The following is a 55,080-nucleotide window of genomic DNA, read 5'->3' as shown; positions in this document are numbered from 1 at the left end:
GACGCGACGGCTGCCTGCGACAGACATTGACGCGGCGCTTGATGTCGCCGACCCGGCTCTGAGTCCGGAAGCGGCGGCGGTAGCCGTCGATGAGAACGAGCGCATCCATCATTGCCTCGACGAGCTTGAGCAAGACCGGGCAGCGGCTGTCCGCGGTGCCTATCTTACGGGCGAAAGCTATGCCGAACTGGCGGCGCGCCATGGCGTGCCGATGAATACGATGCGAACCTGGCTGCGGCGCAGCCTGTTGAAATTGCGAGAATGCCTGGAAAGATGACATCGGTACAAGCAAACGAACCGGAACGTGAAGGCGACGACCTGCTCGCCGCCGAATACGTTCTAGGCGTGCTCTCCGTGCAGGAGCGCCAATCGGCGGCGCAGCGCGTCGAAACCGATGCCGCGTTCGCGCGTCTTGTCGATTCCTGGGAGGTGCGGCTTTCGCCGCTGGCGACCGGCTATGGCGAAGTCGAGGTACCCGCTTCGGTGAGAACCGCTCTCGACCGGCGGCTGTTCGCCTCGACTGAGGCCGCCGCCACGACACGACACGGCATTTGGTCGAGCCTCGCCTTCTGGCGGGGAATGGCGGTCGCCGCCTGCGCGGCGCTTGCGCTTTATATCGCAGTGCCCCTCGTCACTTCGCCCGGACAGCAACCGCAGGCGCGGCTTGTCGCTTCGCTTGCGGCCGACGGCAGCGATGTCAAATACTTCGCCATCTATGACGCCGCGCGGCACGCCATCGATCTTTCGCATGTGGCTGGCACGCGCGCGGCAGGCAAGGATTTCGAACTGTGGATGATCGAGGGCAAGAACCTTCCCGTGTCGATGGGCGTCATCCCGGCCGGTCCTACAGCACAGGTTCCCGTGCCACCGGCGGCGCGGGAAAAACTGGCACAGGGCGCGGTGCTTGCCGTCAGCCTGGAACCTGCCGGCGGCTCGCCGACCGGCCAGCCGACGGGTCCGGTCGTCGCCGCGGGCGATCTGAAAAATATCTGACACCTTCGATTTTTTCTCGACCCTTCTGAAACTCCCCGGAATTCTCTCCGTATCTCCTTGTGCCCCAGACAAGCTGGGAAACAAAACTCAAGGAGTTTGACACCATGCGTAAGTTTACCACTGCTCTGTTTGCCGGCGTCGTTGCCTTTTCCGCGCTTGGCACCGTTGCCTATGCCGAGAACCCGCATGTCGGCGGCGCCGCCATGTTCACCGACAAGAACATCGTTGAAAACGCGATGAACTCGAAGGACCACACCACTCTGGTCGCAGCGGTGAAGGCAGCAGGTCTTGTCGATACGCTGCAAGGCAAGGGTCCGTTCACCGTTTTCGCACCGACCAATGAAGCCTTTGCGGCCCTCCCCGAGGGCACCGTCGACACGCTGCTGAAGCCCGAGAACAAAGACAAGCTCGTCAAGATCCTGACCTGCCATGTCATCGCCGCCAAGGCGATGGCGTCGGATGTCATGCAGATGGTCAAGGACGATGGCGGCATGCACAAGGTCAAGACCGTCGGCGGCTGCGAACTGACGCTGAAGGATGAAGGCGGCAAGGTCACCGTCACCGACGAGAACGGCAACGTCGCCAATGTGACGATCGCCGATGTCGAGCAGTCGAATGGCGTCATTCATGTCATCGACAAGGTTCTCCTGCCGAAGATGTGACAGGCTCCATGATCGGTTGCGGGATTACGTCCCTCTCCCTGCAACCGATCCGAGCGCCCCGCGCCGTTCATTCCGAGTATCGATCCGGCGCGGGGTGGCTTTTTGCAAAAATTACCTCACCCGCAATTGATTTCCGCGTGACAGAGGCGTCTGTCAAAAAGGCTGCCGGAGGTATGTGAATATGAACCGTCGTGATCTTCTCTTGAGCGGGGCCGCAGGCGTGGCGTTCGTGGCGGGCGCTTCTGCGCTGGTGCGCATGGGAAACCCCGAGCCGGCCCGCGCCGCCGAAGCTTTTGCCGTCACCAAGACCGACGCCGAATGGCGAGCGGCGCTTTCCGATGCCGCCTACACCGTGTTGCGCAAGGAAGGCACCGAATATCCCGGCTCCAGCCCGCTCCTGCAGGAACATCGCCAGGGCACCTTCGCCTGTGCCGGCTGCGACCTGCCGGTCTATTCGTCCGAGACGAAATTCGAATCCGGCACCGGCTGGCCGAGCTTCTGGAAGGCGCTGCCGGACGGCATTGCCACCCACGAGGATACAACGTTGGGAATGGTGCGCGTCGAATGCCATTGCAGCCGCTGCGGCGGGCATCTCGGCCACATCTTCGACGATGGGCCAAAGCCGACCGGCAAACGCCACTGCATCAACGGCGTGGCGCTGAGCTTCAAGCCGACGACGGCCTGAGAGTATCGTCTATCAGCCGCCGTTTGCCGCGAGTACGATGGCGGCGCGCAGATCGTCCAGGCCTTCCATCTTTTCCGAAGATGTCGCGAGCACGAAGGGAAACGCGGCCGGGCGCTTCTTGATCTTTTCCAGCGTTTCCTCGATCAGCCGCGGCACCCCGGCGACCTTGATCTTGTCGGTCTTGGTCAGCACGATCTGATAGGATACGGCAGCCTTGTCGAGCAGCGAAAGCACCTCCTCGTCCTTGGCCTTGATGCCATGGCGGGAATCGATCAGCACATAGACGCGCTTCAGCGTGACGCGGCCCTTGAGATAGTCGAAGACGAGCTTCGTCCATGAATCGACCTTGTCCTTCGGCGCCGCGGCGTAGCCGTAGCCGGGCATGTCGACCATGGCCATCGGCGGCAGGTCGGCGCCCTCGCCCGAAAACCCGTCCGGCACGAAGTAGTTGAGTTCCTGCGTACGGCCCGGCGTGTTGGATGTGCGCGCCAGTCCCTTCTGGTTGACCAGGGCGTTGATCAGCGACGACTTGCCGACATTGGAGCGCCCGGCAAAGGCGATCTCCGGTGGCCCTTCCGGCGGCAGGAACTTCATCGACGGCACGCCGCGAATGAAGACCCAGGCGCGCGGGAAAAGCTCGACGCCGATTTCGGATTTGTACAGGGGGGTCAAAGCGCCGCCTCCAGACGGGAAATGTCGCTGCCGCGAATGGCATCGAGGTTACGGCTGATCTTTTCAACGGGCCAATCCCACCATGCAACGGCCAGCAGGCGCTGCACGGTTTCGTCATCGAAGCGGGTCTTTACCGGTTGGGCGGGATTGCCGGCAACGATGGAATAGGGCGCGACGTCATGCGCCACCACGGCCTTGGCAGCTATGATAGCGCCGTGGCCGATCTTTATGCCGGGCAGGATGATGGCCTCCATGCCGATCCACACATCGCTGCCGACGATCGTGTCGCCCCGGTTTTCTTTCTCCCAGGTGGAGATTTCGAATCCTTCTTCCCAGCCATGCTCGAAAATGTTGAACGGATAGGTCGAAAAACCGGACATCGCGTGATTTGCGCCATTCATGATGAAACGCGCGCCCTCGGCAATGGCGCAGAATCGGCCGATGACCAACCTGTCGCCAATGAAGGGATAGTGATGCAGCACGCATTTTTCAGCGAACTTTTCAGGGCCGTCCGGGTCGTCGTAATAGGTAAATTCGCCGATCTCGATATTTTCCGCCATGACCAGCGGCTTCAGGAAGCCGACGCGCTTATGCAGCGGCATCGGATGCTTGATATCGGGATTGGGTCCGGTCATCTCACGTCCGTCCGCTTGTCGGCGCCGCAAAAGTAGCGCGATCCGCCTGCGAGTACCATTCGAAACCGCATTCAGCAAAAACCCCGGACAGGCCGGGGCTTTTGTTAAGGTCAGGTGGCGCGCCGGCTACTTGACCGGTTCCGGTTTCTTCCTGAACAGCCCCACCAGATTGTCCCACAATTCGACCTTCACGCCCTGCCGCTTCATGATGATACCCTGCTGGATGATCGAAAGCGTATTGTTCCATGCCCAGTAGATGACCAGCCCTGCCGGGAAGCCCGCCATCATGAAGGTGAAGACGACCGGCATCCAGGTGAAGATCATCGCCTGCGTCGGGTCCGGCGGAGTCGGGTTCATGCGCATCTGCAGGAACATGGTGACACCCATGACCAGCGGCCAGACGCCGATCATCAGGAAGGCCGGAGCCGCGAACGGCAGCAGGCCGAACAGGTTGAACAGCGATGTCGGGTCGGGCGCAGCCAGGTCGTGAATCCAGCCGAAGAACGGCGCGTGCCGCATCTCGATGGTGATGTAGAGCACCTTATACAGCGCGAAGAATACCGGAATCTGCACCAGCATCGGCCAACAGCCCGCGACCGGATTGATCTTCTCGGTCTTGTAGAGCTGCATCATCGCCTTTTGCTGGGCCATCTTGTCGTCCGCGTATTTCTCGCGGATTTCGGCCATCTTGGGCTGGACCTTCTTCATGTTCGCCATCGACGAATAGGACTTGTTGGCGAGCGGGAAGAACACAGCCTTCACCAGGACGGTGGTGGCGATGATCGCGAGGCCGAAATTGCCGAAAAATTTGTACAGCGTGTCGATCAGCCAGAACATCGGCTTGGTGATGAAATGGAACCAGCCCCAATCGATCAGCAGATCGAAGCGGCGGATGTCGCGGTCCTTTTCATAGGCGTTGATCTTGGCGACTTCCTTGGCCCCGGCGAACACCAGCGATTCGACCGTGGCGGACTGGCCGCCGGCAATCGTCATCGGATCGGACAAATAGTCCGACTGATAGCGATGGCGGCCGTCTTCGAAATAGGCGAAGCGCGGCTGGAACGGCTGCTTGGCCGACGGCACCATCGTGACCGCCCAGTATTTGTCGGTGATGCCCAGCCAGCCGTCGGTGGACTTGCCCGGGGTAAATTGCTTGTCCTTTTCGACCGCCGAGTATTTGTGCTCCTGCAGGCCTTCCTCGCCGGTCACGCCGATGAGGCCCTCATGCAGCACATAGGTGCTCTGGTCGTGCGGCTTGCCAAAACGGGTAACGCGTCCGTAATTCGACAGCACGACCGCATCGGTTCCCGGATTCTGTACCGTGTCGGAAATCGTGAACATGTAGTTTTCATCGACACTGAAGATGCGCTTGAAAACCAGGCCCTTGTCGTTGGTATAGGTCAGGGTGACGGGGGTGGTCGGGGTCAGCGTCGAGTTTCCGTCCACGGTCCATACCGTTTCGGGGCCGGGCACCGTGCCGGTCTTGTCGTTGCCGACGAAACCGATTTCGGCAAAGTAGCCGCTGGGCAGGGAAGCCGGGTTCAGCAATTCGATTTCGGGCGAGTCCTTGTCGACGGTCAGCCGGTAGTGCTTCAGGCTGAGATCGTCGAGGCGGGCGCCGGTCAGGTTAATGGACCCCTCGAGGCTGGGCGTCTCGATCTTGATGCGCGCCGCCGCAGCCAGCGCCTGCTCGCGCCCGGCCGGCGTCGACCCGTCGGTGCCCGCCGCATTGGGGATCGCCCCCGGCGATGTGGCTTCCGTTGCCGCGCCCGGCGTGGCTGTATCCCCAGCCTTGCCTGTATCGCCGGCCTTTCTGTCTTCGACGCGCGACGCCTCGACCTTGGCGGTCTCGCGCTGCGCCTCGATGCGCGGGTTCATGTAGAACACCTGCCACACGGTCAGGATCAGCACCGACAGCGCGATCGTGATAAAGAAATTGCGGTTATTTTGCATCGAGCTTCGGGCCTATCGTGTTGCGCGAATTCGGCGGGAGAGTTCGGCTGCCAGTGAACCGAACGGAGCGGAAAGCACGTCTTCGCGCCCGACGATGACATAGTCCCTGCCCGGCGCCATGTCATCAGCGGCATGCGTGCGGACGGCCTCTTTGAGCCGCCGCCTGATACGGTTGCGGACAACCGCATTGCCGACCTTCTTGGTCACGGTATAGCCAACGCGCGCCAACCCGCCGTCGCCCCTGTCCAGGACTTCAACGAGAAAAAGCCGTCCCCGGCGCTTTTCGCCGCGCCTGACGGCAAGAAATTCTGCACGCTTCAGTAACCGTCCGGGACTTTGCCCCATTGGCTTTCCCGTAGCCGGCAACGGGTCTTGCGCCTCAGGCGCTTAGCCGCGCGCGGCCGCGATTGCGACGGGCAGCAACGACGGCACGGCCGCTCTTGGTGGCCATGCGCGCGCGAAAGCCGTGACGGCGCTTGCGGACGAGTTTGGAAGGCTGATAGGTACGCTTCATTTGTTTAATACCGCGGAGTGCGGCCCTTCTTGAATCTGCTACTTATGCAACAGGAGCTTTGCCGGGCGTAGCTGGCGCGACCGAAACCGCGCCGGGTTGTACGGCCCGAGCGTGAGCGGGCTTATAGAAAGAAGGCTTTTGGAAGTCAATCCGACCGGACCGCTCGGCAGACGCCCATATTGTCGCCCCGGCATCCCCTGCCTATCTCAAGGAACCGGCAGGAAATTTGCAGAATGACTTCTCGCCGGATAGCATGATCGGATATGGCATCGGCCGCGAATGAGCGACATCAATCCCGTAGATCACAGTTCGGTTACTGAACCGCAAGCTGCCCGCTCGGTGCCCTTGGCGCGTAGCTTGTCGGCCAAGCTTTTGCTGTTCACCATCGTCTTCGGTCTTTTGGCCGAAATCCTCATTTTTCTCCCCTCGATCGCCAGTTACCGCGTGACCTGGCTGAAGGAGCGCCTTGCGACCGCGGCGGCGGTTTCGATCGTTCTGCTGCAAAGCGACACAAAGAGCCTGTCTCAGGCGGCGCAAAACGATGTGCTGATGGCCATCGGCGCCAAGGCGATCGCGCTGCGCGACGGCGGCGTCTCCCGCTTGCTTGCCGTCGCGGAAATGCCGCCGCAGGTGGATGAGCATATCGACATCGCCCATATCGGCATGGCGGATGAGATGACGGGCGCGCTCAGTACGCTCGTCTTCGGCGGCGACCGGATGCTGCGCGTGTTCGGTCCCGTCGGCGACAATGGCAAGGAATTCGAACTGGTCATGCCGGACCATCGGCTGCGCAGCGCCATGCTGAGCTATTCGCGCACGGTCGCCGTCATCTCCTTGCTGATTTCGCTGTTTACCGCGGCCCTTGTCTACGTAACCATCGACCGCATCATGATCCGGCCGATGCAGGCGATCAGCCGGTCAATGCTGTCCTTTTCGCAGGCGCCGGACGATCCTTCCCGGATAATCCGCCCTGCCCTGCGCGCGGACGAGATCGGCGTCGTCGAGCGCGAGCTTTCCCTGATGCAGCAGCGCGTACACAGGATGCTGGCGGACCAGAAGCACCTGGCCGATCTTGGTTTGGCGGTGTCCAAGATCAATCACGACATGCGCAACATCCTGGCGTCGGCGCAACTGATGTCGGACCGCCTTGGCCAGGTGAAGGATCCGACCGTCCAGGCTTACGCGCCCAGGCTCTTGAAGGCCCTCGACCGGGCCGTTGCCTATTCGGAAGGCGTGCTGGCCTACGGGCGCACGCAAGAGGCGCCGCCGACGCGCCGCAGGCTTCGGCTGCGCCAGTTGGTCGAGGAGGTGCAAAGCCTGCTGGATATGGAAGGCGGCATCGAATTCGAAAACGCCGTCCCCGTCGGCTTCGAGATGGACGCCGACGCCGAGCAACTGTTTCGGGTGCTGACCAATCTGTTCCGCAATGCCGTGCAGGCGATGGCCGGCGACACCGACAGCACCGTCGTGCGCAGGCTGACGGTGTCGGTCGAACGACACGGCAGCGTCAGCCGCATCCTTGTCACCGATACTGGCCCCGGCCTGCCGGCAAAGGCGCGCGAAAACCTGTTTGCGGCATTTCGCGGCGCGGCCCGCAGCGGTGGCACCGGCCTTGGCCTGGCCATCGCCCAGGAACTGGTGCGCGCCCATGGCGGCACATTGGAACTGATGGAAAGCATCGGCGGGCGCACCACATTTGCGGTATCCATTCCCGACCAACCGGCCCAACTTGCCCGGCTCCGTGGAAATTTGCGCCGACCCGCCTGACGATTGGACCGCAATAACCGCAGTTGGCCACACACGCGGTTTTCGAGCGGAAAACTTTTGGCAAGATCGACTTGCTTTTCAGGAATTCAATCGCTAGTGAACAGCCGTTCGCTGCCGTTCGTTCTGGAACGGCATGCGAGGTCGTGTCCTGCACGGCCTGTTGCGCGCCCGTAGCTCAGCTGGATAGAGCACCAGACTACGAATCTGGGGGTCGGAGGTTCGAATCCTTCCGGGCGCGCCAATTTTGATAATGAAATCAATACGTTAACACTGCTGCGAGGCTTCCGGCGAAAAGTCTCTTCGGTTAAGCTACTAAGGCGCTACTACCGGGAGAGGCAAATGGCTAACACGATCACAGATTTCGGCGATTGGCTCGATGGAGGCAACGTTCCGCTATCGGGCGCCGACCGCGGCTATGTCATGGAAGCCGGGCACATCGTCCACCATGGCGAGGCCAAGGCCCTCATCAACGACCCGGAAGTGCGCCGCGCCTATCTTGGGCTATAGAGCGCGATCGTAAGGGGCTTCTTCTGCCGCACCGCGAAACCGGCGGCGAGGGTTTTTCGGGATCGAGAAGTCGCGATTCTACGATTTCCTGTCTCGAGCCATATCCTCGATGCCATGAGCCGGTCTCCGGCTATTTCCCCGGACGCCGTCGCTGGCGAACAGGTGCGCAGGGTCAGGACGGCTTTACGCTTTATTGAAGCCGGTCCGCATACTATCCGCCTTCAGTTCGGTCCCAGGGTCTGTTCCCATGTCCTCCACCAGTGCCGTAATGGCTTCGAAGCTTCCGCAAACGGGCTGGCGGCAAGATTTTGGCTTTGCCGTGCTGGCCATGCTGGTCGCGCTTGCCGTCGAGGCGGTCGGCGGCTTCAAGACATTGAGCAGCGCCAGCGACAATGACAGCCTGTTCAGGCTGGTCGAGGTTCGCGACTGGCTGGCCGGGCAAGGCTGGTTCGACCTGCATCAATACAGGATGGGGCCTGAAGGCGGCTTCATCATGCACTGGTCGCGGCTGGTCGACGCGCCCATCGCCGCCATCGTCCTGGCCGTATCCGCCTTGACCGGTAGCATGGCAGCAGCCGAAACCACCGCCAGAATTGCGTGGCCGGCCCTCACATTCTGCCTCAGCGTGTTCTTCATCGCCCGCTCGGCACGCCGTTTCGCAGGAGAAGGCGCTGTCCTGCCCGCTGTCGTAACAGGGGCGGCGGCACTGCATTTCCTCGGCATTTTTTCGCCGGGTTCGCTCGATCATCATAACATCCAGCTCACATTGACGCTGGCCAGCGTGTCCTTCCTGCTGGCGGCGCCAACGCGCAAGGGCGCGGCCCTGCTTTCGGGCGTCTGTGCGGGCCTGACGCTTGCAGCCGGGATGGAAACCGCCCCCTATGTCGCGGCCATCGGGTTGTGCGCGGCGGGCCTGTTCGTCTTCGGCGCGGACGAAGAAAGAGCCGTCGCCAGGGATTACGGCCTCGGCTTTGCAGGCATCTCGGCGCTGGTATTCGCAGCAACCATTCCGGCCTCCGAATGGGGTCAGGCCCGGTGCGACGCCTTCTCGACGACCCAGTTTGCCGTTGCAGCCATTGCCGGGGGAGGCCTTGCCGCCGTGGCGTCGACCGAGTTCCTGCGCGGCAGTTTCCAACGAAGACTGGCGGCGACGGCTACGCTGGGGGCCGGGCTGGTGTTCGTGGTCCTACACTGGTTTCCCGAATGTCTCGCGGCCCCCTATACGGGGCTTGATCCCCGCCTGCACGAATACTGGCTGGACCACATTTCCGAGGCCCAGTCTCTGTTCGAACTCATCGCGCAAAAGGATCCTTCCGTGGTCGGGCGCTACATCACGCCGGCGATAGCACTTGCCTTGATGGCGCTCAGCCTGCGCCAGCGCGCTTGGCGCAGGGCCGACTGCGTGGTGGCGGCCGTTCTGGCCGCTGCGTTCGTCGCCAGCATCTGGCAGGTTCGCGGCTCGACGTTTTCCATCGCTTTCGCCACCCTGCCGCTTGCGGCCTGGATCGCCGTCTGGCGCGAGCGGGCCCAGGCCACGCCCACCAAAATTGTTTCGCTCAAGATGATCGCGGTGTGGCTGGTATCGCTGAACGCGGTGTGGGCGGGCATGGCGGCAGCGGCGGCCACCGCGTTTGACGAAAAGGCGGCGCAAGCGGGCAAAGGCGCGACGGCAGACTGCGATGTCGCAAAAGATTTCCTGCCGCTTGCCGCCCAGCCCGATACCACCGTGCTGGCGACGTCCAACCTCGGCTCGCCGATCCTGTTCTATTCGCGCCATAGCGCCTTGGCCGGCCCCTACCACCGCAACGGGAAAGGCAATCTCATCGCGCTCAACGCGCTGATGGGAACGCCGGCCGAAGCCAGGGAGCTGGTCGATGCCAACCATGTCGGACTGGTCGCCATTTGCCCGCAAAACGCCGAGAACCAGCTTCTCGTCGATGGCGCCCCGAACGGGCTTCTTGCCCAGATGCTGCGCGGCACCGTGCCCGAGTGGCTGGAGCCCGTCTCGGGGACACCCGGCAAGCCGCTGGAGCTTTATCGCGTTATTTCAGACAAATGAGCAGCACCGATACGTTTCCTAAATGGTTTTCTGCCAATTTCCGGATCGAATGATTTAAAAAATACAGGAAGACCGATGCAAACATCGTTTGGCACCGGGGAAGCGTCCAGGACAAACACGGATCTGGCGTTTACCGATGCCCTTACCGGGCTTGGCAACCAGCGTCGGTTCATCGACAAGGTCGAACGGTTGATCGGCGAGCGGGCCGAGGATCCCGCGCCGTTTGCGGTGGGCATCATCGACCTCGACGGGTTCAAGCCGATCAACGACCTGTTCGGCCAGAAGGCGGGGGACGACATCCTTGCCCAAGTGGCCATGCGGCTCAGCGCATCGATGGACACCAATTCGACCGTATGCAGGATAGGCGCGGACGAATTCGCCTTTCTTTGTCCCCTGGTATTCAGCGAAGAGGCCGCGACCGCAAAGGCGCGCATGCTGATCGAAATCCTGTCGGCGCCCTACGATGTCGGCGAACGTACCGCGCGGCTGTCGGCCTCGGCGGGCTGCTCGCTGTTCTATTCCGGCGACGAGACGACGGAAATCCTGCTCAACAAGGCCGAAACCGCGCTCTACCACGCCAAGCGCTCGGGGCGCAGCCAGGTGTTCGTCTATACCCACGAAATGGAGGAGGCGGCCAAGCGCGTCACCCGTATCGAACAGGCCTTGCGCCGGGCCGTATCGGCGGGCGAGGTGGAGCCGTATTTCCAGCCTATCGTCGACCTCAAGAGCCGGCGAACCATGGGTTTCGAAACACTGGCGCGCTGGACCGACCGCGACCTCGGCCAGGTTTCTCCGGTCGTGTTCATTCCGATCGCCGAAGAGCGGGGCATCATCGGGCCGATGTCGCAGTTACTGCTGCGCAAGGCGACGGAATCGGCGCGCAACTGGCCAAAGGAACTGTTCCTGTCCTTCAACCTGTCGCCGTCGCAACTGGTCGACCAGAACACCGGCCTGCATATCCTGTCCATCCTCGACCGGAGCGGGTTCGATCCGCGCCGACTGGAGGTCGAGATCACCGAATCGGGCCTGATGAACGACCCGGCATCGGCGGAGAAGATCATGGACGATTTGCGCCGCGTCGGAATCCGCGTGTCGCTCGACGATTTCGGAACCGGCCAGTCGTCGCTTGGGCGCTTGCGCGAATTCCACTTCGACAAGCTGAAGATCGACCGGGCCTTCGTGTCGTCCATCCTCGAAGACCGGCCCTCGGAGCATATAATCCGCGCCATCCTGGCGATGTGCGACGGGCTGGGCATGGATGTCGTGGCCGAAGGGATCGAGCACGAGGAGCAGGCCGAACGGCTCATTCAGTTCGGCTGCGCCGGCGGGCAGGGTTTCCTGTTCGGCAAGCCGGTGGACGCGAACGCGACGCTCGCTTATCTGCGCAACGCCTATCATGACAAGAATCGCGCCAAGGCCGTTTGAAGCCCTCGCAAAGTGTGATTTCCGGGTAACCGTAGCCACAGCATCGCGCGCGACAAAGTCGCCTGATCGGTGTTTTCGCGCTTGCCCGCACCATGGCCGCCGCTAGGATGCGCCGCGCGAAATGAGAGACACAAGCATGATGCCATCGGCACGTTTCACCGACCTTGAAGGCGCTTCCGTGCTGATTACAGGCGGCGGGTCCGGCATCGGCGCGAAACTGACGGAAGGCTTTGTCCGCCAGGGCGCGAAGGTCGCCTTCATCGACATTGCCGAGCAGCAGAGCCTGGCATTATGCGACGAGATTGCCGCGGCAACCGGCAGCCGGCCGCTGCCCATCACGGCCGATCTGCGCGATGTCGCCGCCTTGCGCGCGGCGGTTCAACAGGCAGTGGCCGCGCATGGACCGGTGACGGTGCTGGTCAACAACGCGGCGCGCGACGACCGCCACGCGGCCGAAGACCTGACGCCGGAAGCCTGGGACGCCAACCACGCGATCAATTTGCGGCCGCATTTCTTCACCGCACAAGCGGTCGTGGGCGGCATGAAGAAAGCCGGCCATGGCTCGATCATCAATTTCACCTCGACCTCCTACATGCTCAATCTGGGCGACATGCCCGCCTACACCACGGCGAAAGCTGGCATTGTCGGCCTGACCAAAGGGCTTGCCGGCCGCTACGGCAAGGATGGAATCCGGGTCAACGCCATCGCGCCGGGATGGGTCGTCACCGAGCGCCAGCGCGACCTGTGGGTTACGCAAGAAAGCCTCGACCGGCACATTTCCCGCCAGGCGATCCCGAAGATGATGGTGGCCGAAGACATGGTCGGGCCGTGTCTCTTCCTCGCCTCCAACGCCTCGTCCATGCTGACGGCACAGACCCTTATCGTCGATGGAGGCATGCTGTGACGAACCGGCCGGCGATCGCCGCCGTCGACTGGGGCACCACCCGACTGCGGCTATGGCTGCTCGATGCTTCCGGCAACGTTCTGGCCGAGCGGCGCGGCGATGACGGGCTGATCACGGCAAAGGCAACCGGTTTCTACACCGTTCTCGAAGGCCATCTCACCGCCATGGCGGCACCGGCAACGCTGCCGGTCATCGTCTGCGGCATGGCCGGTTCGCGGCAGGGCTGGATCGAAGCGCCCTATGTCGATACGCCGGCGCCGATCGATGCCATCCTGAAAGGTGCGGTGCGCGTGCCGCACCAGACGCGGGACATTCGTATCGTGCCGGGCCTTGCCCAACGGCTGGCCGACGCGCCCGACGTGATGCGGGGCGAGGAGACGCAGCTTGCCGGTGCTGGCCTTCCGGCCAAGGGCCGGCATCTCGCCTGCATGCCCGGCACCCATTCGAAATGGGTCGAGGTCGAGGACGGCGCGGTCGCCGGCTTCGGCACCTGGCCGACCGGCGAATTGTTCTCGCTGCTGGCCATGCATTCGATCCTGCGCCATTCGCTCGGAGAAAGCGCGGCCCCCGTCAGCCCCGCCAATGAAGTCTTCCGGCGTTCCTGCGCGGCGGCCCTGGTCGAGGGTGGCGACGTCACGGCCAGCCTGTTTGCGATCCGTGCCGCCAGCCTGTTGCAGGGGCTGGAGCCCGGCGACGCGGCTGCCCGTCTGTCGGGCCTTTTGATCGGCGGCGAAATCGCTTCGGCCAAGCGCCGCTATGGAGCGGTGCAGGGGCCGGTCACGCTGGTTGCCTCGGGAGCGCTCGGCGCGCTCTACCACGCCGCGTTCGACCTCGCCGGACTGGCGATCCGGCAGGTCGATGCTGAAAACGCCGTACGGGTGGGCCTGTTTGCTGCCGCCCGCCACAATGGCATGATTGCAGCTACGGAAATGACCGCATGACCCAGACCGCCCCCTTTCCAAAGCTTCGGCGCGGCCTTGTCGCCATCCTGCGCGGCCTGAAGCCTGAGGAAGCCGTGGCCATGGGCCGGGCGATCTTCGAGGCCGGCATCGAGGCGATCGAGGTGCCGCTCAATTCGCCGGACCCTTTTTCCTCAATTGCCAAACTCGTCGAGGCGCTGCCTGAAACGGCGCTGATCGGCGCCGGTACAGTGCTGACCGCTGCCGATGTCGACGCCCTCCACCATGCCGGCGGCCGCCTGTTGGTCAGCCCCAATATCGATGCCGACGTGATGTGCCGGGCCGTGACGCATGGCATGGTGACGATGCCCGGCGTTTTTTCTCCCACGGAAGCTTTTCAGGCGATCCGCCTCGGCGCGTCGGCGCTGAAATTCTTTCCCGCCAGCGTGCTTGGCGCGTCTGGCATCGCGGCCATGCGCGCCTTGCTGCCTGCCGACACGCTGGTCGGGGCCGTCGGCGGCGTTTCCGACAAGGATTTTTCCGGCTACAAGGCGGCCGGCGTGTCGGTGTTCGGCCTCGGTTCCAGCCTGTTCAAGCCGGGCATGAGCGTGGACGAGGTGGCAGACCGCGCCCGCACTGCTGCAAGCGCCTGGGACGACGCGTTCAAAGCCGCCTGATGGCATCCGTGAAACCGCATCTGGCGCTGGTCTATGAACCGGAACGCGCCTGTTTCGACCGGCTGCTCACTGATGGTCACGCAGCCGAGCGTGCCGCCGAGATTTCCTCCTATCTGGCGCAGTCGAGCGATTTTTTTCCCGAATTCGATGTGCTGGCGGCAGCCTACCGGGAACGCGGAGTGACTTTCCTACCGGTTGAACTGGACGATGCCGCAAAGGCACTGGCCAGCTTCGACCCTCAAGCAACACTGGTGTGGACGCTGACCGACGGCATCGCCTATTTTCGTGGCGGCGCGGCCCCGGCGCTGGCGCGACTGAACGGCTTGCGAACCATCGGCAGCGACGATTCCCTGTTTGCACTGTGCCAGGACAAGTTCCGCTCAGGTGCTGTGCTCGGCGCGCTTGGCCTGCCGGTCCCGCGCGGCGGGTTGGCCCGTGGCGGGAAATGGCTGGTGGAGCCGCCCGCCTCGCCCGATGGCTGGTTCGTCAAGCCGAACCGGCTCGGCGCCAAGATCGGTATCTGGCCGGATTCGCGCTGCGAAAACCTCGCCCACGCGCTGGAAATCAGCCGTCGCATCTTTGCCCTCTACCGCGACGACACCATCGTGCAACCCTATGTCGCCGGGCGCAATGTGCGCGCCAGCTTTCTCGGCTTGACGCCGCAGACCGGCGCGGAAGCGCTGGGCGTCGCCTTCGTCGATTCCGGGGCCGACTTCCAGACCATGGAAGACAGTCTTGCCCTCTATGGCGCAACTGGCGAACAGGCGAAGTTCGACGGCAAATACGCCGAACCCGAACTTTTGGCCGTGGCAGCCAGCCAACCGGCGGCAGACGCCGAAATCCGCGGCATTGCCGAAACGCTGATGCGGACGCTTGGCCTGCGCGACGTCTTTTCCCTCGATTTCCGCGTCGAGCCCGACGACACCGTCCACCTGATCGAATTCGAAGTCTGCCCCGGCCTGCCCTGCTTCGATTTTCGGGCTTATTGCCGGACGCAATGGAATATGGCTCTGGCCGATGCCATGGCAGAGGCTGCCGCAAACCGCTTCGTACCCCGTTGCGGGGCCTGAAACCTGCCGCTATGGTTAGGATAATCCGGCTCGTCCTGATGCCGGCAAAAACAACAACAACCACAGGGAACGTCTGAAATGATGATGGAAAAGATCGCCTTGCGCCCGCGCTTCTGGCTCGCCGGTGTCGCCCTATCCGCGCTTCTGGTTGCCGGTGTCCCGATTGTCACCTATGCCGCGACCCCGGCCGACACGCTGGTCGAAGGCTTTGCCATCGACGACATCATCTCGATGGATCCGGCGGAAGCGTTCGAGCTTTCCACGGCCGAGGTGACCGGCAACACCTATGACCTCCTGGTGCGCCTCGACCTCAGCGACACCTCCAAGGTCAAGGGCGACCTGGCCGAAAGCTGGAGCATTTCCGACGACGGCCTGACCTACACGTTCAAGCTGCGGCCCGGCCTGAAATTCGCTTCCGGCAACCCTTTGACCGCCGCCGACGTGGCCTGGTCGTTCGAGCGCGTCGTCAAGCTCGACAAGAGCCCCGCCTTCATCCTCACTCAGTTCGGGCTGACCGCCGACAACGTCGCGGAAAAGGCCAAGGCCACCGACGACACAACCTTTGTCTTCACCGTCGACAAGTCCTATGCGCCAAGCTTCGTGCTCAACTGCCTGTCGGCGACGGTCGGTTCCGTGGTCGACAAGAAGCTGATGTCCGAGCATCTCAAGACGATGACGCCGAGCGACGACTACAAATACGACAATGACTTCGGCAATGAATGGCTGAAAACCCATTCTGCCGGCTCGGGTGTCTTCACGCTGCGCGAATGGCGCGCCAACGAAGCCGTCGTCATGGACCGCAACGACAATTATTACGGCGAAAAGGCCAAGCTGGCCCGCGTCATCTATCGCCACATGAAGGAAAGCTCCGGCCAGCGCCTGGCACTGGAAGCCGGCGACATCGATGTCGCCCGCAACCTCGAGCCGAACGATCTCGAGGCGGTCACCAAGAATAGCGACATCGTCACCACCAGCGCGCCGAAAGGCACGGTCTATTACATCAGCCTCAACCAGAAGAACGAGACGCTGGCCAAGCCGGAAGTGCGCCAGGCCTTCAAGTACCTGGTCAACTACGAAGCCATCGGCTCGACGCTGATCGAGGGCATCGGCGAAATCCACCAGACCTTCCTGCCCAAGGGCGTGCTTGGCGAACTGGACGAGAACCCCTTCAAGCTCGACGTCGCCAAGGCCAAGGAACTGCTGGAAAAAGCCGGCCTCAAGGACGGGTTTTCCGTCACCATGGACGTGCGCAGCAGCCAGCCGGTAACCGGTATCGCCGAATCCATCCAGCAGACCGCCGGACAGGCCGGTATCAAGATCGAGATCATTCCCGGCGACGGCAAGCAGACGCTGACCAAGTACCGCGCCCGCAACCACGACATCTATATCGGCCAGTGGGGGCAGGATTATTTCGACCCGAATTCCAACGCCCAGACCTTCGCCTCAAATCCCGACAATGCCGACACCGGCAAGGTGGCGACACTCGCATGGCGCAATGCCTGGGACATTCCCGAACTGAGCAAGCAGACCGAAGCCGCCCTGCTGGAAAAGGACTCGGCCAAGCGCGCCGACATGTACAAGGACCTGCAACAGAAGGTTCTCGACACCAGCCCCTTCGTCATCATCTACCAGCAGACCGAGGTGGCCGCTACTCGCAACAATCTCAAGAGCTTCAAGCTTGGCCCGAGCTTCGACACCAACTTCGTCGGGCCGATCTCGAAGGAATGATTGTTCGGAGAGCGGCGCGTGAGCGCGGTTGATTCCGAGACGGCGGCGCCCGGTGGCGCCGCCCGCAGCCTGGCGATTGCATCGGCGATCGGGCGTTTCCTGCTGATTGCGGTAACGACCTATCTCGGCCTTTTGGCGGTAACCTTCTTCATCGGGCGGATCATTCCGATCGACCCGGTGCTGGCGGTGCTGGGCGACCGCGCCAACGCCAATGTCATCGAGCGGACGCGGCGGGAAATGGGTCTCGACCTGCCGCTGATCGAGCAATTCTACATCTATGTGAAGAGCGCCCTGAACGGGGATTTCGGCATTTCGGTCCTGACCACCCATCCGGTCATGGAAGACATCCGCCGGGTGTTTCCCGCCACCATCGAACTGGCGACCGTCGGTACGCTGATCGGCACGCTGCTCGGGGTTCCGCTCGGTGTGCTGGCCGCCGTCAAGCGCGGCAGCCTCATCGACCAGATCGTGCGCGTCATCGGCCTAATCGGCTATTCGGTGCCGATCTTCTGGCTTGGCCTTCTGGGCCTGGTGCTGTTTTACGCCAAGCTGCAATGGGTGGCCTTTCCTGGCCGCCTCGACATCGTCTACCAATACACCTTCACGCCGATCACTGGTTTCTACCTGCTGGACGCGGCATGGCAGGGCCAGTGGGACGTGTTTGGCGACGCCTTCCGCCACATCATCTTGCCGGCGCTGCTGCTCGGCTATTTCTCCCTGGCCTATATCAGCCGCATGACGCGGTCCTTCATGCTGAACGAGTTGGCGCAGGAATATATCATCGCGGCCCGCGCCAAGGGCCTGTCGGAAACGCGCATCATCTGGGCGCATGCGCTGCGCAATGCCGCCGTGCCGCTGATCACCGTCATCGCGCTTTCCTATGCGGGGTTGCTGGAAGGCTCGGTGCTGACCGAGACGGTGTTTTCCTGGCCGGGGATCGGCCTCTACATCACCAATTCGCTGCAAAATGCCGACATGAACGCCGTGCTCGGCGGCACGATCGTCATCGGTTCCGTCTTCATCGCCATCAATCTTTTCTCGGACCTGCTCTACCAGGTGCTCGACCCAAGGACGAAGGCGCAATGACGATGGCCCGATATCGCCTCTGGACAGCCCCCCTCTCCGTCAACCCAACGGAAGCGTACGCATGACCGCTTCCGAAACCGCCCTTTTGTCCCGCCGCGACTGGCTCTTGTCGGAACGCCCCGCATCGCGCATGCAGGCGCGGCTCGGGCGCGCCTATGTGGCATGGCTGCGCTTTTCGGCCAACCGGCTGGCGCTGCTCGGCCTGTTCATCATCCTTGCACTGATCCTGGTCGCCGCCTTGGCCGATGTGTTGGCGCCCTACTCCGCCACCATCGGCGATCTCGCCGGCGCGCGCCTGCTGCCGCCCGGCGCCGACCACTGGTTCGGCACCGACGATCTCGGCCGCGACATCTATTCGCGCATTCTCTATGGCTCGCGCTGGACGCTTTATGTCGTGGTGCTCGTCGCCATCATCGCCGCCCCTATCGGCCTTTTGGTCGGCACGGTCGCTGGCTATGCCGGCGGCTGGCTCGACACGATACTGATGCGCATCACCGACATTTTCCTCGCCTTTCCGAAGCTGATCCTGGCGCTGGCCTTCGTCGCGGCGCTCGGTCCCGGCATCGAAAACGCGGTGCTAGCCATCGCCATTACCTCATGGCCGCCCTATGCCCGCATCGCGCGCGCCGAAACGCTGACGGTGCGTAACTCCGACTACATCAAGGCGGTGCAATTGATGGGCGCGTCGCCCTTCCGCATCGTCTTGCGCCACATCATGCCGCTGTGTATTTCCTCGCTGATCGTGCGGGTGACGCTCGACATGGCCGGCATCATCCTGACCGCAGCCGGCCTCGGCTTCCTTGGCCTCGGCGCGCAGCCGCCGCTGCCGGAATGGGGCGCGATGATCGCGTCGGGCCGCCGCTTCGTGCTCGACCAATGGTGGGTCGCCGGCGCGCCGGGCTTCGCCATCCTCATCGTCAGCCTCGGCTTCAACCTGCTCGGCGACGGCTTGCGCGACGCGCTCGATCCCCGGAGTGGTGACCAATGAGCGACACGCTGCTCGAAGTCGACGATCTGCGCGTCACCTTTCCGACGCGCACCGGCGCCATCGAGGCGGTGCGCGGCGTTTCCTTCTCGCTCGGCCGCGAGCGGCTTGGCATCGTCGGCGAATCCGGCTCCGGAAAATCCCAGACCGGCCGGGCGATCATGCAACTGACGCCACCGCAGGCCATCGTCAGCGCCAAAAAACTCGCCTTCGACGGCATCGACCTGCTTGCCGCCACCAATGCCGAACGCCGTGCGCTGCGCGGCAAGCGCATCGCCATGATCCTGCAGGACCCGAAATATTCGCTCGATCCGGTCATGACTATTGGCCGCCAGATCGTCGAGACGCTGCGCACGCATGAAAAGGTGGGCAAGGCCGAGGCGCGCGATCGCGCGCTGGCCATGCTGGAAGCGGTGCAGATCCGCGAGCCTGGCCGTGTCTTCGACCTGCATCCGCACGAGGTTTCAGGCGGCATGGGCCAGCGCGCCATGATCGCGATGATGCTGGTCGCCGGACCGGAAATGATGATTGCCGACGAGCCGACCTCGGCGCTCGACGTCACCGTACAGCTCGACGTGCTCGGCATCCTCGACAAGCTGGTCAGCGAACGCGGCATGGGGCTAATCTTCATCTCGCACGATTTGCGGCTCGTCTCCTCCTTCTGCGACCGCGTCATCGTCATGTATGCGGGCAAGGTGGTGGAGCAGTTGAAAGCTTCGGAACTCTCCAACGCCCAGCACCCCTATACGCGCGGCCTGCTCAACTGCATGCCCAAGATCGGCGACGACCGCCACCCGCTGCCGGTGCTGGAGCGCAAGCCGGAGTGGGCGGAATGACCCCGGCCCTCGCCGTCCACGATCTGGAAGTGGTCTATGACCGCTTTCGCGCACTCAGGGGCGTGAGCCTAGAGGTGAAGGCGGGCGAATCCTTCGGGCTGGTCGGCGAATCCGGTTCCGGCAAATCGACCTTGCTGCGGGCTATCGCAGGGCTGGCGCCAGTCGCTTCCGGCACCATCACCGTCGACGGCAAGAAGCTAGGCAAGCGGCGCGACAAGGAATTTTACCGCAAGGTGCAGATGGTCTTTCAGGACCCCTACGGCTCGCTGCATCCGCGCCAGACCATCGACCGGCTGTTGCAGGAGCCGCTTGCCATCCACGGCATTGCCGACGGCGAAAAGCGTATCAGCCGAGCGCTGGATGAAGTCGGCTTGGGCTCCGGCTTCCGCTTCCGCTATTCGCACCAGCTTTCCGGCGGCCAGCGCCAACGCGTGGCAATCGCCCGCGCGCTGATCCTCGAGCCGTCGATCCTGCTGCTCGACGAGCCGACCTCGGCGCTGGACGCCTCGGTGCAGGCGGAAGTGCTGAACCTGCTCGAAGAGGTGCGCCGCGCGCGCGGCCTGACCTTCCTGATGGTCAGCCACGACCTCGCCATCGTCACGCATATGTGCGACCGCCTGATGGTGATGCAAAACGGCGAAGGCGTCGAAAATCTCGAAGCCGCAGCCCTTGCCGAGCACCGCGTGACCAAGGCCTACACGCGCAACCTTTTGACCGCCAGCGCAGGCTTCGTGCGCGACGCCTGATTGCTCGACAGCGCCCCGCGCAGGCCCAATCGCTCGGTTGCGGTGAGGGCTTGAGCAAATGCCGGAATAAGCCGACAAGGGGATGAGCACACTGCCCGTCCAGACAATTTTCGCCCGAAGAGGTAAAGATGAAAAACGCCGCCATATCCGAACGCAAGAACCAGTCGATTTCGCGCGGCGTCGGCATGACCACGCAAATCTACGCCGACCGCGCCGAAAACTCGGAAATCTGGGATGTCGAAGGCAACCGCTACATCGACTTTTCCTCCGGCATCGCGGTCGTCAATACCGGCCACCGCCATCCGAAGGTGATCGCGGCGGTCAAGGCGCAGCTCGACCGCTTTACCCACACCTGCCACCAAGTCGTTCCCTACGAAAACTATGTGCATTTGGCCGAACGGCTGAACGCCATGTTGCCCGGCAAGTTCGAGAAGAAGACGATCTTCGTCACCACGGGCGCGGAAGCGGTGGAAAACGCCATCAAAATCGCGCGCGCCGCCACCGGCCGTTCGGCCGTCATCGCCTTTGCCGGCGGCTTCCATGGCCGCACCTTCATGGGCATGGCGCTGACCGGCAAGGTCGTGCCCTACAAGGTCGGCTTCGGCGCCATGCCGGGCGACGTGTTCCACGCGCCGTTCCCGGTGCCGCTGCACGGCGTGACGGTCGCCGATTCGCTGGCGGCGCTGGACAAGCTGTTCAAGGCCGACGTCGATCCGGGCCGCGTCGCCGCCATCATCATCGAGCCGGTACAGGGCGAAGGCGGCTTCTACGAAGCGCCGCGCGAGTTCACCTCGGCGCTGCGCAAAATCTGCGACCAGCACGGCATCCTGCTCATCGCCGACGAGGTGCAGACCGGCTTTGCCCGCACCGGCAAGATGTTCGCCATGGAGCACCACGATGTCGCCGCCGACATCACCACCATGGCCAAGAGCCTGGCCGGCGGTTTTCCGCTTTCGGCGGTGACCGGCCGCGCCGAACTGATGGACGCGCCGGGACCGGGCGGCCTCGGCGGCACCTATGCCGGCAATCCGCTGGGCGTGGCGGCGGCGCATGCCGTGCTCGACGTGATCGAGGAGGAAAAGCTGTGCGACCGCGCCAACATGCTAGGCAACCGGTTGAAACAGCGGCTGGATTCGCTGCGGGCGGACGTGCCCGAGATCGTCGATATTCGCGGCCTCGGCTTCATGAACGCGGTCGAGTTCAACGACGTGAAAAAGGGATTGCCCTCGGCCGAATTCGCCAATGCGGTCCGGCTGAAGGCGCTGGAAAAGGGCCTGATCCTGCTCACCTGCGGTGTCTATGGCAATGTCATCCGCTTCCTGGCCCCAATCACCATCCAGGACAGCGTAATGACCGAAGCGCTGGATATTCTGGAGGCGTCGATTCGCGAAGCGCGGGCCTGAAGGCCCCGCCACCGAGACCCGTGCTTCTTCGTTGCCACGCCCTGCATTCGCAGTCTGGCCATTTCAAAGAGCAGACCTCTTGTCCAAGAGGTCGGAAAAACGGGCGGCCGCACGGACGCTCGTTTTAGTTAGATATGCGCCCTTGCGGCCGCCCGTCCGGCTTTGTCTCCGAATCGTCCGCCGGGATCGCCCGTAGCCGGGAACGGCAAAAGTGCCTTTCCGGACGACGGCCCAGCGCTGAACGCTGAATTGAGCCGGCAACCCCGAAGGGCAGGCCGACCTTTGATGAAGCCGCCATCCATGCGAACTTTCCAGGTCCGTCCTCACAGCCACGTTAGCCGCGAAGGCGGAAGCCGGTTCCTCCCCACACAATCACCGTCGCGACCGGCGTTCCCATGGGAGAAACTGCCGGCGATTATGCGGGGAGGAAAAAGGGTGTGGATATAATTTTTCGAGGTAGCGCCACCCTGTTGGAGGGAACGCCTTCAGCTTCCCACCTCGGGCCCCGCTTCTTTTTCGAGCCGGTAGCGGAAGTTGCAGTGGCTGGCGCCTTCCATCAGCGTTTGCGTGCGTTCCAGCTTGATGTTCGGATTGTAGCCGGCGCAGAAGACGCCGTCGCGGTTGCAGGACAACAGATGCCCGATATGGCCCAGCCCCATTTCGCGATAGGTTTCCGCATAGCGGCAGCGAAGGACGTTGTAATCGAACTCGGTATCCGTCGCCTTCACGACGTCGATAACCAGCGCGTCGTCCTGCGTCCACAATGCCTGCAATTCCTGAAAGGTCCGCAGGTTCGTACCGCCCGGCGTCTTGTCGGCAAAGCTTTTGCCGGCAGCTATGGCCGCCTTGCGGATAGCCTGATCCAGGATGGATTGCGCCATCTCCTCACCGAGACGGGCGCGCATTTCCTCGTAGATCGGCGCGATGATGCCGGCTTCTATCCTGCGCCGCGCGAGAATGCCGATCTCGCCGGCAAAAGCCACATTGGTTTCCGCTTCCGCGCCGTCGCATGTTCCTGCCACCGAAAATTCCTTTCTTCGCGGCGTTCACCGCCAACCGGAGCAGCATACGCCCCCCCGAGCGCCGGTCATCCAGACAAAGTTGCGTAAAACGCCCTATTCGCCGTAGGGCACCCATATGTTTTTCACCTGATTTGCCCGGCGCAGATAGTCCCTTCCCTGCCCTTGCCGCGTGTCCATCCAGTCGCGCTGGCGACCATGGTTGACCCATGTCGCCTTGAGATTGCCGCTGGACGCCTTCTCCACCATGGCTCTGCCTTCCTTCGAACCGACATACCAGAGCGCGGCGACTTCGTCGTGCTCGGCCAGCGTCCTGGCCAGCAGATCGCGCTCGCCGGTGACGATGTTGACGACGCCCGCCGGCACGTCGGAGGTGTCGAGCACCTGATAGAAATTGGTGGCAAGCAGCGGATGCCGTGAAGAGGGAATGGCGACAACGCGGTTACCCATGGAAATGGCCGGTAGCACCAGCGAGACGAAGGACAAAAGCGGCAGTTCGTCCGGGCAAACGATGCCCATCACCCCCCATGGCTCGTTCATCGCCAGCGTCACATGGCGCGATTTGGTCGAATGCACCGCGCCGTCATATTTGTCGGACTGGGCCGCGTAGTAGAAAATGCGGCGCACGGTCGTGGCGAATTCTTGCGCGGCCGCTCTTGCCGAAACGCCGGTGCTTTCCACCAGCAGCGCCTCGAATTCCGCCTGCCGGGCGGACAGGTTCTCGCCCAGATAATAGAGCACCTGCGCCCGGTTGTGCGCGGTGACGCCGCTCCACGAACCGGCCTTGGCGGCTGCCTCTACCGCGTTGCGGATGTCCTTGCGGCTGCCGATGCCGGCCTGCCCGATGATCTTGCCGCCCTTGCCTGTGACGGAGTAGCTGGTGCCGCCGTCGGGCCGCGCTTGTTTGCCGCCGACATAGTTCTTGGCGGTGCGGTCGATGGCGCCCGAGGATGCCACTTCACCGCCCGGGGCCGCCGATGGCTTGAACGGCTGTTCGGCCTTGGCCTTAGGAAGCCGCTTTTCCCAATCCGCCGCCAGATATTCATAGAGCCCTTCGCGGCCGCCCTCGCGCCCGAAACCGCTTTCGCGATAGCCGCCGAAACCGGCGCCCGCATCGAGCAGGTTGGTCGAGTTGATCCAGACGACGCCGGCCTTGATCCGTGCCGCCATGTCGAGCGCGAGATTGATATTTTCCGACCAGACCGAGGCGGCGAGGCCGTAGGGCGTGTTGTTGGCGAGTTGGATCGCCTCGTCGGGCGTGCGAAACGTGGTTGCGGTGGCGACCGGTCCGAAAATCTCGACCTCGCACACCGTCGATGCCGGCTCGACATCGGTGAAGAAGCCCGGCGCGAAGAAATTACCCTTGGCGGGGAGCGTGACCGGGGCTTGCCATAGCGTGCCGCCTTCGGCCTTGCCCTGTTCCACCAGCGCGGTGACGCGCTTCAACTGGCCGGCCGAGACGAGCGCGCCGACGTCCATGGACTTGTCGAGCGGATCGCCGACGCGCAGCGTTTCCATGCGCTTGCGCAGCTTTGCGTAGAACCGCTCGGCGATGCCTTCCTGCACCAGAATGCGCGAGCCGGCACAGCAGACCTCGCCCTGGTTGAACCAGATGGCGTCGACGACGCCTTCAACCGCGCCGTCGATGTCGGCGTCCTCGAAGACCAGGAAGGGCGACTTGCCGCCGAGTTCCAGCGACAGTTTCTTTTCCGATCCGGCCAGTTGTTCGCGGATGATGCGGCCAACCTCGGTCGAGCCGGTAAAGGCTACCTTGTCGACGCCTTCATGGCCGCAAAGGGCAGAACCCGTCGCGCCGTCGCCGTTAACGATGTTGACGACGCCGGCCGGCAGGCCGACCTCGCGGCAGACTTCCGCAAAGGCGATGGCGGTCAGCGGCGTCAGTTCGGCCGGCTTCAGCACCACCGTGTTGCCGGCGGCAAGTGCCGGCGCGATCTTCCAGGCCAGCATGAGCAGCGGGAAATTCCACGGAATGACCTGCCCGCAGACGCCGACCGGCGAAAACCCCTCGAATTCGGTTTCCACCATCTCGGCCCAACCGGCATGGTGGTAGAAATGGCGGGCAGCCAGCGGAATATCGATGTCGCGGCTTTCGCGGATCGGCTTGCCATTGTCCATCGTTTCCAGCACCGCGAAAAAGCGCTCGCGCTTCTGGATATGGCGGGCAATCGCATAGAGATATTTTGCGCGTTCGTGGCCGGGCAGCTTCGACCATTTGCCGAAGGCGGCCCGAGCGGCCTTGACGGCGGCATCGACATCGGCGGCGGTGCCCTGCACGACCTTGCCCAAAACGGTTTCATTGGCGGGATTGATGACGCGGAAGGTTTCGCGGCCTTCGACGCTTGTGAATTTGCCGCCGATGAAATGACCGAAGCCTTGGACATGAGCGTCCAGCCAGTGCTGGACCTCGGTGTTGCTCTCGGGTGCGGGGCCGTAGTCCATGGTGCGAAGAATGTCCTTGATCTGTCCCATCGATGCCTCAGGCAAGCGCGTGGCGCGAGGACGCCGCATAGCGCCCCGTCACGTAATGTTCGAGCTGGCGTTCGATATCCGCCAGCATGGAACTGGCCCCGAGCCGGAACAGGCTTGGCTGCAGCCAGGGCAGGCCGAGTTCCTCCTTCATCAGGATCAGCCAATTCAGGGCGTCCTTGGCGGTTTTCATGCCGCCCGCCGGTTTGAAGCCGACGGTTTGGCCCGATAATTCGCCGTAATCGCGCAGCGCGCGCAGCATGACGAGGCCGACCGGCAGCGTCGCGTTGACCTCTTCCTTGCCGGTCGATGTCTTGATGAAATCCGCCCCCGCCTGCATGGCGACCATGGCGGCGCGGTAGACATTGCGCAGCGTGTTGAGGTCGCCCGTTCCAAGGATGGTTTTCAGGTGCGCCTCGCCACAAGCCTCGCGCATGCTGGCGATCTCGTCGTAAAGCGCTGTCCAGTTCTGCGTCAGCACATGCTCGCGGGTGATGACGATGTCGATTTCGCTGGCGCCTTCGCCCACCGCATAACGGATTTCCGCCAGACGTTGCGGCAGCGGCGTCAAGCCGGTCGGGAAGCCGGTGGCGACGGAAGCGACGGGAATACCCGAGCCTTCAAGTGCTTTCACCGCATGCGGCACCATGGTCGGGTAAACGCAGATCGCGCCGGTGGTGATGTTGGCGTCAGCGAGGCCCAGCGCCGCCAAAATGTCTTCGCGGATCGGTCGGCGCGCCTTGGCGCACAGGCGGCGCACCCGGCCGGCCGTGTCGTCGCCGGCCAGCGTGGTCAGGTCGATGCAGGTAATCGCTTTGACCAGCCACGCGGCCTGATATTTCTTCTTGACGGTGCGGCGGGTGGTCAGCGTCGTAGCGCGGCGCTCGGTCGCCGAGCGGTTGACCGCGACGTCCTCGAACCAGTCCGGCAAAAGTTTCGTGCCGGCGTTGCGCTTGTGGTCAAAGCGGCCTTCCGGCTTGCCGGCCGCAATAGAAATGTCCATCGCCGGCCCTTTCCGTCCAAGACTGCGATGCAGGTTGGAAACTTTACATTCGCTACAACTATGTTGCGCGATCGTCGCGATGACAAGGGCAATGGTGGCTGGTGCAATAGTCGCTGCATGGCCGGCCGCCTGTGCGCCACCGCCGATATAGGGCTCTGGCCTTGTGTCGGAAGCAGCCTATGCGCGAGCCAGCGCCGCCATCCGTTCGATCACCGGCTGAAGTTTTTCCGGCGTCACCGGCTTGGCAACCACCGCATCGACGATCGCCGACAGGGTTGGGCATTCCGGCATGCCGGCATGGGTGGAAAGCAGGATCACCGCCGGCAACGCTTTTCCCAAGCTGCGTCTTGCTGCGGCGATGGCCGGCACCAGATCGTCGCACTCCTTGTTGTCGACGCCCCCATCGAGAATGACGACGCCCGGAATGGTCGATCGCAGCGCCCGGATTGCGCTGTCAGGTGTCTCAACCATCGGCTTGAGGCCCGCGCGCTCCGCGATCTTTGCCAGGACCACCCGGTTGACGGGAGATTTGGCGGCGATCAAAATTTGCGAGAAATCCAAGACAGAGGCTAGGTTGTTCTGGTTCATGCTTTTCCACACCACCCGAGTGATTGCATAGACCTGCAAACGGCAACCTGTCACGGCATTTTTCAATGATAGGTTGTACCTTCGACAGAAGGCGCGGTTCGCTGGCGCCTGTCAAGCAGCATTCTGGCAGCATTCTGGTTTCTCATGGAAAGCACGCCTTTGGGGCGTTCGAACAGGCAATCTTGCCTGCTCTAGAATAAAGAATACCCGAGCGACCGCCCGGGTATTCTTTAGTTTCGATTTTGACTGAACTGGCTCAGTCGGTGCTTTTTGTAACGATCACCGGGATCAACAGGTCGCCCCAGTTGCCGTCGCCGCCATGGTGGCGCGCCGAGCGCACCAGTTCCACCGACACGCCGGCCTCGACGGCCTTCATCACCGACTGGTTGAGCCTGTGCAGATCGTTGGCCAGCATGCGAACGGCGCTCTGCTGGTCGACACCCATCGATGTAGCCTGTTCTTCGGTTCTTTCCTTGACGCGGCTGATAGAGGCCATGGTGCTTCTCCTTTGATTGGTGTGCGCCGCGCTGCCTATTCGGCGGCCGGCCGGAACTGCGCCTGCTCGGCAGCCGACTTGAATTGCGCCTGCTCGGTGGAGCCGTGCATGGCGTTGGTCGACGACTTGCCGCCGGTGATGGCCATCGAGACAGCATCGAAATAGCCGGTGCCGACCTCGCGCTGATGCTTGGTCGCGGTATAGCCGTTTGCCTCGGCGGCGAACTCGGCATCCTGCAACTCCGAATAGGCAGCCATCTGGCGATCCTTGTAGCCACGGGCAAGCTCGAACATGCCGTAGTTGATCTGATGGAACCCAGCCAGCGTGATGAACTGGAACTTGTAGCCCATAGCCCCCAGTTCGCGCTGGAATTTGGCAATGGTGGCATCGTCCAGATTCTTCCTCCAGTTGAAGGAAGGCGAGCAATTATAGGCCAGAAGCTTGCCCGGATGATGCTTGCGGACGCCTTCGGCAAACTTCTTGGCCTCTTCGAGGTTCGGCCTCGACGTTTCCATCCAGATCATGTCGCAATAGGGCGCGTAGGAGACGGCGCGCGCGATGCCGGCGTCGATGCCGTTGCGTATCTGGTAGAAGCCTTCCATGGTGCGGCCGGCTTCGTAATCGACGAAGGGCTGGTCGCGTTCGTCGATGTCGGAGGTGAGCAGTTTGGCCGCTTCCGCGTCGGTGCGGGCAACCACCAGCGTCGGCGTGCCCATCACGTCGGCGGCAAGCCGGGCCGCGGACAGGTTGCGGATGTGCGCCGCCGTCGGGATCAACACCTTGCCGCCGAGATGGCCGCACTTCTTTTCCGAGGCAAGCTGGTCTTCATAGTGGACGCCGGCGACGCCCGCCTCGATGAAGGCCTTCATGATCTCGAACGCGTTGAGCGGACCGCCGAAGCCGGCCTCCGCATCGGCGACGATCGGCGCGAACCAGGTATCGACCGACAGGCCCTTGCCTTCCGAAACCTCGATCTGGTCGGCGCGCTGCAGCGTGCGGTTGATCCGCTTGACGTGTTCCGGCGCGGCATTGGCCGGATAGAGCGACTGGTCGGGATACATGGCGCCCGCCGTATTGGCGTCGGCGGCGACCTGCCAGCCGGAAACGTAGATGGCCTTCAGCCCGGCGCGAATCTGCTGCATGGCCTGGTTGCCCGTCATCGCGCCGAGCGCGTTGACGTAATCCTCTTCATGAATGAGCTTCCACAGCCGGTTGGCGCCGTTCTCGGCCAGCGTGTGCCTGATCTGGACCGAACCGCGCAGCCGCTTCACGTCCTCCGGCGAATAGGGACGCTCGATGCCGTCGAAGCGGCCTTCCGGCGCGGAGGGAGTGAGGTTGTAAAAATCGGTCATGAAAGGCTCCTGCTAGGCTGATCGCTTGGTTTTCAGGCACCGCACCAGCAAGTCGCTGCTGCGTTTGGGTGTGACTGTATTTACATTGCGGTGCGAGATAAGCGAGGAAAACCCACGTTTTCGGGCGAAAAATCAAGAAAACCTGTCTTGTGTTTGACTTCATTGCCTTGTAAATTTGTAAAGGTTGTAAAAGCAAAAAACCGCCATTCGTGGATGGCGGTTTGTAAATCGATGTCAAGGATCGCTCATGGCCGAGCAGAAAATCTTCGCCGGACCGCGCATTCGCCGCATCCGAACGGCCCGCAAGCTGACGCAGACGGCGATGGCCGAGGGCCTTGGCATCTCGCCCTCCTACCTGAACCTCATCGAGCGCAACCAGCGGCCCTTGACGGTGCAGCTCATCCTCAAGCTGGCCTCCGTCTATCATGTCGAACCGGAGGAATTGCAGGGCGAGGCGCGTGGCTCGGTCGCCGCGCTGAGGGAGGTGTTTTCCGATCCCCTGCTGGCCGGCGAATTGCCGGGCGACCAGGAGATGATCGAGATTGCCGAAGCCGCCCCCAATGCGTCGGCGGCGGTGATAAAACTCTACCGGGCCTACCGCGAACAGGCCGAGCGCCTGTCCGACCTCAATGCCTTGCTGGCGAAGGAGGGCCGCTCGACCGCGCTTTCCGGCGCAAGGCTGCCGATCGATGAAACGCATGAGGTTTTCGAGCGCCGGCCCAACCACTTTGCGGCGCTGGAGGAAGAGGCGGAAGCCTTCAGCACGGTGCTCGACCCCGGCGACGATCTGTTCGGTGCACTGAAAAACTGGCTGAAGCGCGAGCATGGCATCATCGTCAAGGTGCTGCCGGTCGCGACCATGCCCAACTGGCGCCGCCGTTACGACCGCCACTCGCAGCGCCTGTTCCTTTCGGAGCGGCTGTCGCCCTTCGACCAATTGCGCGAAGTGGCGATGGAAGCCTGCCTGATGCGCATGACGGTTGCGGTCGCGGCCCAGATCGAGGCGCTAAAACTTTCTTCCGACGAGGCGCGCCGGCTCGCCCGCTTCGAGTTATGCCGCTATGCGGCGCACGCGCTGATGATGCCCTATCAACCTTTTCATGCGGCGGCGCAACGCGCCCGCTACGACATCGACGTGTTGCGCTCGCGCTTCGGCGTTTCCTTCGAGCAGGCGGCGAACCGGCTGACCATGCTGCAGCGACAAGGCAATGCCGCGGTGCCGTTCTTCCTGCTGGAGGTGGACAATGCAGGCAATCGCTTCCGCCGGGCCGGTGCGCAAGGGTTTCCGCACAGCCGCTTCGGCGGCGGCTGCCCGAAACTGCCGGTGCATGCCGCTTTCACCCAGCCCGGCCAGATATTCGTCGAGGCGGTGGAAATGCCGGACGGCGCGCAGTTTCTCTGTGTGGCGCGCACGCTGGAAGGCCCGCAAGGTTCCTTTAACGAAAGGCCGCGCCGCACCGCTTTGCTGATGGGCTGCGACATCGGCTTCAAGGACGAGGTGATCTATGGGGCGGCCCTTCCCGGTGTCGCGCCCGGCACCGCCGCCAAGGCCGGCCAGCCATCGGCAACACAAGTCGGGCCAGCGTGCCGGCTGTGCGAACGCATCGGCTGCCTGTCGCGCGCCGAGCCGCCGGTAACGCGCCCGCTCGGCCTCGACGAAATGGTGACGGGCCTGTCGGCCTTCGATTTTCAGTGAGCGGCGCAGCCGCCCGGCTTTCCCGAACAAGAAAAAGGCCTGGATCAATTCCTGTTGACCTATGCTCAGCAAATTTCGCTTGATCGAGCGTTGACATTTCGTCCATCTAGCGCCGGCGGCTTTCCGGCCGCCTGGAGAGAACATTCATGGCGCGCGACACGACCGATTTCCGGCCCATCGAAGGCATGGACGAACTCGTCCAGCATCTGGCCGAGGGCAACAAGCCCCGCGACCAGTGGCGCATCGGCACCGAGCACGAGAAATTTCCGTTCTATGTCGACGGCAACGCACCCGTGCCCTATGGCGGCGAAATCGGAATCCGGGCCATCCTGGAAGGAATGCAGCAAAAGCTTGGCTGGGATCCGATCATGGATGCCGGCCGGATCATCGGCCTTGTCGAGCCGACCGGCCAAGGCGCCATCAGCCTAGAGCCGGGCGGGCAGTTCGAGCTTTCCGGCGCGCCGGTGGAAACGATCCACCAGACCTGCCGCGAAGGCAACGCGCATCTGGCGCAGGTGCGCGAGATAGCCGAACCGCTGGGCATCCGCTTTCTGGGCCTTGGTGGCAGCCCCAAATGGACGCTGGCCGAGACGCCGACCATGCCGAAGTCGCGCTACGAGATCATGACCCGCTACATGCCCAAGGTCGGCACCAAGGGCCTGGACATGATGTACCGCACCTGCACCATCCAGGTTAACCTCGACTTCGAGAGCGAGGCCGACATGCGCCGCAAGATGCAGGTTTCGCTGAAACTGCAGCCGCTTTCGACGGCGCTGTTCGCCAATTCGCCCTTTACCGATGGCCGGCCCAACGGGCTTTTGTCGTGGCGCGGCGACATCTGGCGCGACACCGACAACCAGCGCTCTGGCCTCAAGGAATTCTGCTTCTCGCCCGAATTCGGCTTCGCCGATTATGTCGAATGGGCGCTCGACGTGCCGATGTATTTCGTCATCCGCGAAGGCCGCTACCACGACATGACGCATATGACGTTCCGGCAGTTCATGGCGGGCGCGGCCCGCAAAGAACTTCCAGACGGCGTGCCGACGATCGGCGACTGGGCGAACCATCTGTCGACGCTTTTTCCCGACGTCCGGTTGAAGCGCTTCCTGGAAATGCGGGGCGCCGATGGCGGGCCGTGGCGGCGCATCTGCGCGCTGCCGGCCTTCTGGGTCGGGCTGCTCTACGACGAGGCCGCGCTCGACGCCGCCGAGGCGCTGACCGCTGACTGGAGCTATGCCGAAGTACACGCGATGCGCGATGCCGTGCCGGAGCAAGGCATTTCGACGCCGTTCCGCAACACGACGCTGCGCGACGTGGCGCGCGAAACGGTCGCCATCTCGCGCATGGGGTTGAAGAACCGGGCGCGCAAGAACCACGACGGCTACGACGAAACCAGCTTCCTCCACACGCTGGACGAAGTGATCGCGCGCGGCACGACCAGCGCCGAGGAAATGCTCAACGCCTATCACACGCGCTGGGACGGTTCGATCGAGCCGGCGTTCCTGGAATACGCTTATTGAACCGCTGCCGGCGGGCGCAGCGATTTCGGTTTCTATCGGGACAGGAAATGCACTAATCTCCACAGACACGGTTTGAGGAGACGGCGATGCTTCCCCTTTTCGATATGCTGGCGCAGGCGCAGAACGGCCAGGGCATGGAGTTGCTGGCCAAGCAGTTCAACCTTTCGCAGCAACAGGCGCAACTGGCGGTGGAGGCGCTGCTTCCGGCGTTTTCGCAAGGGTTGAAACGCAATACCGCCGACCCCTACGGGCTTGGGGCTTTCATGTCCGCCATGGCGAGCGGCCAGCACGCAAAATATTTCGAGAATGCGGGCAATGCCTTTTCGGCCCAGGGCGTGAGCCAGGGCAACGACGTTCTTGGCCAGTTGTTCGGCTCGAAGGACCTTTCACGCGCGGTGGCGGCACAGGCGGCGCAGGCCACCGGCATCGGCCAGCAGGTTCTGCAGCAGATGCTGCCGGTGATCGCCTCGATGGTGATGGGCGGCCTGTTCAAGCAATCGACGAACCAGATGCAGGCAGCCGCCGGTTCGGGCGGCAACAACCCGCTTGCCGAAATCATCGAGCAGATGATGAAGCAGGGCGGGCTTGGCGGCATGATGGGAGGCCAGCCAGCGCCGCAACCGCAGGCGCCGCAGCCCGCCAACCCTTTTGATCCTTCGGGCGCTAATCCGTTCGGCAAGGTGCTGCAGGATATGTTCGGCGGCGCTGGCGGCCAGCCACAGCAGACGCAAAACCCCGCCGGGGCCAATCCGTGGGGCAAGATTTTGCAGGACATGATGGGAGGCGGGCAGCCGGCGAACGCGCCGCAGCCACAGGCCGAATCCAATCCGGATGCGGAGCCGAAAAACCCCTATGGCGACATTTTCGGCAAGATGTTCGAAACAGGCAGCAAGCAGCGCGACGACTACCAAAAGGGCGTCGAATCGATTTTCGACCAGTTCACCAAAGGCATGGACCGCCGGTAGGCACCCTGCCCGACCCTGCCGGGCGATGCCGCCGCTCTAGTCGCGATCCGGGAAGACCCACACGGATGAAAGGACGTAGCTGGCAGCGCTTGCCGCAATGGTGGTGAGTGCCGACATTGCCAGGGGCGACAGGCCGAAGCGCGTTACCGCGATATGGGCAAGTGCGCCGGAAAACAGCGCGCAACCGAGTTGCAGCGCCACGTAGCGGGGCAGTGTGTGGGCATGATCGTGCTTGCCTTCGAAAGTCCAGGAACGCTGTGCCGTATAGGCGACCAGGAACGCTATTCCATAGGCAACGACGCTGCCGGTGAAGGGCGCCATGCCGAGCGAGACGAACAGCCAGGACAGGCCGAAAAACAGCGCCGCAGCACCTCCGCCCACGATAACGAAACGAACCATGCGCGGGCCGCCAAGCCCATGCAGGATTTCTCCCATGGCGCTCAAGCGTGCGGCTCGGGACGGCCTGCACCGGCAGTCATCCGCTTGACCGGGATTTCCAGCACGCCGAGCAGGAAGGCCGAGAAAAAGACCTGCAGCGAGATGACGACCAGCGTCAGCCCGACAATGACGATGCGCGGAATTTCCGAATCGTTCAGGGGGCCGAAACCGAGATTGGCCCATCGCAGTACGGCGTAGCCGAAAAACAGGATACCGCCGGCAAAGCAGATGCCGGCATTGACGGCGAGCCGGTCGGTGCTGATGGTCGTGGACAGCCAACTGGACCCGCGCGTGCTCGGCAGCATGCCCGTTTTCTCGGCATAGCAGCGCGATATCACGCCGAAGGTCAGCAATTGCACGCCGGAGATGATCATGAAGCAGGCCGCGGTGAATGTGTTCAGGTCGAGCGACATATTGTCGATGACGCGCAACGGCCCGAATAACAGCAGTGCCGCGAACACCGCGCCGACGCCGCACAAGACCGCGCCGGGAACGAAGAACAGCCAGCGCGGATTGTAGACCAGCAGGAATTTCAGGTGACGCCAGCCGTCGCGCCAGGTTCGCAAGTGCGGCGGGCGGCTGCGGCCGTCCGGCTTCAGGGTCGTGGGCACTTCCTCAATGCGCAGGCCGGCCAATGCGGTGCGCACCACCATCTCGCTGGCGAATTCCATGCCCGTGGTTTGCAGGTCGAGCTTGCGGATCGCTTCCGTGTTGAAGCCGCGCAGGCCGCAATGGAAATCGCCTGCCTCGATGCGGAAAAACAGGCGGCCGATGAAGCTCAGGACCGGATTGCCGAGATAACGGTGGAGCGGTGGCATCGCGCCGGGCTCGATACCGCCCTGGAAGCGGTTGCCCATGACGAGGTCGGCGCCGTCGCGCAGCCGCACCACGAAAGCGTCGAGCGCGGAAAAATCATAGCTGTCGTCGGCATCGCCCATGATGACGAAACGGCCCCTGGCGCTCGCAATGCCGCCCAGAAGCGCTGCGCCATAGCCTTTTTGCGCAACCGGAACGACGCGCGCGCCCAGGCCGGTGGCGATGGCCTGCGATCCGTCCGTGCTGCCATTGTCGGCGATCAGGATTTCGCCGGAAATGCCGGCCGCGTCGAGAAAGGCTTGGGCCTTGCCGATGCAGACGGCCAGCGTTTCGGCCTCGTTGAGGCAAGGCATCAGCAGCGTCAATTCGACTTGGCCGATAGCGGCGGCGCGTGTGGGAGTGACTGCGTTCATGGTTGTGACCCCGCCCAAAACACCCGCCGCGGCCAAGGGAGCCTGCGGCCTTTACTGGGACCCTTGCACGGCAAGCCTTAAAAAACCGATGACATGAACCGTTGATTTCCATGTAACCCGCCCTGACCTTCCGACGCGATTGGCATGGAGCCAGCAAGCCTGTAAGGCAAAGCAACAATTCGCTGCTCGCCGGAGAACTTCCATGGCCATGAAAATCGCCGTCCAGATGGACCACATTTCCACCGTCTCGATCGCGGGCGACACCTCGTTCGCGCTTTCGCTGGAGGCGCAACGGCGAGGGCACCAGCTTTTCCACTACACGCCCGACCGGCTTTCGATGCGCGACGGCAAGGTGTTCGCCCGCATCGAGGAGATGACGGTGCGGGACGAAGAGAAAAATCATTATTCGCTTGGCGCTCCGGTGCGCACCGACCTGGCGGAGATGGACGTGATCCTGCTGCGCCAGGACCCGCCCTTCGACATGAACTACATCACCACCACCCATATGCTGGAGCGCATCCACCCGAAGACGCTGGTGGTCAACGACCCGGCCTGGGTGCGCAACAGCCCGGAAAAGATATTCGTCACCGAATTTCCCGATTTGATGCCGGAAACGCTGATCACCAAGGACGTGCACGAGGTCGATGCGTTCCGCAAGGAGTTCGGCGACATCATCATCAAGCCGCTTTACGGTAATGGTGGTGCCGGCGTCTTCCATCTCAACGAGACGGACCGCAATTTGACCTCGCTGCTCGAAATGTTCGCGCAGCTATCGCGCGAGCCGTTCATCGTGCAGCGCTATCTCAAGGATGTGCGCAAGGGCGACAAGCGCATCATCCTGATCGACGGCGAGGCTGTCGGCGCGGTCAACCGGGTGCCTTCGGCAACCGAATCGCGCTCGAACATGCATGTCGGCGGCCGCGCCGAGAAGTCCGAACTGACGGAGCGCGAGCGCGAGATTTGCGCCCGCATCGGGCCATCGCTGAAAGAGCGCGGCTTCATCTTCGTCGGCATCGACGTGATCGGCGACTACATGACCGAGATCAACGTCACCTCGCCGACCGGCATCCGCGAGATCAAGCGCTTCGGCGGAGCCGACATCGCCAGCCTGTTCTGGGACGTGGTCGAAGGCAAGCGGCAGCGCTGACGGCCGAAGCGGGGCCGCGTGGCCCTGCCGTTTGTTCCAGCCATGCAACCTGGCACAACTCAGTTGCACCCTGGCCGCTAGATTGTTCTTGTAATGTTCTTGATTTGACCGCCTGGATGTGCTTGTCTGGCCCCAGGGTGACGGGCGGTCGATCAAGAGAGACGCGCCCGTCCTTGGGGCAAAGGAATGGTTTCTCGCGTTCGCACCGTGGCGTTCCAGGGCATCGAGGCCGTTCCGGTCGACGTGCAGGTGATGGTCGCGCCCGGCAAGGTCGGCATGTCGATCGTCGGCCTGCCCGACAAGGCGGTGGCTGAAAGCCGAGAGCGGGTGCAGGCGGCACTCCATGCTTCCGGCCTGTCGATGCCGGCAAGGAAGGTCACGATCAATCTGGCCCCTGCCGATTTGCCCAAGGAAGGCAGCCATTAATTCGCCAGAGGCCTTGCTGACAAAGGGGTTGGTGGCCAAACGGTTTTGTCACTCACCACATGCTCACCAGCGACATGGAACGCGACATGGTTGCCGGTCGCCTCGCCATACGGCATCATTCTCGGAAATGGGAGGAAGGGCATGTCCCTGGCTATCAAACAGGTCGACCTTATGCGGGAACTTGTTGCCAAGCACGGTCGCAAGCCTGAGTTAGTTTGCCCGTTATATGCCGAAGCTGAGAGAGACGGCATTGTTCTGCGAAAAAGCAACAAACACGGGATAAGCCCTGACCAGTATGCTGAGCGGCTTTACCGCGATGGCGACAAAAAAGGCTGGCTCTGACGCGCCATCGTTATGCACATCGCCCCTCAGCAACATGGATTGACGCCTCACCCTACCGGCGCGATTGTGCGGCAGCGGGAGGGGAACATGAAGCCGTTAGTTGCATTTGTCGCTATCGCGATGTCGCTGCCCACAAGCGCATCAGGCGCTTACCTAGATGGGTCGCGCCTTGAGGAATTGTGCCAAACCAACCCCTCATTTGTCACTGGTTACGCCTTGGCTCTCGTCGATGAACAGGAGTTCAACAAAATGGTTCCGGTGCTAAAATATGGGTACGTCAAGAGGCGGCTTGAGATATGCGTTCCTGAAGGGGTTACCGCTCGAACCATTCGCGACATGACATGCAATTACATCGCAACTCACCCGGGCGCTCGGGCGAAGACTGGCGCGGCAGTCGTCTATCTCGCGCTAAACCCCTTCGACTGCATTGAAGGGGTAATTCCCAATCCACCGTGAAATCACCGTAAGCCACCATTCTAAACACGGGCGAAGACAGGGCGCAAAGCTTGACGCCTCTCCTCGCTGGCGCGATGGTGGCTCGGGGTTTTGGGGAGTACGTGGCATACAACGGATCGTCAGGGCATTGGGCTCGCTTCAGGTTTTGGGCGGCGTCTTAACGTTCATATGGGCACCAACCGCCATTCAAGAAATCCTTGGCGCGGTACTGTTCGGTATGGGAGTCATGGCAATTGGTATCGGGTGCCTGATCGAGCGGGCGGACAAGCAGCTTGCGGCTCTGGACACGCTCAAGCCGAAGGTTAGCCCGTCCTCCTCCCCATCATCTGCCCCTCTCCAGTGGTGATCCTCAAGCCGCGTTCCATCAAGAACCACTCCAGCTTTGCAGATGCTCCCTCCATGTCCGATCACGTCCTGCCCCAGACCAAACACCCGAAGCTGATAGTCGTCGTCGCGTTCGACCGTGGCGAGGATGGGGAGTTGTTCCCCGCGTTCGGCCCCGCCGATCAGCAGACGGAAGATCAGAACCGCCCGATCGTCGGCTGACAAGCACGTCGGGGTGATTGCCTGGAGCCGTGAGGCCAACCCGGATATTGGGGAGTATGGGCCGCCGAAGACGCTGTTCGTGTTGGGAGAGGTGCCGGATATGGAGTGAGTTTATCGGAAATCCGCTATAAACGACAAACTGATCCCTCTTCGTCTAACGGTAGGACATCGGCCTTTGACGCCGTGAATCGTGGTTCGAATCCACGGGAGGGAACCAGCTAACCGCCTTTCGCCTTCTGATACAGGTTTTTCTCGACCAGCCTAAAGCCGCCAATGCTGTCGCGATCCGGGGTGAAGATCAGCCCGATTTTCTTGCCCCCACACTTCGAGCATCTGAGCTTAGGCTCCAGATCGGTTGCCATGGCTGGGAAATCTGGTCCGAAGTGATCCATCAGTAGTTCAAGATTGAGCTTCTGGTTGTGATGGCATGATGAGGCGTGGCAATAAGCTTGGACGGCCACACCGGCGTCGATGAGTGATTTCAGCGTCCATTCCTTGGCCACGGCTATTCCTCGCTCCAGACAGGCACGCGCCGCATCTGGATCGCTACCAGCCGCCGGATACGAAGGCCAACGGCCTCGCGTCCTGTCGGCCAGAAGGCTTGCACGTCAAGCATCCCGTGGTCCTTGCCGCCTTCGCACTTCATGCGGTGCATGAGGGAATCCACGTCCACGTCACCGAATATCTGGATCAGGTCGTCAGGCCGGTAGTTGTGCGACCGCTTGCAATATTTGCATGTTACCCGAACAAGCCTGATCCCGCCCTCGTTGAGGCGCGACAGCACGAAGTCGTTCTTCTTTGGCCAATAGGGTTCCGGCATGATGAGAACGAATAAGGAACATTTTCCTTGCCGGTCAAGATGGATTATGGAATTCATGCGATCAAATTTGGAGTCTGCGTCCTATGTGCAACCTCTACAATGTGACGACTAGCATCGAAGCGCTGCGCAAATTCACGCGGGCCTTACGCGATCTTTCGGGCTTCAACGAGCCGAGCCGTGATGTCTATCCGGGTACTTTGGCACCAGTTGTCAGGATCGGAACAGATGGGCAACGAGAGATCGCGCCGCTGACATGGGGCATGCCCTCGCCACCAGCCTACGTGAAGAATTATGATCCGGGCGTGACGAACTCCGCAATGTCGGGTCGCCGCACTGGCGGCGCTGGCTTGGCCCCGAAAACCGATGCGTCGTGCCGTTTACCAGCTTCGCCGAGCCGAACCCAGCCGCGAAGGTCGAAGGCGGTCGGACGCCGAATGCATGGTTCGCTCGCGATGAAAGCCGCCCGATGATGTGCTTCGCTGGGTTCTGGACGCCATGGCGCGGCGTGAAGAAGGTTCGTGATGGTGAGCGGGAATTCGAACTGTACGGCTTCCTGACCACGTCGCCGAACGGGATCGTCTCACCGATCCACCAGAAGGCGATGCCTGTAATTCTCACGACTGCCGACGAGATCAGCTTATGGCTGTCCGCCCCATGGGCTGAGGTAAAGCACCTTCAGCGCCCCTTGCCCGACGACATGCTGATGCAAGTCGAGCCGCCGGCAAAGCTTGAAGCCGAAGGATTACTGCTATTATGAGCGATGAACCGCTACGCCTCGCCGAAGGCATGACGCCAGCGCCGCGCGAGGAAACCAAGATCCTCAATCACAAGTGCGAACACCTTGGCTGCGAAAGTGCGGGCGGTTGGGGATTTGGTAGGCCGAGGCATGATACACATTGGTTCTGCTTTGCACATCGCGCAGACGGCGAACCGTTTCTATAGCGCAACCAAATTCCCGGCTGCGCATTGTGGCGAAATGGAAAAGATTAAGCGCCCTCAGCAGCCTGGCAATTATCCGAACCGCGCTTTCGATTGTGAGGAAGCGATGGATATCGCCATCACCGAATTGGTCGACGCAGCAAGCAATGCGGGCTGGACCATCCCGGAAGCGCTGGACGCGATTGCGCGCGTAATCCCGAATCAGCGCAAGGCTTATGCGATGGACCCCGATCCGGCTGACGATCCGGTACCGTGATCAGCCGAACTGCCTGCCCTCTCGCACAAATACCTTGGCCTTTCTCGCTGCCGCCACGAAGGCCTTTCTGGCCGCACTGACAGCCTTGCGCTGCTCCATGACGTCCATCATCGCCTGAAGCGCAGAACGGTATTCGACGCCGCGTTCAGTTTCCGGCCATCGGTTCAGCAGAAAATCAGCGGCTTGCGCCGTCCGTGTCACGGTCAATAATCGGCCGGTTTGCTCCGTCGAAATTGTCACTGGAAGGTCGAAGTCCTCATCACGCATGTACTCGACTCCACAACTATGGCGAGTCGAACGGCTTGCAGGGTGATTTGTTCCGCCTATCGGCCGAGCGGTTGCCGAGACAGTGAGACCATCTCATCTTCGGTTGTGATGCCGGCCATATAATTGGCGATGATGCGAGAAGCACGATTTTCTCTCTGATCGTTTGTCTCGCCCGGTACGGTTACTTGATTGAACACTCGCTGAAGTAGCGCAACCTCGGAAGGCTCGAAGAAAGCTCCCGCCTCCTGCATCTTGCGTTCCATGGGCATGCGGCCATCCTCCCTGCGCGATATTAAAAGCACAAAAAAGCCCGCGCATCCATCAGGACACGCGGGCGGTGGTATCCGCTGAAATAGCGCAAGAAAAAAGCGGGCCGTGATGCCCGCTTCCCTTCGGTCTTGAGACTTGTCCGCCGCCGGTACATTCGTGGTCGGCGCACCATCAATCAAGGCAAATGCGGCTACTGCTGGGGAAACCCTACATCGTATCTCGGCGAGCGTTCCCTGCCGGCGTGCAGCCTATGATGTTTCATATGGGGTCGTCCCACTAAAAACCAAGCGAATGCAAAAAGCCCGCCACCTGAGGGGACGAGTGGCGGGCTCTCTGGAGTAAGAGGACGAACATCCTCTTCCGCGTGCGTCCACACGATTATACTGAAATGACGGCCCAAGCGTGTGGTTCCATCAAAAGCACAAAACCCGCCACCTCGCTGGTGGCGCCGAATTATGCGGCGACCCGCTCAGCGATGGCCAAGAAGATTGGGCTCGGCCACAAGAAGGAAGCTCAGCCGGAGCGGTTCCTGCCAAGCGTGGTCGGAAGCCGAAAGCCGCCTAGACCCGCGAACGAAAGCGCCTGGCTCACGAGAGACGGCGGGCGTCAGCTTTCGACCTCATTTCGGTCAAAGACGAACTGCTTTGGCCGATGGCTGCTTTTGGCCCTCAAAGCAGCCACTTGGCAAAATATCCTGCCGCTGCGGCCCGGGAACGGCATCAGATCGGCCATTGGCGGCACGCGCACTGGGTTCTCCTCCTGAAGTCCAACAAAGAAGCGATCTTCACGGGAGCTGCGCGGGCGAGTGGCGGAGAGCATCAAGTGTGCCTGGGCTTGAGGGTGTCACCTAGGAAATTGGCGCTCGGAAAGTTAATGGTGTTGAAGTAGCGGCTGTTTCAGCGCCGGTGTGCGCATGGCTCTCGGACAGAGTAATTACCTGCCTGTGACTGAGATCACGGTATGCAATGTGAAGGTATGATTGTGAACGAAAAAGAGCAGGGCATCAAGCTTCTCGAGATTATCGCGACGACGGCCTACCCGATTGTTTCTGCTTACGAATACGAGTTCCTGAAGCAAGAGGAGATCGTTCGGGAAAGAATGAAGGCGGCCACCGTCTATTTCATTCTCCAGCGACCGCTCACATTTTTCGACAACCTCGCTCCAGGAGACGGAGAACTAACTTTCGATATCTGGGACGGCGTCAATCCCCCATTGAAGTGCCAAGTCGACCTGTCGGCTTACGACGTGGAGCCGGGGACGGAGGTTAGCCTCGAAGTGCAATACTTCCGAGAGCCGGCCAGCAAGATCGCGCCCTACAGGGAGGTAGCTGCGTTTCGCCTGAGAAAGCTCGATGACACCTTGATCGTCTGGGAAACTCCACAGAAGCTGCTGTACGAGGTTTTGGCGAACGGTCTTAAAGTTTCGATCGAGGGCGACATCGCTCCCTACCTAAAATTCCACGTACACTACATCGGTCAGGCGTTCGCCCAGAAGGTCTGGGACCGCCTTACTGGCCATGAGAAGATGCAAAAGATCCTCACGTTGGAGGCACCGCTAAGCTCGCTGACCACGCGGCCGCCTTTCGAGATTTCGATCCTAATGCTATCCGTCGTGGGCATGAACGACGCATCCGCGTGTTTCAACTGGGAGGCAGTGCTCCCTAAGGATGCAAAACCCATCCTTCATGAGTTTGACTTTGAAGACGATAACAACAGTTTCGAGAAATATCAGGCGCCGCTTCTTGCCTTAGGGGCGCCGGAGCTAACCAACGAGGTTGAGGCGCTACTCATCAACCTGTTTAAGCCTGAGTACAACGAGAAGCTGTTTAAGAACTACCCGAACATCAAGAACGGCACACGCTCGGCCGGCTACACGCACACCGAGTTGATTATCGAACGCCTCCCCGCAGTGCTCTCCACGAAGCAACATACCGAAACGTCAATCTTTATCGGCAGCTTAGGCGAGACAGATGCTTAGTGAAGTGCCCACGAAGGGCCGTTGGTCTGCCGCAACTCGAGAAAGGCCTCAACGTCCGTTCTTGGCGCAAACCCGACGTATGCAGCTCGGTACCGAAATGTCAGCTAACCACCCATTTCAGACTTATAAATCGCAAAAGCCCGCCCATCCATCAGGACACGCGGCGAGCATATTGCTGGCGTTGGAAAGATGGTGGGAGCCGGTTGCGGCCAAAGCGTTATTCGTGGTTGTAAACTTTGAAGTTGTGGTCGACCCACAGAACATAAAATATCTGACCAACCTTATAGCCGATAAACCGCTTGCGCCCCGAATAGTGCAGCGAATGAAAGAAATCGACATCCTCCGTCACGGATGGAGGGACGGCGCGCTTGATCTGCCTACGCGGAATTTCCTCGCTGCCCATCCCTTTGTTTGACGTGCCGCGGATCTTTCGCCACGGCTCTCGACTTAACATGAAAATTCGTTTCGCCAGCGAGAGGCGATCGTCGTCCAGGCAGCAGTTGAAAGAGTTTCCCGAACCGTCCTGCATTTTCTCAAAAGAGAAAGCTGGCGGTAGCAAGTCGGGGTTTTGGGGTGCCGCGGGAGCGGCGGCCTTGAGGAAGGGAGCTTTCTTTCCCCTCTGTTTAGTTGGTTTTCCCATAGACGGCGCTCACGTAATCCTCATCTATCTGAGGCGCGAAAAAATCAATCATCGCCTCGATGGGGATGCGCTTATTGCCGCGATAGGCGTCAAGCCATGGCTTTTCCTCGTGGGTCATATTCCGGAGCCGCCACGGCGAATACTGGCCGTAGTATTCGTAGATGTCGTCGAGGGCCTTGCGGTCGCTCGGATCGATCTGCTCTGCGTCAAAATCAGTGACGACGGGTATAGGATGCGAACCGTTGGCCTTATATTTGTGATAGAGCCCATTGACGACAGGGCCGTGATCCCAAGCGGCGATCTCCTCGCGGAAAAGCGGCTCTCCACCTCTCATCGCGGTAATCAGCCCCTGAGCGTAATAGCAGAGCTTCTGGAGCTTCAAATTGGACACGTCATTGTCCTCCGCTCCCGACAGGGACAGCAGATAGGACGCAATCTGGTCGACTGAGTACGTGGTCATTGTTGCTCCATCTCCGGCTAGACCGAAGAAGCCTCCGCGAGCTTCGAATCGAACCCTATGCCGAATGTGCTAGTCGCACAATGCGTGTTAATTGTGCAGTGCGGCAAAGATGACACCTTCGTGAAACATTACCGCGACACTCGTAACCAAAGCGTTTGAGCGCAGCTAAGGTTCCAGATTACCCCCGCACCCACCCCATAATCTTCGCCACGCTCTCCCCGAACATGACGGTGTCGAGGATGCCGAGGATCAGCCTCAGGGCAGCTACTTGCCGCCGTCGATCAGCAAAGCATTGGCGTTCAAATCCACCCATCGGCCGCCAGAGCGGCCCAAGTGACCCCGCCCCACATGGCAATTGATGCCAACTGCCAGAACATGCTTCGCCGCCGTTCCTTGCTGATATCGATCGTCGGGACGTATTTCAGCGAGAAACCCGGCGTGGTTTCGACGTAGGGGGTAGAGCTTGGCTCGATCCCGCGCTCTAACTTCATGCGACGTGCGAACGTCCAACTGGCGATGCCTCCCTCCAAGGGCGTCCCGTACTTCTTGAACAGCGCCGATCCTTCGATCACGACCTGGCGCTCGAGGTCGGACACCGGGCCTAATTGGCCCTTCGGCAGCGCCACTTTCACCTTCTGGACCTCGGAAGGCACGCTGTCCTCCCCAATTACGGACACCAGCGCCTCCCCGATTTTGAGCGTAGGCAATTCCTCTTTCGTCTTGAAGCCCTTGCGGGGTCGGATGGTATCGGCCGCCGCCTTGATCTTGCGCAGCGATTCCGCGGTATGGGCGCGCATGGCGTGCAAGATGCGGGTGCCAAGCTGCTCGAGTACGGCCGACGGCACGTCGGTGGGCGATTGGGTGACAAAGAACACACCGACGCCTTTGGAGCGCACCAGGCGCACCAGGCGTTCGATCTTGTCGACGAGAGGTTTCGGCGCATCCCGAAACAGCAGGTGCGCCTCATCGAAGAAAAACACCAGCTTGGGCTTTGGCAGGTCACCTGCCTCGGGCAGTTTTCGGAATAGCTCCGTCAGCAGCCACAGCAGGAACGTTGCGTAGAGCTTCGGCGCTTCCATCAGTTGATCAGCATGCAGGAGATTGACGACGCCCCTACCGCCCCCATCCACCGCCATGAGGTCCATGATGTCGAACGGCGGCTCGCCGAACAGGCGATCGCCGCCCTGCGATTCCAGAGCCAGGAGATTGCGCTGGATGGCAGCGATCGAGGATGCCGTGACGTTGCCGTAGCGCTTCGAAACATCCTCCCTCTCCTCGGCCATCTCATTCAGCGACCAGCGCAGATCGTCCAGCGTGAGCATGTAGCTCTGTTCGTCCGCGGCCTTGCGGAATGCGATCTCCATCGCGCCTTCCTGCGTCGGGTTGAGGCCGAGCATGCGCGACAGCAACCCCGCACCCATCTCCTGCACGCTCGTGCGCACCGGCAGCCCGCGTTGGCCGAAGATATCCCAGAAGGCCACAGGCGAGGCCGTGGAGACGCCCGCCAGGTCGCCCTTGACGTCTGCGGCGAAGACCGGCACGCCGGCGGCCGACAGGCCTTCGATGATGGTTTGCATCGTCGTGGTTTTGCCTCCGCCTGTCGAGCCGGTGATGAGGCCGTGGCGCGTTACAGCCCGCAATTGGAGTAACAGAGGTTTTCCGGCAGAGGTGAAACCGATCTGGATCGAATTCATAACGATGTTTCCTCCTTCTAGTGGTGCTGGGCAGTATGGGCAAACCCGCTTGGAAATGGCGCTCTTGTCGGGGACGTTTCGCATTGTGAGTGTTGCATACTAGGCAATTCTTCGCAACTTGAAACGAACGAAATCATAATTAAAACAACGGTTTATGGACTTTTCGCAAGCCGAGGCATCAACGGATTGTGCCTGCGCGACACATAAGCGGTCGCTGGTTTGCACGCGCGCTCTTGACCCTCCAATGGCTTCCAGAAGGGCCGCTTCCCGTTGCCGCCTAGCGGCGACAGGAGAAGCACGTCACAAGTGTCGGCCGCCGCTTGCTTGTCGCGCCCAAAGCCGAGACACGCGCTCGGCACGCGCGTGCCGCGCACCCGATGTTGCGCCCCCTCACGCGTGCCTACATGCGACCCGCGCGCGTGCGCATGCCGAGCCGCATAAAACCTGGCGCTGGCGTAGGGGCAGCATTTAGCTCGGCCTGCTGGTGGCACGGAATGACGAGCGCGTGATGCGTAGTGCTGCCTGCCGAGCCTGGCCTCTCCCGCCCCCAGGAAAGCGCTGCAAGGGACCGTACGGGCACACGTATACGCCGCGGAGCGCCGCTCGCAAATACGGGCCGACCTTATGTCCTATAGAGGCGTTCCTCTGCCTTCTAGGCGGTTTTCGCACGAATCGTGCGTCATGAAGCAATCTCGTCGATTTATCGTGCAAGCCGGTAGTGCATTTCGGGCTTTTTCATGCGATTCTATGCATTCAAGAAGGAGAGCACCGATGCGAGCTTATGACATGGCGATGTCCGCCCCTTGGGCGATGCTTGCCGAAAACGTCGAGCAATTGCTCGAGATCGCCGCCCGCGATCACGATCCAAAGGCCCTGGAGGCTTATCGAGCGACCCGGGCCGATCGCGGCGAACGCCTGCTCGTCCGAGACAATGTCGCAATCCTGCACATCGCCGGGCCAATGTTCAAACGTGCCAACCTCTTCGTGCAGATTTCCGGGGCGACGTCGTACGATATTCTCCGGCGCGATCTTCAGGCTGCCCTGGACGACAAAGCCATCGATGCCATTCTGCTCAACATCGACAGTCCTGGCGGCGAGGTTGCAGGCTGTGATGAATTGGCCGCAGCAATCTATGCAGCGCGCGGGCGTAAGCCCATCACGGCGTATGTTAGCGGGATGGCTGCGAGCGCCGCGTATTGGATAGCGTCGGCAACCGGCCGCATTGTCGTCAGTGACAGCGCTATGCTCGGCTCGATCGGCGTGGTGTTGGGCATGACCGATCGAAGCAAAGCCGATGAGCGGGCCGGCATCACGCGCGTTGAATTCGTGTCATCGCAATCACCAGGCAAGCGGCCGGATCACGGCGCCGACGAGGGCAAAGCGCGTATGCAAAAGCTCGTCGACGACCTGGGCGATGTGTTCGTTTCGGCGGTGTCCAGGTATCGCGGTGTCAGCAAGGCAACGGTCCTGTCGGACTTCGGTCAAGGTGGCATTGAGGTCGGCGCAAATGCTGTGAAACGGAAGATGGCCGACGTGGTTGGTCAGTTCGAAGCCACATTGCGGGCGCTATCGGCCCAAGGGAGAAACGGAAAGTCAGCACGCGGCTCGGTGGCACATATCACCGGCGATCAGGGCTGGCACCTCGATCCGGCTCGAGCTCGGGCCATTGCGGAATTGAAGCAACCCCCGGCTGCCGGCGCGGCGTCCATCCCCCAACTGCCGACATTTGCGTTCAAGCCGGCGAGAAGCGGCAGTTGGGCCAAGGCCGTTGCCGGCGCAAACGGCGGGATCAAGTCGCAGTCTTGGTCTTGGCCGGCTTCGGATCGAAACGGCCATCAGTGACGGCGACATACAGGTCGTCCTCAACGACGGAGACAATGATACGCCGGAGAAATTCGTCGGGCGCGCAGCCGACCTTTGCAGCGCATTTCGAGAGCCGTTTGCGGGTTCCCGTGAAAAGCGGGACAGGAACGATCGTGCAGCGCGTGCCATCGATTTCGGCCCGAGGCAAACCCCACCGGCGCCACTGCCCGCGCACGGTTTCTTTTGACGTTCCGTCGTTCATTATTTTTGCGATATCGACGGACGTGTAGCCGCGCCCCGTCAGGTAGCCGATGTAGGCCGCCTTGGCGCTCGTCCATCTGTCGATCCTGGTCTGAGAGATGCGGAACCGTTCGGTATGATGGCGCTTGCCTGGGGCGAGCGGCTTCTTCGTGGGTGAGTCATGATACTCGCGATAGCGGATGGTGTTGTCTGGTGCGACGTCATCGATTTCCGGGGCAATTGGCGGTGCTTCGACAGGCCTGCGCTCGGCTGCAGCTTCCATCACTTGGCGGCGCGCGGCGCGCGCTGCACGTCGATCTCTGGGTTTCATTTCGGCCGATCGTACACGCGCCATAGGGCCCTCCATTGCTATGAGTTTTTGTAACATCTTCGGCATGATTTGTGTGAGTTTTTCTGCTAGGCTTTCAGCGAGACTAATCTGGATTGGAGGTCAACATGGCACAGACCCTTATCGGCCGGATGCGGCTCCTCGTTGAGGCAAAAGGCCTTGGTGAGGGAAAGAAGGTTGAGGGCACGCTGCGCTCCATAGAGACCGCGGCCAAGCGACTCGGCACCGCGCCATGGGGCGCAAATTTCCAGCGCCAGGCTGAAAAGATGGCGCTGAGTTCGAAGGAATTCGATCAGGTGCGTCGGTCGTGGAATAGTCTGCAACGCGATATGAGCACGCGCAGCCTCGCGTCCGCCCTGCGCAAGTCCGAAGTATCAAACTGGAAGAATTCCACGCTCGGCCATTTCGCAGGCATCCGCGCCGATATGAAGAGTACCGAAAATCGGGCAAGAGAGCATGCGCGGATAATGTCTCGCGTCTTGCGGCCTATTGGCTATGCCGCGGGGGTGGGAACGCTCGGCTACGGGATCGGCATCGGCGGTCGGGCTGCCTTCAAGGCAGCGTCCGACCAGACTCGAACCAAGTACCGGATGCAACTCGCCAACATCCCCCCCGAGGAAGTGGAGAAGATGTCTGGGGAGGCCAGCCGCCTCAGCACCAAGTATGGTTCGGTCGACGAGAGCGACATCCTCGAGTTGAACAAGACCGCATGGGCCATGATGGGCGGCAACGGGGATCGCGCCCGTGCTCTGATGGAGCCGCTGGTCAAATCGTTTGTGATGGATGTCTCCGCGGTCGATGTGGAGAAGGCCGGCGAAAACCTGAACAGCTTTATCAAGGCGATGGACAACCTCAATATCAACGAAGGTCCGGACGGCGGCGTTGGAAACATCGAGGCGATACTCGAGGGGTGGACCAAGGCCAAGCAGGTTGAAGGCAAGGACGTCGACATTGGCGAGATCCTTGGTTTTGCGCGCCGCGCCAAGGTGTCCAAGTATGCGTTGAATGACGATTTTCTGACGAGTGTGCTCCCGGCACTCGGGCAGGACATGGGCTTTAGCGCGCTGGGCGACGCCCTTTCCGGCGCCTACCAAAACTTCGTGACGCCAAGCTCGGGCGGCGTGCAGGGGCAGTATGTAAAGCGCCAGAAGGCGGCTGGCCTCCGCGATGAAAACAACAGCTTGATCGAGCGCGATCTCTTCGCGGCCAATCCTTATGAGTGGGCGCTGAAGGTCCTGAAGCCACAACTGGAAAAGAACGGGACGGACACGGGCAACACGGCCGCGCTGTCGGAGGCCGTCAAGAAGTTGATGTCGAACTCCAAAGCGGCCGCCGCCATCACGGGCTGGATACAAGCCCAGGTGCAGATCGACAAGAACGTGGCTCTGTACAAGAACGCAGCCGGCACGAAGCCGGCCGAAGAGGCGAGGCAGAACGATCCCTTCGCAGCACAGGAATCCTTGCTGGCCTCGCTACGGAACCTCTCCGCCGCCGTCCTCCCCATGAGCACGATCTCCGCCGGGCTGAACTCCTTCGCGGACACGATCAATGCGTTTAAGGATAAAATCCGCGCAGGAGATCCAAAGGTTATGGGGGCTGCGGGGCTTGGCGCGGCAGCCGCCGGTTTTGGTGCTTGGAAGATCACGACCGGCATCTGGGGGCTTATCACCGCGGGCACGAACCTCAACGCGGCCGCTGTCTCGCTGGAGGCCGCGGCAATCTCTCTGGGCGGGGCAGGCATCCCCGGCGGGGCAGCCAAGAAGGGCGGCCTCGGGGCACTGATCGCCAACCCGTGGGTATGGACCGCCTTAGCAGCCGCAGCAGGTGCCGCCAAGGTTATACGGGACACATCGGCTTCCAACGCCAAGGACAGCAAGGCTCCCCCGCCGAAATACTATTCTCAGGGAGCCGACCAGGATCGCGACAATTATCGTCGTCTCTATGGCGGCATCCAGTTCGAAGGCGGTATGCACCGGGTCGGCGTCGGAGCCGCGCCAGCGCCGGGTGAGCCCAGCGCGCCTATGCCTCGCAATTCGGACGGGACGCTGACACTCGACACTAGCGGCGCCACGAGCGAGGCAATGCGCGCGGGCGGCGAAATCAAGGATGCGCTTTCTATCCACGCCACGCCTACGGTCGACATGAGTCAGGTCCAGCAGTTGGAAGCAGCCGCCAGGCGAATCCGAGACACGTTTTTGCAGATTGGCTCAGCCGCTGGCAAAGCTGGCAGGGCTGTGGTCGGGGCCCAAGATAATTTGGACGCGCAGATGCGGCGAACCTACTCGGATTACGGGGTCGTACCCTGACCGGTGAATGAAGAAGGGGCTCTCCTATCTTGGAAAGCCCCTTTGATTTGTCCGGCATCTGTCCAGTACAAGTCCCGCTTTTGTCCGAAAACGTGCCGGATCTGGAAACAGAAGGGCGCGCGCTTGGCGCGCCATTCCGAACTCAGCGCCAGCTATGCGGAGCCCTCGGCGGCGTCGATCAATGATTGCAGGAAGATCGGGAGTAAATCGCCTTCATCGTCTACCTGGGATTCCAGCACAAACCGAGCTTTCATCGCGGTTTCGGCCATATTGTGCGGGCGGTACGCACAAATTGCATTTTCAAATTTGCTGAGCAGGTCGGATGCACAATCCGTTAGAGCTGAGGCATCGGCCACCAATATCGCTGTTTTTTCGAGATGCTTGGCGGCCGCAATTAGATCGTGCAGGCTCATGGCGCTCAACGCACCGTCTATCATCGTGGTGCCTGGGATGTTGGTCTCATCGGACTGGACTGGATAATTCATAGTGTTTCTCCGGTTTTGATACCTTGGTGGCTTTTCTATAAATCGTAACGGTGATACGATATATCTGGCCTTGATTATGTCAACTCAAATCGTAACCGAGTTCTGAAATGTTTCCTATTCAATGCAAGATGGCTCGTACGGCACTTGCGCTTGGAGTGCGCGATCTAGCGCATTTGGCGAAGGTTTCACCGGATACGATTGCTCGTTTCGAACGAGGTGACGCTTTAAGGGAGCGGACTGTTGAAAACTTGCAGCGCACCCTCGAAGCGGCCGGCGTCGAGTTCATTCCGGAAAACGGGGGCGGTGCTGGCGTGCGAATGGCTAAGCGTTCGTCTGAAGAGGGCAAGCGACCGGAGGATCTGGACGCTTCGAATGACGGCTAGTTCGAAGCGAGAGCTTCCAATCGACGCCGAAAGGTAGAGCAATATCTCGATCGGCTGTCGATTGCGATTGATCGTGGCGGGAAAGACGCTCACCTCTATCTGCCGCTGTACAAGCGGTTTGAAGATGAGATTGCGATGATGCAGGAGGAGAAATCCACCATGGATCGCGCAAAGGCACGCCTTACGCGCCTTCGACAGGAGAACAACCGACACGATGCCTAAACCTCGCCGAGCGCCGCTTCCAGATTCCTTGCCACCCATTGGCATCAACCGCGAACAGGCTGCAGCTTTTATTGGAATTAGCGCTTCCCTTTTCGACCAGCTTGTCCACGCCGGTAAAATGCCCGACGCTCGCGTGATCGCCAGCCGGTTGGTGTGGGACGTCTCGGAAATCGAGGAGGCTTTTCGAGCTATTCCGCACCGGTCTGAAAAAGTTGGCATTATCGAAGACGTAAATCCCTGGGATTGAGCGGCTACTCTTGGGCATCCCAAGTCGATGTGGGAGCTATCTTAGGCGGACATGTAGCCGCTGGCGCCATTGACCCGTGGAGTTATCGCCGTGCCACCGTGAGAGGCGGTTCTGTTCTCCGCGCCGATGCGGTGGACCGGTCGTTTGCTCGGCATCTTGTCACACCAATCGTAATGTGATTGGCGGCGGACGGACTTGGCTACGACATGGAGGAATAATGAAGGTCCGCAGTGCATTGGTAGGCGTTTTGGTTGGTCTGACGGTGGTGCCGGCGGCTGCCTTCAAGGTTGGATTTACCTATGAGGATGGCAGTGATGCGATCTTCGAGCATGACCTCAACACTCGTGAGGTGTTCGAGGCTACCATCTCCGGTGAGCTTGAATGGGCAGGCGCCAAGGGTAGCGCCATGGACGTCGCCGACCTTAAAGGGCTGGCGCATCCTCTCTACCCGAATGGCTCGCCGCAGGTGGATTATATCTGTGGTTGGGTGAAGGGCATCGGTGAGGTGACCGGCCGGGAGTTCAAGCGCTTCTACTACGTTCGCAGTGGCCCACATGCCACGATCGTGGACATGGCGAACGATTACCACGTCAAGATGCTGAAGGACCGCGGTTGTGGCCAGGTGCTTGGCTTGTAAGCTCGATGCTGACCTCATGGTTATGAGCCATGCAAATTACTGGGCTACTCTATCCTGCTGACACGGTGTTTTGCTTGTCGGTCAGCGACATGTGTGATTTCCTGCCTTGGTATTTCACAGCGAGGCTGGAAATGATTGATGGGTTATTCGTCATTCTGATCGGGGGATCATATTTTCTCGGACACTATGCCATTGCATTTTGGCTGACCATTTTTGCGATAGCGAACGGCGCACTGGCTGTAGCAAAAACGATTTCCAACCCGTCGTGGTACATTCAGAAGCGGGTTGAGGCTGGCTTGGACCCAGTCCTCGATATTAAGGGGCTTCTTCTGGCCAAAGCGGTTATCGTCGTCCCTCTGTGTATTGTGGCCTTCTATTTGGCTGGGCCGGCTGGATACAGATAGCTAAGTCATCCCCGCTTGTCGGCTGTAAGCATTGGTGGTTATGTGCCGGCGGGGCTAGGGGATTGGGGATGTGGGCGTCTGTTACTGAACCGCAAGCGATCATTATATCGGCGGTTCTAACAATTGTGGCGGCCGTCGTGGGCGTGCTGCTTGGCGCAAAGCTATTTGGAAACAGGGTGAGAGACCTCAATACCGCTCTGGCGGCATCGAACAAACTCGTCGTTGATCACAAGACGAAAGTCGACACATCGCTTGCCGACATTCGATCGACGCTTTTAAATTTCGAATCTTTGTTAAGCGCCACAACGAGCAATCTTGGCATCCTGAAAGGATCTTTGGAGGATATCGCCGACAAAACAGAAGTCAAAGGCGACACGCCGGCAAAAGAGGCAACGCGGGAGCAGTTACGTGACGACTGGGATGCTATACGAGGCCAAATCGAGACCCTCGCGGCCGCACAAACCATCGATGGGAGAACGCGTGCACGATACGCCCGCATGGATCGAAGGAAATATGCCGATCTGGTTGAAACCCTCGCAAGAGAGAAACAACTGGGCGACAGACCAGAAGATTTTGAAAAGGCCGCTGCAATTTGGGCGAAGTATCGAAACGGTAGGTCTCAACCTTCCAAGTCGGACGTTGCTACCATGGCCGATTTGAGAAAGGCTTTAGTCCCCGCTGTGGATGACGATTTAATCCGATAGCTCGGCACGCTGCCAGCCTCTACCGCGAGACTAGCGCCTCTTAAAAGCGAGAAGATGCAACCGCTGCCCGACACACACGTTGAGGTGCTGGCGTCAAATTTGAGGAGGCATTCGATGTCTGTAAAATCACTCATATTCGCGTCGGCTCTAGCAATCGCCGCATTTGGATTATCCGGCTGCGTCAGCGAGGATGGACCTTATAGATCCTACCAAGGCGGATACTATGATGCCGGCCCTGTGTTCCTCGGTGGCGGTTATTACAGCGAGCATCGAATCTACCGCCCGCGGTATCGTTCATATGATCACCGCCGTCATTCAGCGGACAGGCATGTTGTCTCGCATCGAGACAGGTCACATCGTGTCCAGCGGCGGCATTCAGTCGGCAACCATGCCGTCCCGCACCGCGACAGGACGCATCGCGTGGAGCGACGCCATAACCGCAAGATCTATCCAGACATGTAACGGGGGCGGAGAGACTAACCAGAACTCGCCAACGACGCATCATGAGTGTACCGCTATGATGGCGGGCCGGAAGCGCACTCCGATAGACGTACGATCACTGGCGTCTTTCGTGCCGCCAACGCTCGAATCGGCTATGCCAAGGCATGCAGGAAACGTCCCTATATGGTCCGGTAAAGCGGTTCCTTGACAGTCTGGGTTTCACCGTCAAGGGGGAAATTGGTAGCTGCGATATCGTTGGACTTCGCGACGGGGAGCCGCCCGTGGTGGTCATCTGCGAATTAAAGCTCCAGTTCAATTTGGAACTGATCCTGCAAGGGGTAGATCGCGCTGCAGCATGCGATGAAGTCTGGCTGGCTGCCCGCATGTCGGCGCGTGGAAAGGGTCGTGAGCACGACCGTCGTTTCCGCGCTCTCTGTCGCCGTCTCGGCTTCGGCTTGCTCGGCATCGGTGACAATGGTGCGGTGGAAGTGTTGCTCAGCCCGGTCGCACCGCTGCCGCGGCGAGATCCAAAGCGGCGGTCGCGCCTTGTCGACGAACATCGCCGCCGGCGTGGCGATCCTGTGGCTGGCGGCGGCTCGCGCGCGCCGATAATGACCGCCTATCGCCAGGACGCTTTGGCCTGTGCCGCCGCGATGGTGGGCGGCCCGAAGCGCCCGCGCGACCTCAGGGATATTTCACCTCGGGCTGCCAAAATCCTGCTGCACAACGTCTATGGATGGTTCGCGCGGGCTGAACGTGGGGTCTATGGATTGACGGAAGCAGGTCATGCCGCCCTGCAGCGCTGGCCGCAAGGGAACATTGCTTGAGGTAACGCTGTCACCCCGCTGCGGCCAAGCTGCTGATATCCATTGCGAGTCGCGTTGTAACGCCGGACGTTCTTGGCCACAAAAGATGGATACAAACGGTGAGGACCAAGTAAGTAACCTAATATTCATCATATCTGCGCACCCTAACTTCGGGGAAATGGGGTGCGGCATGAAAAACCAACTGTGGTTTGGAGATAACCTAACGATCTTGCGCGAAGAGATTGACGATGAAAGTGTCGACCTCGTTTATCTTGACCCTCCATTCAACAGCAATGCCAATTACAACGTCCTCTTCAAGTCGCCAACTGATGATGCGGCAAGTGCTCAGGTGGAAGCTTTTCGAGACACTTGGACATGGGGTCCAGAAGCTCAGTGGGCTTCCGATGAAATCATGCAGGCGGGCGGTAGCGTTGCGTCGATTATTCATGCCCTTCATGCGGCTCTCGGCGAGAGTGATATGATGGCTTATTTGGTGATGATGGCTCAGCGCTTGCACGAACTCCGGCGCGTGCTGAAGCGCACTGGCAGCCTGTATTTGCATTGCGACCCGACGGCGAGCCACTATCTCAAGATCGTTCTGGACGCGGTTTTCGGACCCGAGCGGTTTGCGAACGAAATTATCTGGCAGCGAAGTACTGGGAAATCCCTGATGAGCCGCCGCCTTCCGACAAACCATGACGTTATTCTCAGTTTTGAGGCGTCATCTGGCCGGACCTGGAACGGTGACCAACTGTTCGATCCTTACGATCTCGACAACCTTCCTCCCAAAATCGCTGAAAAGTACACCGGCGAC

At 61.2% G+C, this 55,080-nt stretch carries 58 protein-coding genes, 2 tRNA genes and 3 pseudogenes (2 of these 63 only partly in view); 40 read left to right on the top strand and 23 right to left on the bottom strand.

Features of this window, described 5'->3' with window-relative positions:
* The 4 genes from ACX3P0_RS19690 to msrB all read left to right on the top strand — a co-directional run.
* On the top strand, nt 1–277 hold the 3' portion of the coding sequence (locus ACX3P0_RS19690; protein ID WP_459091133.1) for a sigma-70 family RNA polymerase sigma factor. It extends 263 nt beyond the left edge of the window; 277 of the gene's 540 nt are visible here — the last part of the coding sequence; its start codon lies beyond the left edge, outside the window; its stop codon occupies nt 275–277.
* Nucleotides 274–993, top strand: coding sequence for an anti-sigma factor (locus tag ACX3P0_RS19685; RefSeq protein WP_459091131.1), 720 nt, complete (start codon nt 274–276; stop codon nt 991–993). The genes ACX3P0_RS19690 and ACX3P0_RS19685 overlap by 4 nt, the downstream gene beginning before the upstream one ends.
* 104 nt (nt 994–1,097) lie before the next feature.
* Nucleotides 1,098–1,655 carry a fasciclin domain-containing protein gene (locus tag ACX3P0_RS19680; RefSeq protein ID WP_459080790.1) on the top strand — a complete coding sequence of 186 codons (558 nt, stop codon included), beginning with the start codon at nt 1,098–1,100 and terminating at the stop codon, nt 1,653–1,655.
* Nucleotides 1,656–1,836: 181 nt separating this feature from the next.
* Nucleotides 1,837–2,340 carry a peptide-methionine (R)-S-oxide reductase MsrB gene (msrB, locus tag ACX3P0_RS19675; RefSeq protein WP_459080791.1) on the top strand — a complete coding sequence of 168 codons (504 nt, stop codon included), beginning with the start codon at nt 1,837–1,839 and terminating at the stop codon, nt 2,338–2,340.
* Nucleotides 2,341–2,352: 12 nt separating this feature from the next.
* On the opposite strand, the gene yihA is transcribed toward msrB, so the two are convergent.
* From yihA to rpmH, 5 genes are all read right to left on the bottom strand, one after another.
* Nucleotides 2,353–3,003, bottom strand: a complete 651-nt coding sequence (gene yihA, locus ACX3P0_RS19670; protein WP_459080856.1) for a ribosome biogenesis GTP-binding protein YihA/YsxC — start codon at nt 3,001–3,003, stop codon at nt 2,353–2,355.
* Nucleotides 3,004–3,008: 5 nt separating this feature from the next.
* Entirely contained in the window at nt 3,009–3,647 is a 639-nt protein-coding gene (locus tag ACX3P0_RS19665) for a CatB-related O-acetyltransferase (RefSeq protein WP_459080792.1), read from the bottom strand.
* Nucleotides 3,648–3,773: 126 nt separating this feature from the next.
* A complete protein-coding gene (yidC, locus tag ACX3P0_RS19660) occupies nt 3,774–5,600 on the bottom strand; it encodes a membrane protein insertase YidC (protein WP_459091129.1) in 1,827 nt (608 codons plus the stop codon).
* Between the two features lie 12 nt (nt 5,601–5,612).
* Nucleotides 5,613–5,945, bottom strand: a complete 333-nt coding sequence (gene rnpA / locus ACX3P0_RS19655) for a ribonuclease P protein component (RefSeq protein WP_459080794.1) — start codon at nt 5,943–5,945, stop codon at nt 5,613–5,615.
* A 34-nt stretch (nt 5,946–5,979) separates the two neighbouring features.
* The gene (gene rpmH, locus ACX3P0_RS19650) at nt 5,980–6,114 is read right to left on the bottom strand and encodes a 50S ribosomal protein L34 (protein WP_459080796.1); all 135 of its coding nucleotides are present in this window, start codon (nt 6,112–6,114) and stop codon (nt 5,980–5,982) included.
* 279 nt (nt 6,115–6,393) lie between these two features.
* Between rpmH and ACX3P0_RS19645 the strand changes: the two genes are divergently transcribed.
* The 15 genes from ACX3P0_RS19645 (at nt 6,394) to ACX3P0_RS19575 (ending at nt 22,206) form a co-directional block, all read left to right on the top strand.
* Nucleotides 6,394–7,881 carry a sensor histidine kinase gene (locus tag ACX3P0_RS19645; protein WP_459091127.1) on the top strand — a complete coding sequence of 496 codons (1,488 nt, stop codon included), beginning with the start codon at nt 6,394–6,396 and terminating at the stop codon, nt 7,879–7,881.
* 164 nt (nt 7,882–8,045) lie between these two features.
* A tRNA-Arg gene (locus ACX3P0_RS19640) sits at nt 8,046–8,122 on the top strand.
* A 98-nt stretch (nt 8,123–8,220) separates the two neighbouring features.
* Nucleotides 8,221–8,388: a hypothetical protein gene (locus ACX3P0_RS19635; protein WP_459080799.1), complete on the top strand. Its 168-nt coding sequence runs from the start codon at nt 8,221–8,223 to the stop codon at nt 8,386–8,388.
* 247 nt (nt 8,389–8,635) lie between these two features.
* Nucleotides 8,636–10,447 (top strand): GtrA family protein, encoded by a 1,812-nt coding sequence (locus ACX3P0_RS19630; protein WP_459091125.1) that lies wholly within the window; start codon nt 8,636–8,638, stop codon nt 10,445–10,447.
* A 75-nt stretch (nt 10,448–10,522) separates the two neighbouring features.
* A complete protein-coding gene (locus tag ACX3P0_RS19625) occupies nt 10,523–11,872 on the top strand; it encodes a putative bifunctional diguanylate cyclase/phosphodiesterase (protein ID WP_459091123.1) in 1,350 nt (449 codons plus the stop codon).
* Nucleotides 11,873–12,008: 136 nt separating this feature from the next.
* A complete protein-coding gene (locus ACX3P0_RS19620) occupies nt 12,009–12,776 on the top strand; it encodes an SDR family NAD(P)-dependent oxidoreductase (RefSeq protein ID WP_459091121.1) in 768 nt (255 codons plus the stop codon).
* Entirely contained in the window at nt 12,773–13,717 is a 945-nt protein-coding gene (locus ACX3P0_RS19615; protein WP_459091119.1) for a 2-dehydro-3-deoxygalactonokinase, read from the top strand. The genes ACX3P0_RS19620 and ACX3P0_RS19615 overlap by 4 nt, the downstream gene beginning before the upstream one ends.
* Nucleotides 13,714–14,352 (top strand): 2-dehydro-3-deoxy-6-phosphogalactonate aldolase, encoded by a 639-nt coding sequence (locus tag ACX3P0_RS19610; protein ID WP_459091117.1) that lies wholly within the window; start codon nt 13,714–13,716, stop codon nt 14,350–14,352. The genes ACX3P0_RS19615 and ACX3P0_RS19610 overlap by 4 nt, the downstream gene beginning before the upstream one ends.
* Nucleotides 14,352–15,422, top strand: coding sequence for a D-alanine--D-alanine ligase family protein (locus ACX3P0_RS19605; protein ID WP_459091115.1), 1,071 nt, complete (start codon nt 14,352–14,354; stop codon nt 15,420–15,422). The genes ACX3P0_RS19610 and ACX3P0_RS19605 overlap by 1 nt, the downstream gene beginning before the upstream one ends.
* 78 nt (nt 15,423–15,500) lie before the next feature.
* Entirely contained in the window at nt 15,501–17,150 is a 1,650-nt protein-coding gene (locus tag ACX3P0_RS19600) for an ABC transporter substrate-binding protein (RefSeq protein WP_459091113.1), read from the top strand.
* Nucleotides 17,151–17,168: 18 nt separating this feature from the next.
* Nucleotides 17,169–18,236, top strand: coding sequence for an ABC transporter permease (locus tag ACX3P0_RS19595; protein ID WP_459091111.1), 1,068 nt, complete (start codon nt 17,169–17,171; stop codon nt 18,234–18,236).
* 61 nt (nt 18,237–18,297) lie between these two features.
* Nucleotides 18,298–19,224: a nickel transporter permease gene (nikC, locus tag ACX3P0_RS19590; protein ID WP_459091109.1), complete on the top strand. Its 927-nt coding sequence runs from the start codon at nt 18,298–18,300 to the stop codon at nt 19,222–19,224.
* On the top strand, nt 19,221–20,057 hold the full coding sequence (locus ACX3P0_RS19585; RefSeq protein WP_459091107.1) for an ABC transporter ATP-binding protein: 837 nt from the start codon (nt 19,221–19,223) through the stop codon (nt 20,055–20,057). The genes nikC and ACX3P0_RS19585 overlap by 4 nt, the downstream gene beginning before the upstream one ends.
* On the top strand, nt 20,054–20,803 hold the full coding sequence (locus tag ACX3P0_RS19580; protein ID WP_459080808.1) for an ABC transporter ATP-binding protein: 750 nt from the start codon (nt 20,054–20,056) through the stop codon (nt 20,801–20,803). Before ACX3P0_RS19585 ends, ACX3P0_RS19580 begins: the two co-directional genes overlap by 4 nt.
* Before the next feature lie 128 nt (nt 20,804–20,931).
* On the top strand, nt 20,932–22,206 hold the full coding sequence (locus ACX3P0_RS19575; protein WP_459091105.1) for a 4-aminobutyrate--2-oxoglutarate transaminase: 1,275 nt from the start codon (nt 20,932–20,934) through the stop codon (nt 22,204–22,206).
* Between the two features lie 485 nt (nt 22,207–22,691).
* Here the strand turns inward: ACX3P0_RS19575 and ACX3P0_RS19570 are convergent, their stop codons facing one another.
* From ACX3P0_RS19570 to aceA, 6 genes are all read right to left on the bottom strand, one after another.
* Nucleotides 22,692–23,228, bottom strand: coding sequence for an L-2-amino-thiazoline-4-carboxylic acid hydrolase (locus tag ACX3P0_RS19570; protein WP_459091103.1), 537 nt, complete (start codon nt 23,226–23,228; stop codon nt 22,692–22,694).
* 93 nt (nt 23,229–23,321) lie between these two features.
* Entirely contained in the window at nt 23,322–25,715 is a 2,394-nt protein-coding gene (locus ACX3P0_RS19565) for an aldehyde dehydrogenase family protein (RefSeq protein ID WP_459091101.1), read from the bottom strand.
* A 7-nt stretch (nt 25,716–25,722) separates the two neighbouring features.
* Nucleotides 25,723–26,715, bottom strand: a complete 993-nt coding sequence (gene deoC / locus ACX3P0_RS19560; protein ID WP_459091099.1) for a deoxyribose-phosphate aldolase — start codon at nt 26,713–26,715, stop codon at nt 25,723–25,725.
* A 177-nt stretch (nt 26,716–26,892) separates the two neighbouring features.
* The gene (locus ACX3P0_RS19555) at nt 26,893–27,369 is read right to left on the bottom strand and encodes a response regulator (protein WP_459091097.1); all 477 of its coding nucleotides are present in this window, start codon (nt 27,367–27,369) and stop codon (nt 26,893–26,895) included.
* A 190-nt stretch (nt 27,370–27,559) separates the two neighbouring features.
* Complete coding sequence (locus ACX3P0_RS19550) at nt 27,560–27,799, bottom strand: SMc00767 family acetate metabolism repressor (RefSeq protein WP_459091095.1); 240 nt, start codon at nt 27,797–27,799, stop codon at nt 27,560–27,562.
* Between the two features lie 35 nt (nt 27,800–27,834).
* On the bottom strand, nt 27,835–29,151 hold the full coding sequence (gene aceA, locus ACX3P0_RS19545) for an isocitrate lyase (protein ID WP_459091093.1): 1,317 nt from the start codon (nt 29,149–29,151) through the stop codon (nt 27,835–27,837).
* A 247-nt stretch (nt 29,152–29,398) separates the two neighbouring features.
* Between aceA and ACX3P0_RS19540 the strand changes: the two genes are divergently transcribed.
* From ACX3P0_RS19540 to ACX3P0_RS19530, 3 genes are all read left to right on the top strand, one after another.
* Entirely contained in the window at nt 29,399–30,847 is a 1,449-nt protein-coding gene (locus ACX3P0_RS19540) for a helix-turn-helix domain-containing protein (protein ID WP_459080816.1), read from the top strand.
* Nucleotides 30,848–30,993: 146 nt separating this feature from the next.
* Nucleotides 30,994–32,367, top strand: coding sequence for a glutamate--cysteine ligase (locus ACX3P0_RS19535; RefSeq protein ID WP_459091091.1), 1,374 nt, complete (start codon nt 30,994–30,996; stop codon nt 32,365–32,367).
* An 86-nt stretch (nt 32,368–32,453) separates the two neighbouring features.
* Nucleotides 32,454–33,332, top strand: a complete 879-nt coding sequence (locus ACX3P0_RS19530; RefSeq protein ID WP_459091089.1) for a DUF937 domain-containing protein — start codon at nt 32,454–32,456, stop codon at nt 33,330–33,332.
* A gap of 36 nt (nt 33,333–33,368) precedes the next feature.
* Here ACX3P0_RS19530 and ACX3P0_RS19525 read toward each other — a convergent pair whose 3' ends face one another.
* Both ACX3P0_RS19525 and ACX3P0_RS19520 read right to left on the bottom strand, forming a co-directional pair.
* Nucleotides 33,369–33,767 (bottom strand): GtrA family protein, encoded by a 399-nt coding sequence (locus tag ACX3P0_RS19525; RefSeq protein ID WP_459091187.1) that lies wholly within the window; start codon nt 33,765–33,767, stop codon nt 33,369–33,371.
* Between the two features lie 5 nt (nt 33,768–33,772).
* A complete protein-coding gene (locus tag ACX3P0_RS19520) occupies nt 33,773–34,999 on the bottom strand; it encodes a glycosyltransferase family 2 protein (RefSeq protein WP_459091087.1) in 1,227 nt (408 codons plus the stop codon).
* Nucleotides 35,000–35,201: 202 nt separating this feature from the next.
* On the opposite strand from ACX3P0_RS19520, the gene gshB reads away from it, so the two are divergent.
* The 6 genes and pseudogenes from gshB (at nt 35,202) to ACX3P0_RS19490 (ending at nt 38,133) form a co-directional block, all read left to right on the top strand.
* On the top strand, nt 35,202–36,146 hold the full coding sequence (gene gshB, locus ACX3P0_RS19515) for a glutathione synthase (protein WP_459091085.1): 945 nt from the start codon (nt 35,202–35,204) through the stop codon (nt 36,144–36,146).
* 186 nt (nt 36,147–36,332) lie between these two features.
* Nucleotides 36,333–36,569: pseudogene (locus ACX3P0_RS19510) on the top strand (magnesium chelatase domain-containing protein); the annotation flags it as partial.
* A 144-nt stretch (nt 36,570–36,713) separates the two neighbouring features.
* On the top strand, nt 36,714–36,914 hold the full coding sequence (locus ACX3P0_RS19505; protein WP_459091083.1) for a hypothetical protein: 201 nt from the start codon (nt 36,714–36,716) through the stop codon (nt 36,912–36,914).
* 87 nt (nt 36,915–37,001) lie between these two features.
* On the top strand, nt 37,002–37,370 hold the full coding sequence (locus ACX3P0_RS19500; RefSeq protein WP_459091081.1) for a Rap1a/Tai family immunity protein: 369 nt from the start codon (nt 37,002–37,004) through the stop codon (nt 37,368–37,370).
* Between the two features lie 399 nt (nt 37,371–37,769).
* A pseudogene (locus ACX3P0_RS19495) lies at nt 37,770–38,025 on the top strand (hypothetical protein).
* 34 nt (nt 38,026–38,059) lie between these two features.
* Nucleotides 38,060–38,133: transfer RNA gene (locus ACX3P0_RS19490), tRNA-Gln, on the top strand.
* 1 nt (nt 38,134) lies between these two features.
* Here ACX3P0_RS19490 and ACX3P0_RS19485 read toward each other — a convergent pair.
* A complete protein-coding gene (locus ACX3P0_RS19485; protein ID WP_459091080.1) occupies nt 38,135–38,419 on the bottom strand; it encodes a hypothetical protein in 285 nt (94 codons plus the stop codon).
* A gap of 2 nt (nt 38,420–38,421) precedes the next feature.
* Nucleotides 38,422–38,736, bottom strand: coding sequence for a hypothetical protein (locus ACX3P0_RS19480; protein WP_459091078.1), 315 nt, complete (start codon nt 38,734–38,736; stop codon nt 38,422–38,424).
* An 83-nt stretch (nt 38,737–38,819) separates the two neighbouring features.
* Between ACX3P0_RS19480 and ACX3P0_RS19475 the strand changes: the two are divergent.
* Both ACX3P0_RS19475 and ACX3P0_RS19470 read left to right on the top strand, forming a co-directional pair.
* A pseudogene (locus ACX3P0_RS19475) lies at nt 38,820–39,493 on the top strand (SOS response-associated peptidase).
* A 129-nt stretch (nt 39,494–39,622) separates the two neighbouring features.
* A complete protein-coding gene (locus ACX3P0_RS19470; protein ID WP_459091076.1) occupies nt 39,623–39,931 on the top strand; it encodes a hypothetical protein in 309 nt (102 codons plus the stop codon).
* Here ACX3P0_RS19470 and ACX3P0_RS19465 read toward each other — a convergent pair whose 3' ends face one another.
* From ACX3P0_RS19465 to ACX3P0_RS19455, 3 genes are all read right to left on the bottom strand, one after another.
* Nucleotides 39,932–40,198, bottom strand: coding sequence for a DUF982 domain-containing protein (locus ACX3P0_RS19465; RefSeq protein WP_459091074.1), 267 nt, complete (start codon nt 40,196–40,198; stop codon nt 39,932–39,934). It lies immediately after the preceding gene.
* A gap of 56 nt (nt 40,199–40,254) precedes the next feature.
* Nucleotides 40,255–40,467 carry a hypothetical protein gene (locus tag ACX3P0_RS19460; protein WP_459091072.1) on the bottom strand — a complete coding sequence of 71 codons (213 nt, stop codon included), beginning with the start codon at nt 40,465–40,467 and terminating at the stop codon, nt 40,255–40,257.
* A 607-nt stretch (nt 40,468–41,074) separates the two neighbouring features.
* Nucleotides 41,075–41,287, bottom strand: coding sequence for a hypothetical protein (locus ACX3P0_RS19455; RefSeq protein ID WP_459091070.1), 213 nt, complete (start codon nt 41,285–41,287; stop codon nt 41,075–41,077).
* 162 nt (nt 41,288–41,449) lie between these two features.
* Between ACX3P0_RS19455 and ACX3P0_RS19450 the strand changes: the two genes are divergently transcribed.
* Nucleotides 41,450–42,445 (top strand): hypothetical protein, encoded by a 996-nt coding sequence (locus ACX3P0_RS19450; protein WP_459091068.1) that lies wholly within the window; start codon nt 41,450–41,452, stop codon nt 42,443–42,445.
* Nucleotides 42,446–42,662: 217 nt separating this feature from the next.
* On the opposite strand, the gene ACX3P0_RS19445 is transcribed toward ACX3P0_RS19450, so the two are convergent.
* From ACX3P0_RS19445 to ACX3P0_RS19435, 3 genes are all read right to left on the bottom strand, one after another.
* Nucleotides 42,663–43,085, bottom strand: a complete 423-nt coding sequence (locus ACX3P0_RS19445; protein WP_459091066.1) for a hypothetical protein — start codon at nt 43,083–43,085, stop codon at nt 42,663–42,665.
* Nucleotides 43,069–43,545, bottom strand: coding sequence for a Panacea domain-containing protein (locus ACX3P0_RS19440; RefSeq protein WP_459091064.1), 477 nt, complete (start codon nt 43,543–43,545; stop codon nt 43,069–43,071). The genes ACX3P0_RS19445 and ACX3P0_RS19440 overlap by 17 nt, the downstream gene beginning before the upstream one ends.
* Before the next feature lie 299 nt (nt 43,546–43,844).
* The gene (locus ACX3P0_RS19435) at nt 43,845–45,239 is read right to left on the bottom strand and encodes a helicase HerA-like domain-containing protein (RefSeq protein WP_459091062.1); all 1,395 of its coding nucleotides are present in this window, start codon (nt 45,237–45,239) and stop codon (nt 43,845–43,847) included.
* A 771-nt stretch (nt 45,240–46,010) separates the two neighbouring features.
* On the opposite strand from ACX3P0_RS19435, the gene ACX3P0_RS19430 reads away from it, so the two are divergent.
* Nucleotides 46,011–47,081 (top strand): S49 family peptidase, encoded by a 1,071-nt coding sequence (locus ACX3P0_RS19430; RefSeq protein WP_459091060.1) that lies wholly within the window; start codon nt 46,011–46,013, stop codon nt 47,079–47,081.
* On the opposite strand, the gene ACX3P0_RS19425 is transcribed toward ACX3P0_RS19430, so the two are convergent.
* Nucleotides 47,029–47,565, bottom strand: coding sequence for a hypothetical protein (locus ACX3P0_RS19425; protein ID WP_459091058.1), 537 nt, complete (start codon nt 47,563–47,565; stop codon nt 47,029–47,031). The genes ACX3P0_RS19430 and ACX3P0_RS19425 overlap by 53 nt on opposite strands.
* A 173-nt stretch (nt 47,566–47,738) precedes the next feature.
* Between ACX3P0_RS19425 and ACX3P0_RS19420 the strand changes: the two genes are divergently transcribed.
* Entirely contained in the window at nt 47,739–49,937 is a 2,199-nt protein-coding gene (locus ACX3P0_RS19420) for a hypothetical protein (RefSeq protein ID WP_459091056.1), read from the top strand.
* Between the two features lie 152 nt (nt 49,938–50,089).
* Here ACX3P0_RS19420 and ACX3P0_RS19415 read toward each other — a convergent pair whose 3' ends face one another.
* Nucleotides 50,090–50,422, bottom strand: a complete 333-nt coding sequence (locus ACX3P0_RS19415; RefSeq protein ID WP_459091054.1) for a hypothetical protein — start codon at nt 50,420–50,422, stop codon at nt 50,090–50,092.
* A 107-nt stretch (nt 50,423–50,529) separates the two neighbouring features.
* Here ACX3P0_RS19415 and ACX3P0_RS19410 point away from each other — a divergent pair, with 107 nt between their 5' ends.
* The 7 genes from ACX3P0_RS19410 to ACX3P0_RS19380 form a co-directional block, all read left to right on the top strand.
* Nucleotides 50,530–50,805, top strand: a complete 276-nt coding sequence (locus tag ACX3P0_RS19410) for a helix-turn-helix domain-containing protein (RefSeq protein ID WP_459091052.1) — start codon at nt 50,530–50,532, stop codon at nt 50,803–50,805.
* 214 nt (nt 50,806–51,019) lie between these two features.
* A complete protein-coding gene (locus ACX3P0_RS19405) occupies nt 51,020–51,274 on the top strand; it encodes a hypothetical protein (protein ID WP_459091051.1) in 255 nt (84 codons plus the stop codon).
* A 217-nt stretch (nt 51,275–51,491) separates the two neighbouring features.
* On the top strand, nt 51,492–51,911 hold the full coding sequence (locus tag ACX3P0_RS19400) for a hypothetical protein (protein ID WP_459091049.1): 420 nt from the start codon (nt 51,492–51,494) through the stop codon (nt 51,909–51,911).
* Nucleotides 51,912–51,940: 29 nt separating this feature from the next.
* Complete coding sequence (locus ACX3P0_RS19395) at nt 51,941–52,315, top strand: hypothetical protein (protein WP_459091047.1); 375 nt, start codon at nt 51,941–51,943, stop codon at nt 52,313–52,315.
* A gap of 68 nt (nt 52,316–52,383) precedes the next feature.
* The gene (locus ACX3P0_RS19390) at nt 52,384–53,019 is read left to right on the top strand and encodes a hypothetical protein (RefSeq protein WP_459091045.1); all 636 of its coding nucleotides are present in this window, start codon (nt 52,384–52,386) and stop codon (nt 53,017–53,019) included.
* A gap of 605 nt (nt 53,020–53,624) precedes the next feature.
* Complete coding sequence (locus ACX3P0_RS19385; protein WP_459091043.1) at nt 53,625–54,287, top strand: DUF2161 domain-containing phosphodiesterase; 663 nt, start codon at nt 53,625–53,627, stop codon at nt 54,285–54,287.
* A gap of 169 nt (nt 54,288–54,456) precedes the next feature.
* A protein-coding gene (locus ACX3P0_RS19380) for a DNA methyltransferase (protein ID WP_459091041.1) crosses the window boundary here: on the top strand, nt 54,457–55,080 show its start. 1,101 nt of this gene lie beyond the right edge of the window; only the first 624 of its 1,725 coding nucleotides appear in the window; its start codon is at nt 54,457–54,459; its stop codon lies off the right edge, out of view.

The organism is Mesorhizobium sp. A556 (assembly GCF_054489545.1).
The sequence above is the reverse complement of the archived record's forward strand: the minus strand, read 5'-3'. Positions and strand labels throughout refer to the sequence as shown.

Coding starts and splice junctions, on each gene's coding strand:
- ACX3P0_RS19685 (WP_459091131.1), top strand. CDS start 274: ATGACATCGGTACAAGCAAACGAACCGGAACGTGAAGGCGACGACCTG.
- ACX3P0_RS19680 (WP_459080790.1), top strand. CDS start 1,098: ATGCGTAAGTTTACCACTGCTCTGTTTGCCGGCGTCGTTGCCTTTTCC.
- msrB (WP_459080791.1), top strand. CDS start 1,837: ATGAACCGTCGTGATCTTCTCTTGAGCGGGGCCGCAGGCGTGGCGTTC.
- ACX3P0_RS19665 (WP_459080792.1), bottom strand. CDS start 3,647: ATGACCGGACCCAATCCCGATATCAAGCATCCGATGCCGCTGCATAAG.
- yidC (WP_459091129.1), bottom strand. CDS start 5,600: ATGCAAAATAACCGCAATTTCTTTATCACGATCGCGCTGTCGGTGCTG.
- rnpA (WP_459080794.1), bottom strand. CDS start 5,945: ATGGGGCAAAGTCCCGGACGGTTACTGAAGCGTGCAGAATTTCTTGCC.
- rpmH (WP_459080796.1), bottom strand. CDS start 6,114: ATGAAGCGTACCTATCAGCCTTCCAAACTCGTCCGCAAGCGCCGTCAC.
- ACX3P0_RS19645 (WP_459091127.1), top strand. CDS start 6,394: ATGAGCGACATCAATCCCGTAGATCACAGTTCGGTTACTGAACCGCAA.
- ACX3P0_RS19635 (WP_459080799.1), top strand. CDS start 8,221: ATGGCTAACACGATCACAGATTTCGGCGATTGGCTCGATGGAGGCAAC.
- ACX3P0_RS19630 (WP_459091125.1), top strand. CDS start 8,636: ATGTCCTCCACCAGTGCCGTAATGGCTTCGAAGCTTCCGCAAACGGGC.
- ACX3P0_RS19625 (WP_459091123.1), top strand. CDS start 10,523: ATGCAAACATCGTTTGGCACCGGGGAAGCGTCCAGGACAAACACGGAT.
- ACX3P0_RS19620 (WP_459091121.1), top strand. CDS start 12,009: ATGATGCCATCGGCACGTTTCACCGACCTTGAAGGCGCTTCCGTGCTG.
- ACX3P0_RS19610 (WP_459091117.1), top strand. CDS start 13,714: ATGACCCAGACCGCCCCCTTTCCAAAGCTTCGGCGCGGCCTTGTCGCC.
- ACX3P0_RS19605 (WP_459091115.1), top strand. CDS start 14,352: ATGGCATCCGTGAAACCGCATCTGGCGCTGGTCTATGAACCGGAACGC.
- ACX3P0_RS19600 (WP_459091113.1), top strand. CDS start 15,501: ATGATGATGGAAAAGATCGCCTTGCGCCCGCGCTTCTGGCTCGCCGGT.
- nikC (WP_459091109.1), top strand. CDS start 18,298: ATGACCGCTTCCGAAACCGCCCTTTTGTCCCGCCGCGACTGGCTCTTG.
- ACX3P0_RS19585 (WP_459091107.1), top strand. CDS start 19,221: ATGAGCGACACGCTGCTCGAAGTCGACGATCTGCGCGTCACCTTTCCG.
- ACX3P0_RS19580 (WP_459080808.1), top strand. CDS start 20,054: ATGACCCCGGCCCTCGCCGTCCACGATCTGGAAGTGGTCTATGACCGC.
- ACX3P0_RS19575 (WP_459091105.1), top strand. CDS start 20,932: ATGAAAAACGCCGCCATATCCGAACGCAAGAACCAGTCGATTTCGCGC.
- ACX3P0_RS19565 (WP_459091101.1), bottom strand. CDS start 25,715: ATGGGACAGATCAAGGACATTCTTCGCACCATGGACTACGGCCCCGCA.
- deoC (WP_459091099.1), bottom strand. CDS start 26,715: ATGGACATTTCTATTGCGGCCGGCAAGCCGGAAGGCCGCTTTGACCAC.
- ACX3P0_RS19550 (WP_459091095.1), bottom strand. CDS start 27,799: ATGGCCTCTATCAGCCGCGTCAAGGAAAGAACCGAAGAACAGGCTACA.
- aceA (WP_459091093.1), bottom strand. CDS start 29,151: ATGACCGATTTTTACAACCTCACTCCCTCCGCGCCGGAAGGCCGCTTC.
- ACX3P0_RS19540 (WP_459080816.1), top strand. CDS start 29,399: ATGGCCGAGCAGAAAATCTTCGCCGGACCGCGCATTCGCCGCATCCGA.
- ACX3P0_RS19535 (WP_459091091.1), top strand. CDS start 30,994: ATGGCGCGCGACACGACCGATTTCCGGCCCATCGAAGGCATGGACGAA.
- ACX3P0_RS19530 (WP_459091089.1), top strand. CDS start 32,454: ATGCTTCCCCTTTTCGATATGCTGGCGCAGGCGCAGAACGGCCAGGGC.
- ACX3P0_RS19525 (WP_459091187.1), bottom strand. CDS start 33,767: ATGGGAGAAATCCTGCATGGGCTTGGCGGCCCGCGCATGGTTCGTTTC.
- ACX3P0_RS19520 (WP_459091087.1), bottom strand. CDS start 34,999: ATGAACGCAGTCACTCCCACACGCGCCGCCGCTATCGGCCAAGTCGAA.
- gshB (WP_459091085.1), top strand. CDS start 35,202: ATGGCCATGAAAATCGCCGTCCAGATGGACCACATTTCCACCGTCTCG.
- ACX3P0_RS19505 (WP_459091083.1), top strand. CDS start 36,714: ATGTCCCTGGCTATCAAACAGGTCGACCTTATGCGGGAACTTGTTGCC.
- ACX3P0_RS19500 (WP_459091081.1), top strand. CDS start 37,002: ATGAAGCCGTTAGTTGCATTTGTCGCTATCGCGATGTCGCTGCCCACA.
- ACX3P0_RS19480 (WP_459091078.1), bottom strand. CDS start 38,736: ATGCCGGAACCCTATTGGCCAAAGAAGAACGACTTCGTGCTGTCGCGC.
- ACX3P0_RS19470 (WP_459091076.1), top strand. CDS start 39,623: ATGATACACATTGGTTCTGCTTTGCACATCGCGCAGACGGCGAACCGT.
- ACX3P0_RS19465 (WP_459091074.1), bottom strand. CDS start 40,198: ATGCGTGATGAGGACTTCGACCTTCCAGTGACAATTTCGACGGAGCAA.
- ACX3P0_RS19460 (WP_459091072.1), bottom strand. CDS start 40,467: ATGCCCATGGAACGCAAGATGCAGGAGGCGGGAGCTTTCTTCGAGCCT.
- ACX3P0_RS19455 (WP_459091070.1), bottom strand. CDS start 41,287: ATGCTCTCCGCCACTCGCCCGCGCAGCTCCCGTGAAGATCGCTTCTTT.
- ACX3P0_RS19445 (WP_459091066.1), bottom strand. CDS start 43,085: ATGGGAAAACCAACTAAACAGAGGGGAAAGAAAGCTCCCTTCCTCAAG.
- ACX3P0_RS19440 (WP_459091064.1), bottom strand. CDS start 43,545: ATGACCACGTACTCAGTCGACCAGATTGCGTCCTATCTGCTGTCCCTG.
- ACX3P0_RS19435 (WP_459091062.1), bottom strand. CDS start 45,239: ATGAATTCGATCCAGATCGGTTTCACCTCTGCCGGAAAACCTCTGTTA.
- ACX3P0_RS19430 (WP_459091060.1), top strand. CDS start 46,011: ATGCGAGCTTATGACATGGCGATGTCCGCCCCTTGGGCGATGCTTGCC.
- ACX3P0_RS19425 (WP_459091058.1), bottom strand. CDS start 47,565: ATGGAAGCTGCAGCCGAGCGCAGGCCTGTCGAAGCACCGCCAATTGCC.
- ACX3P0_RS19420 (WP_459091056.1), top strand. CDS start 47,739: ATGGCACAGACCCTTATCGGCCGGATGCGGCTCCTCGTTGAGGCAAAA.
- ACX3P0_RS19415 (WP_459091054.1), bottom strand. CDS start 50,422: ATGAATTATCCAGTCCAGTCCGATGAGACCAACATCCCAGGCACCACG.
- ACX3P0_RS19410 (WP_459091052.1), top strand. CDS start 50,530: ATGTTTCCTATTCAATGCAAGATGGCTCGTACGGCACTTGCGCTTGGA.
- ACX3P0_RS19405 (WP_459091051.1), top strand. CDS start 51,020: ATGCCTAAACCTCGCCGAGCGCCGCTTCCAGATTCCTTGCCACCCATT.
- ACX3P0_RS19400 (WP_459091049.1), top strand. CDS start 51,492: ATGAAGGTCCGCAGTGCATTGGTAGGCGTTTTGGTTGGTCTGACGGTG.
- ACX3P0_RS19395 (WP_459091047.1), top strand. CDS start 51,941: ATGCAAATTACTGGGCTACTCTATCCTGCTGACACGGTGTTTTGCTTG.
- ACX3P0_RS19390 (WP_459091045.1), top strand. CDS start 52,384: ATGTGGGCGTCTGTTACTGAACCGCAAGCGATCATTATATCGGCGGTT.
- ACX3P0_RS19385 (WP_459091043.1), top strand. CDS start 53,625: ATGCAGGAAACGTCCCTATATGGTCCGGTAAAGCGGTTCCTTGACAGT.